The organism is Burkholderia sp. Ac-20345 (assembly GCF_017104825.1).
GTDB lineage: Bacteria > Pseudomonadota > Gammaproteobacteria > Burkholderiales > Burkholderiaceae > Burkholderia > Burkholderia lata_B.
In genome coordinates, this window is the sequence record NZ_JAAGPO010000039.1 from 1 (window position 1) to 55,865 (window position 55,865).

The 55,865-nt window shown below is 66.1% G+C and carries 54 protein-coding genes and 2 pseudogenes (1 of these 56 running past the window's edge); 33 read left to right on the top strand and 23 right to left on the bottom strand.

Features of this window, described 5'->3' with window-relative positions:
* From G3O06_RS16325 to G3O06_RS16335, 3 genes are all read right to left on the bottom strand, one after another.
* Positions 1 to 943, bottom strand: a 943-nt coding sequence (locus tag G3O06_RS16325) for a TolC family protein (RefSeq protein WP_205816761.1), incomplete at its 3' end; no start/stop codon positions are given.
* Positions 940 to 4,113, bottom strand: coding sequence for a multidrug efflux RND transporter permease subunit (locus tag G3O06_RS16330; protein WP_174911860.1), 3,174 nt, complete (start codon positions 4,111 to 4,113; stop codon positions 940 to 942). The genes G3O06_RS16325 and G3O06_RS16330, both read right to left, overlap by 4 nt.
* Positions 4,114 to 4,126: 13 nt before the next feature.
* On the bottom strand, positions 4,127 to 5,347 hold the full coding sequence (locus tag G3O06_RS16335) for an efflux RND transporter periplasmic adaptor subunit (RefSeq protein WP_205816762.1): 1,221 nt from the start codon (positions 5,345 to 5,347) through the stop codon (positions 4,127 to 4,129).
* Positions 5,348 to 5,427: 80 nt separating this feature from the next.
* Here G3O06_RS16335 and soxR point away from each other — a divergent pair, with 80 nt between their 5' ends.
* A complete protein-coding gene (soxR, locus tag G3O06_RS16340) occupies positions 5,428 to 5,907 on the top strand; it encodes a redox-sensitive transcriptional activator SoxR (protein ID WP_174970407.1) in 480 nt (159 codons plus the stop codon).
* 11 nt (positions 5,908 to 5,918) lie between these two features.
* Positions 5,919 to 6,116: pseudogene (locus G3O06_RS49985) on the top strand (LysR family transcriptional regulator); the annotation flags it as partial.
* Positions 6,117 to 6,140: 24 nt separating this feature from the next.
* Here the strand turns inward: G3O06_RS49985 and G3O06_RS16345 are convergent.
* Positions 6,141 to 6,794 (bottom strand): TetR/AcrR family transcriptional regulator, encoded by a 654-nt coding sequence (locus tag G3O06_RS16345; protein ID WP_174970406.1) that lies wholly within the window; start codon positions 6,792 to 6,794, stop codon positions 6,141 to 6,143.
* A gap of 149 nt (positions 6,795 to 6,943) precedes the next feature.
* On the opposite strand from G3O06_RS16345, the gene G3O06_RS16350 reads away from it, so the two are divergent.
* The gene (locus tag G3O06_RS16350; protein ID WP_205816763.1) at positions 6,944 to 8,236 is read left to right on the top strand and encodes an NAD(P)/FAD-dependent oxidoreductase; all 1,293 of its coding nucleotides are present in this window, start codon (positions 6,944 to 6,946) and stop codon (positions 8,234 to 8,236) included.
* 44 nt (positions 8,237 to 8,280) lie between these two features.
* Complete coding sequence (locus G3O06_RS16355; RefSeq protein ID WP_174980619.1) at positions 8,281 to 8,679, top strand: DUF3331 domain-containing protein; 399 nt, start codon at positions 8,281 to 8,283, stop codon at positions 8,677 to 8,679.
* 29 nt (positions 8,680 to 8,708) lie between these two features.
* Here G3O06_RS16355 and G3O06_RS16360 read toward each other — a convergent pair whose 3' ends face one another.
* Both G3O06_RS16360 and ggt read right to left on the bottom strand, forming a co-directional pair.
* Complete coding sequence (locus G3O06_RS16360) at positions 8,709 to 10,037, bottom strand: dicarboxylate/amino acid:cation symporter (RefSeq protein ID WP_174970403.1); 1,329 nt, start codon at positions 10,035 to 10,037, stop codon at positions 8,709 to 8,711.
* A gap of 221 nt (positions 10,038 to 10,258) precedes the next feature.
* A complete protein-coding gene (ggt, locus tag G3O06_RS16365) occupies positions 10,259 to 12,010 on the bottom strand; it encodes a gamma-glutamyltransferase (protein WP_174911881.1) in 1,752 nt (583 codons plus the stop codon).
* 363 nt (positions 12,011 to 12,373) lie between these two features.
* On the opposite strand from ggt, the gene G3O06_RS16370 reads away from it, so the two are divergent.
* Positions 12,374 to 13,252, top strand: coding sequence for a MurR/RpiR family transcriptional regulator (locus G3O06_RS16370; RefSeq protein ID WP_205816764.1), 879 nt, complete (start codon positions 12,374 to 12,376; stop codon positions 13,250 to 13,252).
* Between the two features lie 27 nt (positions 13,253 to 13,279).
* Here G3O06_RS16370 and G3O06_RS16375 read toward each other — a convergent pair whose 3' ends face one another.
* From G3O06_RS16375 to G3O06_RS16385, 3 genes are all read right to left on the bottom strand, one after another.
* Positions 13,280 to 14,626, bottom strand: coding sequence for a nitrate/sulfonate/bicarbonate ABC transporter ATP-binding protein (locus G3O06_RS16375; protein ID WP_174911905.1), 1,347 nt, complete (start codon positions 14,624 to 14,626; stop codon positions 13,280 to 13,282).
* Positions 14,627 to 14,637: 11 nt separating this feature from the next.
* Positions 14,638 to 16,389, bottom strand: coding sequence for an ABC transporter permease subunit (locus G3O06_RS16380; protein ID WP_205816765.1), 1,752 nt, complete (start codon positions 16,387 to 16,389; stop codon positions 14,638 to 14,640).
* Between the two features lie 81 nt (positions 16,390 to 16,470).
* The gene (locus G3O06_RS16385) at positions 16,471 to 18,060 is read right to left on the bottom strand and encodes an inorganic phosphate transporter (RefSeq protein WP_205816766.1); all 1,590 of its coding nucleotides are present in this window, start codon (positions 18,058 to 18,060) and stop codon (positions 16,471 to 16,473) included.
* A 255-nt stretch (positions 18,061 to 18,315) separates the two neighbouring features.
* On the opposite strand from G3O06_RS16385, the gene G3O06_RS16390 reads away from it, so the two are divergent.
* The 4 genes from G3O06_RS16390 to G3O06_RS16405 all read left to right on the top strand — a co-directional run bounded on the left by G3O06_RS16390 (position 18,316) and on the right by G3O06_RS16405 (position 21,526).
* Positions 18,316 to 19,260, top strand: a complete 945-nt coding sequence (locus tag G3O06_RS16390; protein ID WP_174970391.1) for a metallophosphoesterase — start codon at positions 18,316 to 18,318, stop codon at positions 19,258 to 19,260.
* A gap of 25 nt (positions 19,261 to 19,285) precedes the next feature.
* The gene (locus tag G3O06_RS16395) at positions 19,286 to 19,618 is read left to right on the top strand and encodes a cupredoxin family copper-binding protein (protein ID WP_174911918.1); all 333 of its coding nucleotides are present in this window, start codon (positions 19,286 to 19,288) and stop codon (positions 19,616 to 19,618) included.
* Between the two features lie 92 nt (positions 19,619 to 19,710).
* The gene (locus G3O06_RS16400) at positions 19,711 to 20,172 is read left to right on the top strand and encodes a cupin domain-containing protein (protein WP_174980626.1); all 462 of its coding nucleotides are present in this window, start codon (positions 19,711 to 19,713) and stop codon (positions 20,170 to 20,172) included.
* Positions 20,173 to 20,386: 214 nt separating this feature from the next.
* The gene (locus G3O06_RS16405; protein ID WP_205816767.1) at positions 20,387 to 21,526 is read left to right on the top strand and encodes a patatin-like phospholipase family protein; all 1,140 of its coding nucleotides are present in this window, start codon (positions 20,387 to 20,389) and stop codon (positions 21,524 to 21,526) included.
* 277 nt (positions 21,527 to 21,803) lie between these two features.
* Here the strand turns inward: G3O06_RS16405 and G3O06_RS16410 are convergent.
* Together G3O06_RS16410 and G3O06_RS16415 are read right to left on the bottom strand one after the other, a co-directional pair.
* Positions 21,804 to 22,769: pseudogene (locus tag G3O06_RS16410) on the bottom strand (D-2-hydroxyacid dehydrogenase family protein); the annotation flags it as partial.
* Positions 22,770 to 22,897: 128 nt separating this feature from the next.
* The gene (locus G3O06_RS16415; protein ID WP_205816769.1) at positions 22,898 to 24,067 is read right to left on the bottom strand and encodes an alpha/beta hydrolase; all 1,170 of its coding nucleotides are present in this window, start codon (positions 24,065 to 24,067) and stop codon (positions 22,898 to 22,900) included.
* Between the two features lie 383 nt (positions 24,068 to 24,450).
* On the opposite strand from G3O06_RS16415, the gene G3O06_RS16420 reads away from it, so the two are divergent.
* Positions 24,451 to 24,750: a hypothetical protein gene (locus G3O06_RS16420; RefSeq protein WP_241020073.1), complete on the top strand. Its 300-nt coding sequence runs from the start codon at positions 24,451 to 24,453 to the stop codon at positions 24,748 to 24,750.
* A gap of 267 nt (positions 24,751 to 25,017) precedes the next feature.
* On the opposite strand, the gene G3O06_RS16425 is transcribed toward G3O06_RS16420, so the two are convergent.
* Positions 25,018 to 25,698: an HAD-IA family hydrolase gene (locus G3O06_RS16425; RefSeq protein WP_205816770.1), complete on the bottom strand. Its 681-nt coding sequence runs from the start codon at positions 25,696 to 25,698 to the stop codon at positions 25,018 to 25,020.
* 83 nt (positions 25,699 to 25,781) lie between these two features.
* A complete protein-coding gene (locus tag G3O06_RS16430; RefSeq protein ID WP_241020074.1) occupies positions 25,782 to 26,093 on the bottom strand; it encodes a winged helix-turn-helix transcriptional regulator in 312 nt (103 codons plus the stop codon).
* A gap of 182 nt (positions 26,094 to 26,275) precedes the next feature.
* Between G3O06_RS16430 and G3O06_RS16435 the strand changes: the two genes are divergently transcribed.
* Entirely contained in the window at positions 26,276 to 26,818 is a 543-nt protein-coding gene (locus G3O06_RS16435) for a carboxymuconolactone decarboxylase family protein (RefSeq protein ID WP_205816772.1), read from the top strand.
* A gap of 34 nt (positions 26,819 to 26,852) precedes the next feature.
* Here the strand turns inward: G3O06_RS16435 and G3O06_RS16440 are convergent, their stop codons facing one another.
* Positions 26,853 to 27,359, bottom strand: coding sequence for a helix-turn-helix domain-containing protein (locus G3O06_RS16440; RefSeq protein ID WP_205816773.1), 507 nt, complete (start codon positions 27,357 to 27,359; stop codon positions 26,853 to 26,855).
* A 162-nt stretch (positions 27,360 to 27,521) separates the two neighbouring features.
* On the opposite strand from G3O06_RS16440, the gene G3O06_RS16445 reads away from it, so the two are divergent.
* The 3 genes from G3O06_RS16445 (at position 27,522) to G3O06_RS16455 (ending at position 29,211) form a co-directional block, all read left to right on the top strand.
* Complete coding sequence (locus G3O06_RS16445) at positions 27,522 to 28,313, top strand: SDR family oxidoreductase (RefSeq protein ID WP_205816774.1); 792 nt, start codon at positions 27,522 to 27,524, stop codon at positions 28,311 to 28,313.
* A 38-nt stretch (positions 28,314 to 28,351) separates the two neighbouring features.
* Positions 28,352 to 28,771, top strand: a complete 420-nt coding sequence (locus G3O06_RS16450; RefSeq protein WP_205816775.1) for a tautomerase family protein — start codon at positions 28,352 to 28,354, stop codon at positions 28,769 to 28,771.
* 92 nt (positions 28,772 to 28,863) lie between these two features.
* Complete coding sequence (locus G3O06_RS16455; RefSeq protein ID WP_205816776.1) at positions 28,864 to 29,211, top strand: hypothetical protein; 348 nt, start codon at positions 28,864 to 28,866, stop codon at positions 29,209 to 29,211.
* A gap of 54 nt (positions 29,212 to 29,265) precedes the next feature.
* On the opposite strand, the gene gcvA is transcribed toward G3O06_RS16455, so the two are convergent.
* Positions 29,266 to 30,177 carry a transcriptional regulator GcvA gene (gene gcvA, locus G3O06_RS16460; RefSeq protein WP_205816806.1) on the bottom strand — a complete coding sequence of 304 codons (912 nt, stop codon included), beginning with the start codon at positions 30,175 to 30,177 and terminating at the stop codon, positions 29,266 to 29,268.
* Between the two features lie 176 nt (positions 30,178 to 30,353).
* Between gcvA and G3O06_RS16465 the strand changes: the two genes are divergently transcribed.
* The 10 genes from G3O06_RS16465 to G3O06_RS16510 all read left to right on the top strand — a co-directional run bounded on the left by G3O06_RS16465 (position 30,354) and on the right by G3O06_RS16510 (position 38,963).
* Positions 30,354 to 31,127 carry an SDR family oxidoreductase gene (locus tag G3O06_RS16465; protein ID WP_205816777.1) on the top strand — a complete coding sequence of 258 codons (774 nt, stop codon included), beginning with the start codon at positions 30,354 to 30,356 and terminating at the stop codon, positions 31,125 to 31,127.
* Between the two features lie 118 nt (positions 31,128 to 31,245).
* The gene (locus G3O06_RS16470; RefSeq protein ID WP_205816778.1) at positions 31,246 to 31,527 is read left to right on the top strand and encodes a hypothetical protein; all 282 of its coding nucleotides are present in this window, start codon (positions 31,246 to 31,248) and stop codon (positions 31,525 to 31,527) included.
* A 55-nt stretch (positions 31,528 to 31,582) separates the two neighbouring features.
* Complete coding sequence (locus G3O06_RS16475; protein WP_205816779.1) at positions 31,583 to 31,927, top strand: carboxymuconolactone decarboxylase family protein; 345 nt, start codon at positions 31,583 to 31,585, stop codon at positions 31,925 to 31,927.
* A gap of 74 nt (positions 31,928 to 32,001) precedes the next feature.
* Positions 32,002 to 32,670, top strand: a complete 669-nt coding sequence (locus tag G3O06_RS16480; RefSeq protein ID WP_205816780.1) for a cupin domain-containing protein — start codon at positions 32,002 to 32,004, stop codon at positions 32,668 to 32,670.
* Between the two features lie 2 nt (positions 32,671 to 32,672).
* On the top strand, positions 32,673 to 33,797 hold the full coding sequence (locus G3O06_RS16485) for an FAD-dependent oxidoreductase (protein WP_205816781.1): 1,125 nt from the start codon (positions 32,673 to 32,675) through the stop codon (positions 33,795 to 33,797).
* A 53-nt stretch (positions 33,798 to 33,850) separates the two neighbouring features.
* The gene (locus G3O06_RS16490; RefSeq protein WP_205816782.1) at positions 33,851 to 34,936 is read left to right on the top strand and encodes an alcohol dehydrogenase; all 1,086 of its coding nucleotides are present in this window, start codon (positions 33,851 to 33,853) and stop codon (positions 34,934 to 34,936) included.
* Positions 34,915 to 35,355 (top strand): hypothetical protein, encoded by a 441-nt coding sequence (locus G3O06_RS16495; protein WP_205816783.1) that lies wholly within the window; start codon positions 34,915 to 34,917, stop codon positions 35,353 to 35,355. Before G3O06_RS16490 ends, G3O06_RS16495 begins: the two co-directional genes overlap by 22 nt.
* A 90-nt stretch (positions 35,356 to 35,445) precedes the next feature.
* On the top strand, positions 35,446 to 35,967 hold the full coding sequence (locus G3O06_RS16500; protein ID WP_205816784.1) for a carboxymuconolactone decarboxylase family protein: 522 nt from the start codon (positions 35,446 to 35,448) through the stop codon (positions 35,965 to 35,967).
* 133 nt (positions 35,968 to 36,100) lie between these two features.
* Positions 36,101 to 37,351 carry a MalY/PatB family protein gene (locus G3O06_RS16505; RefSeq protein ID WP_205816785.1) on the top strand — a complete coding sequence of 417 codons (1,251 nt, stop codon included), beginning with the start codon at positions 36,101 to 36,103 and terminating at the stop codon, positions 37,349 to 37,351.
* A gap of 178 nt (positions 37,352 to 37,529) precedes the next feature.
* Positions 37,530 to 38,963 carry an amino acid permease gene (locus G3O06_RS16510; protein WP_205816786.1) on the top strand — a complete coding sequence of 478 codons (1,434 nt, stop codon included), beginning with the start codon at positions 37,530 to 37,532 and terminating at the stop codon, positions 38,961 to 38,963.
* Positions 38,964 to 39,021: 58 nt separating this feature from the next.
* Here the strand turns inward: G3O06_RS16510 and G3O06_RS16515 are convergent, their stop codons facing one another.
* Positions 39,022 to 39,900 carry a helix-turn-helix transcriptional regulator gene (locus G3O06_RS16515; protein ID WP_346779533.1) on the bottom strand — a complete coding sequence of 293 codons (879 nt, stop codon included), beginning with the start codon at positions 39,898 to 39,900 and terminating at the stop codon, positions 39,022 to 39,024.
* Positions 39,901 to 40,006: 106 nt separating this feature from the next.
* Between G3O06_RS16515 and G3O06_RS16520 the strand changes: the two genes are divergently transcribed.
* From G3O06_RS16520 to G3O06_RS16540, 5 genes are all read left to right on the top strand, one after another.
* Entirely contained in the window at positions 40,007 to 41,329 is a 1,323-nt protein-coding gene (locus tag G3O06_RS16520; RefSeq protein WP_205816787.1) for a tetratricopeptide repeat protein, read from the top strand.
* 172 nt (positions 41,330 to 41,501) lie between these two features.
* Positions 41,502 to 42,740 carry an MFS transporter gene (locus tag G3O06_RS16525; RefSeq protein ID WP_205816788.1) on the top strand — a complete coding sequence of 413 codons (1,239 nt, stop codon included), beginning with the start codon at positions 41,502 to 41,504 and terminating at the stop codon, positions 42,738 to 42,740.
* Between the two features lie 103 nt (positions 42,741 to 42,843).
* Entirely contained in the window at positions 42,844 to 43,752 is a 909-nt protein-coding gene (locus G3O06_RS16530) for a LysR family transcriptional regulator (protein ID WP_205816789.1), read from the top strand.
* A gap of 244 nt (positions 43,753 to 43,996) precedes the next feature.
* On the top strand, positions 43,997 to 44,305 hold the full coding sequence (locus G3O06_RS16535; RefSeq protein WP_011354559.1) for a helix-turn-helix transcriptional regulator: 309 nt from the start codon (positions 43,997 to 43,999) through the stop codon (positions 44,303 to 44,305).
* Positions 44,306 to 44,387: 82 nt separating this feature from the next.
* Positions 44,388 to 45,449: an alkene reductase gene (locus tag G3O06_RS16540; protein WP_205816790.1), complete on the top strand. Its 1,062-nt coding sequence runs from the start codon at positions 44,388 to 44,390 to the stop codon at positions 45,447 to 45,449.
* Positions 45,450 to 45,549: 100 nt separating this feature from the next.
* On the opposite strand, the gene G3O06_RS16545 is transcribed toward G3O06_RS16540, so the two are convergent.
* The 3 genes from G3O06_RS16545 to G3O06_RS16555 are packed head-to-tail and all read right to left on the bottom strand — an operon-like array spanning position 45,550 to position 49,271.
* Positions 45,550 to 46,842, bottom strand: coding sequence for an MFS transporter (locus G3O06_RS16545; protein ID WP_205816791.1), 1,293 nt, complete (start codon positions 46,840 to 46,842; stop codon positions 45,550 to 45,552).
* Positions 46,843 to 46,855: 13 nt separating this feature from the next.
* Complete coding sequence (locus tag G3O06_RS16550) at positions 46,856 to 48,028, bottom strand: porin (protein ID WP_205816792.1); 1,173 nt, start codon at positions 48,026 to 48,028, stop codon at positions 46,856 to 46,858.
* Between the two features lie 55 nt (positions 48,029 to 48,083).
* Complete coding sequence (locus G3O06_RS16555; protein WP_205816793.1) at positions 48,084 to 49,271, bottom strand: M20 aminoacylase family protein; 1,188 nt, start codon at positions 49,269 to 49,271, stop codon at positions 48,084 to 48,086.
* Positions 49,272 to 49,389: 118 nt separating this feature from the next.
* Here G3O06_RS16555 and G3O06_RS16560 point away from each other — a divergent pair, with 118 nt between their 5' ends.
* Positions 49,390 to 50,307, top strand: a complete 918-nt coding sequence (locus tag G3O06_RS16560; protein WP_174970373.1) for a LysR family transcriptional regulator — start codon at positions 49,390 to 49,392, stop codon at positions 50,305 to 50,307.
* A gap of 45 nt (positions 50,308 to 50,352) precedes the next feature.
* On the opposite strand, the gene G3O06_RS16565 is transcribed toward G3O06_RS16560, so the two are convergent.
* Complete coding sequence (locus G3O06_RS16565) at positions 50,353 to 50,880, bottom strand: GNAT family N-acetyltransferase (protein WP_205816794.1); 528 nt, start codon at positions 50,878 to 50,880, stop codon at positions 50,353 to 50,355.
* 87 nt (positions 50,881 to 50,967) lie between these two features.
* On the opposite strand from G3O06_RS16565, the gene G3O06_RS16570 reads away from it, so the two are divergent.
* Complete coding sequence (locus G3O06_RS16570; protein ID WP_205816795.1) at positions 50,968 to 51,579, top strand: LysE family translocator; 612 nt, start codon at positions 50,968 to 50,970, stop codon at positions 51,577 to 51,579.
* 58 nt (positions 51,580 to 51,637) lie between these two features.
* On the top strand, positions 51,638 to 52,594 hold the full coding sequence (locus G3O06_RS16575) for an alpha/beta hydrolase (RefSeq protein WP_205816796.1): 957 nt from the start codon (positions 51,638 to 51,640) through the stop codon (positions 52,592 to 52,594).
* On the opposite strand, the gene G3O06_RS16580 is transcribed toward G3O06_RS16575, so the two are convergent.
* Positions 52,591 to 53,511 carry a phosphatidylinositol-specific phospholipase C gene (locus G3O06_RS16580; protein ID WP_205816797.1) on the bottom strand — a complete coding sequence of 307 codons (921 nt, stop codon included), beginning with the start codon at positions 53,509 to 53,511 and terminating at the stop codon, positions 52,591 to 52,593. The two genes, G3O06_RS16575 and G3O06_RS16580, sit on opposite strands and share 4 nt — an antisense overlap.
* Before the next feature lie 6 nt (positions 53,512 to 53,517).
* On the opposite strand from G3O06_RS16580, the gene G3O06_RS16585 reads away from it, so the two are divergent.
* Entirely contained in the window at positions 53,518 to 54,540 is a 1,023-nt protein-coding gene (locus G3O06_RS16585; RefSeq protein ID WP_205816798.1) for a LacI family DNA-binding transcriptional regulator, read from the top strand.
* Between the two features lie 32 nt (positions 54,541 to 54,572).
* On the opposite strand, the gene G3O06_RS16590 is transcribed toward G3O06_RS16585, so the two are convergent.
* Both G3O06_RS16590 and G3O06_RS16595 read right to left on the bottom strand, forming a co-directional pair.
* Positions 54,573 to 55,433, bottom strand: coding sequence for a carbohydrate ABC transporter permease (locus tag G3O06_RS16590; RefSeq protein ID WP_174914906.1), 861 nt, complete (start codon positions 55,431 to 55,433; stop codon positions 54,573 to 54,575).
* A protein-coding gene (locus tag G3O06_RS16595; protein WP_174945852.1) for a sugar ABC transporter permease crosses the window boundary here: on the bottom strand, positions 55,430 to 55,865 show its 3' portion. 434 nt of this gene lie beyond the right edge of the window; only the last 436 of its 870 coding nucleotides appear in the window; the start codon falls outside the window, past its right edge; it ends in the stop codon at positions 55,430 to 55,432. The genes G3O06_RS16590 and G3O06_RS16595 overlap by 4 nt, the downstream gene beginning before the upstream one ends.

A 55,865-nucleotide genomic window follows, 5' to 3' on the forward strand; every position in this document is an offset into this window, starting at 1 on the left:
CGACGTCGGGCCGCCGCCTCAGCAGGTCGCCCGGCGTGCCGGGATCGATGTCGGCGGCCAGCACCGGCAGCGGCACGGGCGTGCCCGCCGACACGGCTGCCTTCGGGAGGTCGAAGCGGCCGATCAGCGCGTCCGGCGTCTGCCCGGTCAGCACCGCGAGCCGGTGCTCGTCGACGCCGATCGCCGCTTCGTATACCGCGATCCGCGACGTCGTCGATTCGTACTGCGCGCGCGCCCGCGCCGCATCGAGTTCGGAGCCGCGCCCCGCGCCGACGCGCGCGTTGATCAGCGCAAGCGTCTGCTTCTGGTTGTCGGCGTTCTCGCGCGCGATCCGCAGCCGCTCCTGCGAGCCGCGCAGATCGACGTACGTGCTCGCCACCTCGCCGGCGATCGCGACGCGTACCGCACGCACGTCCGCCGCGCTGGCAGCCGTTTCCGCACGCTGCGACTCGATCGACCGGCGCACGCGGCCGAACAGGTCGAGCTCCCACGCGGCATTGATCCCGACGCTGGACATCGGCGTATCGCGCTGGCTACGCGACGCGCCGAACGCCTGGTCCTTGCTCATCAGCTGATGGCCGATCTGCCCGCTCGCGGTGATCGTCGGATAGCGGTCGAACGTGGCCTGCGACAGCAGCGCATTCGACGCGTCGTAGCGCGATACGGCGACCTGCAGGTCCTGGTTCGCCGCGAGCGCCGTGTCGATCAGCTGCGTCAGCGCCGGATCGCCGAAGCCGCGCCAGAACGCGGCATCGGCCGACGCGTCGGGCGGCGTATCCGGCGTCGTACCGGACGGCGACGCATCGCGCGGCGCAGCCGGATGCGCGTCGCGGGCGAACCGCGCGGCCGTGGCCGTGTCGGGCCGCTTGAAATCGGGGCCGACCGCGCACGCGGCGAGCGTCACCGACATCGCGAGCGCGGAAAGACGGAAAGCGGCGCTCATCGGTTTTCTCCTTCGAGGGTGCCGTGGTGTTCGCTCCACACGGCCGGCGTGCCGCCCGCGAGCTTGCGGATCGCCACATAGAACACGGGCGTCAGGAACAGCCCGAACAGCGTGACGCCGAGCATCCCCGCGAACACGGTGATGCCGGTGGCCGCCCGCACTTCGCTGCCCGCGCCGCCGCCGATCAGGAGCGGCACCGAGCCCGCGATGAACGCGACCGACGTCATCACGATCGGGCGCAACCGCAGCTTGCACGCTTCGAGCGCGGCTTCGATCACGCCCTTGCCCTGGATTTCGAGTTCGCGCGCGAACTCCACGATCAGGATCGCGTTCTTGCACGCCAACCCCATCAGCACGACAAGACCGACCTGCACGAACACGTTGTTGTCGCCTCCCGACAGCCACACGCCGAACAGCGCGGCGCAGATGCACACGGGCACGATCAGGATCACCGCGAGCGGCAGCGTCCAGCTCTCGTACAGCGACGCGAGCACGAGGAACACGAGCATCACCGCGAGCGGGAACACGACGATCGCCGCGTTGCTCTGCGTGACCTGCTGGTAGCTGAGGTCGGTCCATTCGAGCGTAATGCCCGGCGGCAGCACTTCCTTCGCGATCTGCTGCAGTTTCTCGATCGCCTGCGACGACGACATCACCTTCGGATCGGCGTCGCCAATCAGGTTCGCGGCCGGATAACCGTTGTAGCGCACCACCGGGTCGGGCCCGTACGCGGGCACCACCGTCACCATCGAGCCGATCGGCACCATCTCGCCCTTCGAATTGCGCGTGCGCAGGTTCGCGATGTCGGCGGCCGTCTGCCGGTGGCCGGCATCCGCCTGCGCCATCACGCGGTACACGCGACCGAACAGGTTGAAATCGTTCACGTACATCGAGCCCAGATAGACCTGCAGCGTGCTGAACAGGTCGGTCAGCGCGACGCCCTGCGCCTTCGCCTTCAAGCGGTCGACCTTCACCTCGAGCTGCGGGATGTTCGCCTGGTACGAGCTGACCGGGTAACTCATCCCCGGCGTCTTCGCGACCGCACCCTGGAACGCGGTAAGCGCGTTCTGCAATGCGCCGTAGCCGAGCCCGCCGCGATCCTCCAGGTACAGCGAATACCCCGAGCCGTTGCCGAGGCCCTGGATCGGCGGTGGCATCAGCGCATAGGTAATGCCGCCACCGATGGCCGAGAAGCGTGCGTTCAGATCTGCGTTAATTTGCGCGGCGCTGCGGTGGCGCTGGTCGAACGGCTTCAGGATCACGTACGAGTTCGTGATGTTCGGCGTGTTCACGCCCTGCAGCGCATTCAGCCCGGCAAACGCCGGCACCATCTCGACACCGTCGGTACCGAGCGCGATCTTCGTCATCTGCTCGGTCACCTCGCTGGTGCGAGCGAGCGATGCGCCTTCCGGCAGCTTCGCGCCCGCGAACAGATACAGCTTGTCCTGCACGGGGATGAAGCCGCCCGGCACCGCGTTGAGCAGCAGCGTGGTCGCCGCGAGCAGCGCCGCGTAGACCGCGAACACCACCCCGCGCCGCTTCAGCGTGCGCGACACGAAGCCGTGATAGCGATCGGAACTACGGTCGAAGAAGCGGTTGAACGGATGGAACAGCCAGCCGAACGCACGGTCGAGCCCGCGCGTGAGCGCATCCTTCGGCGCGCCGTGCGGACGCAGCAGCTTCGCGGCGAGCGCGGGCGACAGCGTCAGCGAGTTGATCGCGGAGATCACCGTCGAGATCGCGATCGTCACCGCGAACTGCCGGTAGAACTGGCCCGTGACGCCGGACATGAACGCCATCGGCACGAACACCGCGCACAGCACGAGCGCGATCGCGACGATCGGCCCCGACACCTCGCGCATCGCCTGGTGCGCGGCGTCGCGCGGGCTCAGGCCCTGCGCGATGTTGCGCTCGACGTTCTCGACGACCACGATCGCATCGTCGACGACGATCCCGATCGCGAGCACGAGCCCGAACAGCGTGAGTGTGTTGATCGAATAGCCGAGCAGATAAAGCCACGCGAACGTGCCGACTACCGACACCGGCACCGCGACGAGCGGAATGATCGACGCGCGCCACGTCTGCAGGAACAGGATCACGACGAGCACGACCAGCACGACGGCCTCGATCAGCGTGTGCTGCACCGCGCGGATCGATTCGCGCACGAACACCGTCGGATCCCACACGGGACGGTACGCGACGCCGGGCGGGAAGCGCTTCGACAGTTCGTCGAACTTCGCATACACGGCCTTCGCGACCTCGAGCGCGTTCGCGCCCGGCGACAGGAAGATGCCGACCACGGCCGATTGCTTGTCGTTGAAATACGAGCGCAGCGTATAGTCGCCCGCGCCGAGCTCGATGCGAGCGACGTCGGACAGCTTCACGACCTGGCCGTCGTCGCCGTTGCGCAGCACGATGTCGCCGAATTCCTGCACCGTGCGCAGCCGGCCGCGCACGTTGATCGACAGCAGGAAGTCGTTTTTCTTCGGCGACGGCTCCGCGCCGAGCTGGCCGGCCGACACCTGCACGTTCTGCTCGCGCACGGCGGCAATCACGTCGCTCGCGGTCAGCCCGCGCGACGCGAGCCGGTTCGGGTCGAGCCACAGCCGCATCGCATAGTCGCCGGCACCGGACAAACCAACATCGCCCACACCGGTGAGCCGCGACAACTCGTCCTTCACGTGCAGCGTCAGGTAGTTGCGCAGGTACAGCGAATCGCGGCTGTTGTCCGGCGAATAGAGGCTCACGTACATCAGCGGCGTCGGCGACTGCTTCTGCGTGGTCACGCCGTACTGGCGCACCTCGTCGGGCAGGCGCGACAGCGCCTGGCTCACGCGGTTCTGCACGCGCACGGCAGCGGTATCGGGATCGACGCCCTGCAGGAACGTGACGACGACCTGCAGGCTGCCGTCGGAACCTGCAACCGACTTCATGTACATGATGCCTTCGACGCCGTTGATCGCCTCTTCCAGCGGTTCGGCGACCGATTCGGCGATTTCCTTCGGGTTCGCGCCCGGGTACGTCGCGCGCACGACGACGCTCGGCGGCACGACTTCCGGGTATTCGCCGGCGGGCAGCATCGGGATCGAGATCAGGCCGATCGCGAAGATGACGATCGACAGCACGACCGCGAAGATCGGCCGGTCGATGAAGAATCGGGAGAAATCCATTGCCTGTCTCCCGTCACTGCGCGGCCGGCGCGCCGGCGTCGGCGACAGCCTGCGTACCGTTGCCCGACCCGTTGCCTGCGCCGTTGCCGGCGTCAGCGCGTACGGGCAGCGCCTTCGGCTTCACCTGCGCGCCCGGATAGTAGATCCGCTGCATGCCGTCGACGACCACGCGGTCGCCCGCCTGGATCCCCTTCTCGATGATCCGCTCGCCGTCCAGCCCTCGCCCGATCGTCACGTCACGGCGTAGTGCCTTGTCGCCGGGCCCGATCACGTACACGTACTTGCGATCCTGGTCGGTGAGCACAGCCTTGTCGTCGACGAGCAGCGCATCCTGGTCGCGGCCGCTGACGAGCTGCACGCGCGCATACAAGCCCGGCGTAAACGTATGGTCCGCATTCGGCAGCCGCACGCGCGCGCGGATCGTGCCCGTTTGCGGGTCGAGCCGGTTGTCGAGGAAGTCGACGGTGCCCGCATGCGGGAAGCCCGTCTCGTTCGCGAGGCCCACGCGCACCGGATCGGCGCCGATCGCACGGTGTTTCGGATCGGCGCGCCGCGCGTTGTAGCGCAGGTAGCTCTGTTCGTCGCAGTCGAAATACACGTAGACGGGGTTCTGCGACACGACGGTCGTCAGCAGCGTGTCGTCCGCGCGCGCCAGGTTGCCGACGGTGGCGACCGCGCGGCCGACACGGCCCGCGATCGGCGCTCGCACTTCGGTGAAACCGAGATTGAGCTTCGCGTCGGCGACGGCCGCGTCGGCCGCCTGCAGGTCCGCACGCGCCTGCTCGGCCGTGGCGCGCGCGTTGTCGAGTTCTTCCTGCGACGTCGCATGCGCATCGATCAGCGTCTGCACGCGCTTGAGCTGCACGTTCGCGAGGCTCGCGGCCGCGCGAGCCCGCTGCAGCTGCGCATTCGCACGATCGAGTGCGATCCGGTACGGGCGCGGGTCGATCTCGAACAGCAGCGCGCCCTGCGCGACCAGGTCACCCTCCTTGTAGGCGACGCGCTGCAGATAGCCGCTCACGCGCGGCCGCAGTTCGACCGCATCGACCGCTTCGACGCGTCCGTTGAATTCGTCCGCGAGGCGGATCGTGCGCGGCGCGATGGTGGCAACGCCGACTTCGGGAAGGGATTGGGCCGACGATGCGCCTTTGCCGTCGTGACAGCCCGACAACGCCAGCAACAGTGCACAGACCGCGCCCAAAGGCGACGTCCTGCGTAGGGATAAGGAGAGCATGATGCCTCGCGACGGGTTAAACTGCCGCGTAGCATAAAAGTTGAAGTTAACTTCAAGTCAAGTTTTCCCGGAGGGGCAACATGGGTATCCAGGAAATCCCGCAATGGCCGCTGATGTCGATTCGCGAAGTGGCCGCGCGCAGTGGCGTGCCGGCGTCGACACTGCGGTTCTACGAGACGCGCGGGCTCATCAAGTCGCATCGTAACGGCTCGAGCCATCGCCACTATTCGCGCGCGGTGCTGCGGCTGATCGCGTTCATCGTGTTCGCGCAGAAGATCGGCTATACGCTCGACGAGATCGCCGAGCAGCTCGTCAGCCTCCCCGAGGACACCGCACCGAGCAACAAGGACTGGCAGCGGCTGTCGCGCGGCTGGAAGCAGCGCGTCGCGAGCCGGATCGAGGAGTTGCAGCGCCTTTACATCAACCTCGACGAATGCATCGGCTGCGGCTGCCTGTCGCTGAAGCGCTGCAAGCTGACGAACCCGGAAGACCGCGCGGGCCGCAACGGGCCCGGCGCGCGGCGCTGGCTCGGCGACAAGCCGCCCGCGGATATCGAATGACCGGCCGGCCGGGCGTGGCGCGCCCGGCCGCGCCGGTTCGTGCCGATGCAGCCGCAAGGCATTGCGTTTTGCGAACTGAAGGATGCGGGCAACCCGCTCGCGTACGAACTGGCGATCGCGTACCGAGCGCCATCGCCGCTCTCATCGATGCGTTGCGCGAGACCGCGCGAAGCGCGGTGCGCGAACTGTGGCTGGTGCCGGCGACGTGACCACGCGCATCGCGCGCGCCGTGCTCAGCCGCCGACGACGTTGAACGCGACGTCCACCACGGCCTTCCGGAACGCGTCCTGCTGCGTGGGCAGCGACGTGTACTCCAGCATCATGTGGCTGTACGACACCGTCGTGCCGATCGCGCTCGCAAACATGAAGAACAGCACGGTCGGATCGACCGGGCGGATCACGCCGGCCTCGACGCCGTCCGACAACAACGGAAACAGCACGTCGTAATACGGGCGCACGATCCGCTCCTGCAGCCGGTCGAGCCGCCCGCCCACTTCGGTCGCCGCCGTCGAGAAGAACATACCCATGTCGGGCTCGTTGAACTCGTGCTCGACACACAGCTCGATCGCGCGCAGCACGCGGTCGCGATGGGACAGCGGTGACGTGCGCAACGCGCGCAGCCCGTCGAACATCGGCTCGGCCAGCTCGGCGATCTGCTCGACAACCGCCAGCCACAACGTTTCCTTCGTACCGAAATGGTGCGCGATCAGTGCCGCGTCGACCCCCAGCTCGCGCGCGACTTCGCGCACGCTCGTTGCGTCGTAGCCACGCTTCGCGAACGTGCGACGCGCGGCCCGCAATATCACGTCCGGCCCCACGGACGCCCCGGCCAGCGGCCGCCCTCGCATACGCCGCTTGGCCGGCGCGCGCTCAGTGACTTCAGTCACGTCTTCCTGCTCTCCTTGAATGATTCGAATACGCCCGTTCCGGCCCCGCTTTAGCGGCACCGAAAAACGGGTGACCTGCCCCGCTCCGTTGACACGCGAAGCCGGGAAGCGCTAGGATCATACATTATTCATCACGTGATGATTTATCCATGACAACCCTTACACGCATCGTCATCGTCGGCGGAGGGATCGCCGGACTGCAGCTCGCCACCCGCCTGGGCGAGCGCCTCGGCAAGTCGGGCCGCGCACAGGTCACCGTCGTCGACCGCAGCCCGACCCACATCTGGAAGCCGATGTTGCACACCATCGCAGCCGGTACGCGCGACGTGCAGCAGCAGCAGGTGATCTTCCTCGCCCATGCTCGCGACCACGGCTACGCGTACCAGCCCGGCGAACTGAAGGGGCTCGATCGCGCACGCCGTCGCGTGCAGCTCGGCGAGATCCGCTCGCAGGACGGCGAACTGGTGCTCGACGCACGCGAACTCGAATACGACGTGCTGATCCTCGCGCTCGGCAGCCAGGCCAACGATTTCGGCGTGCCGGGCGTGCGCGAGCACTGCTATTTCATCGACAGCCAGCAGCAGGCCGAGACCTTCAACGAAGCGTTGCGGATGCGCGTATTTCGCAGCATCGCGCGCGACGAGCCGTTCCGCGTCGCGATTGTCGGCGCGGGCGCGACCGGCGTGGAACTCGCGGCGGAGCTGAGCCGCTTGCTCGAAGTCGCGCAGGCGTACGGCGACGCGACGGTGCGCGAGCGGCTGCAGCTCACGCTGCTCGAAAGCGGCCCGCGCATCCTCGCCGCGTTTCCGCCGCGGATTTCCGCGTCGGCGCAGCGGCGGCTCGAACAGATCGGCTTTCACGTGCTGACGTCGACCCGCGTCACGTCCGCCGACGCGAACGGCTTCCACTACGGCGACGGTTCATTTGCGGAAGCGGACCTGATGGTCTGGGCGGCCGGCGTGAAGGCACCCGATTTCATGCAGGCGCTCGACGGGCTCGACACGAATCGCGCGAACCAGATCGTCGTCGGGCCGACGCTGCAGGCAACGGGCGACGAACACATATTCGCGATCGGTGATTGCGCAAGCCTCTTGCCCGACGGACAGGAACGGCCGCTGCCGCCCACCGCGCAGGTCGCGACGCAGCAGGCCGAACATCTCGCGAAGCACCTGTCCGCGTGGCTCAACGGCACGCCGATTCCGCCGTTCGCGTTCCACGATTTCGGCGCGCTCGTGTCGATCAGCGACTACGACGCGTTCGGCACGCTCGGGCAGTTCGGGTTCTTTCGCGGCGGCTTCATCCAGGGGCGTTTCGCGCAGTTCAGCCACCTGATGCTCTACCGGCGGCACCAGCAGGCGCTGCACGGCTTCTCCAAGGCGACCCTGCTGTGGATCGCCGAACGGATCAACGGCTGCGTGCAGCCGCGCATCCGCCTGTCGTGATGCCGCGTGCGGCGGTGTCGCGTAACGTTTCGAGGAAAACTGACATGAACAACCGTTTGGCACCCTGGCTCATGACCGTCGCCGCGATCAGCAGTTTCGACATGCCGTCCGTCTCGTGGGGCATGCCGCGGCGACGCAGCGTCACGCGCGACCGGCTGCCGTCGTGGGATGCGACGAGCAAGCCGTCCATCAGCGTGCTCGAGCGGCCCACGGCCGACACCGTGATGATTTCATGGCGCGACGCATGCACCGGGCACTACGGTTATCAGAAGTGGCGGCTGTTCACCACGCGCAAGCGCGGCGTGTGCGCGCTGTCGGGGCAGCCGATCGAGATCGGCGACAGTGTCTTTGCACCGCAATTGCTCGGCTCGACGCCGGGCAACGCCGCCGCGATGGTGCTGGCCGCGTGCATCGACGCGGCCCGCCCCGCCGAGGCGGCCTGAAAGCCCGGGATTCGACCCGGGATTCCGCTTCAGGCAGTGGTGACGCGATCCGTATCGCGAACCGCCTCGTTCATGCGTGCTTCGGCTTCCGCATCCAGCCGCGCCGCATTCGCTTCGGCTTCCGCTTCCGGCATCAGCTCGCCTTCCCACTTCGCGACCACCGCGCTGGCGATCGAGTTGCCCACTGCGTTCGTGGCCGAACGGCCCATGTCGAGGAACGTATCGACGCCGAGAATCAGCAGCAGCCCGGCTTCCGGGATGTTGAACTGGTGCAGCGTCGCGGCGATCACGACGAGCGACGCACGCGGCACGCCGGCCATGCCTTTCGACGTCAGCATCAGGATCAGCAGCATCGTCACCTGCGTGCCGAGCGACAGGTGAATGCCGTAAGCCTGCGCGATGAACAGCGACGCGAACGTGCAGTACATCATCGAGCCGTCGAGATTGAACGAATAGCCCATCGGCATCACGAAGCTCGAGATCTTGCGGCGCACGCCGAAACGGTCGAGCGCATCGAGGATCTTCGGATACGCGGCTTCCGAGCTCGCGGTCGCGAACGACAGCATGAACGCTTCCTTGATCAGCACCAGCAGCTTGAACACGCGGCGGCCGAGGAACAGGAGCCCGGCAGCGACGAGCGTGCCCCACAGCAGGAACAGGCTCAGGTAGAAGTCGCCCATGAACACCGCGAACTTCAGCAGGATCGACAGGCCGTTGATCGCGACGGTCGACGCCATCGCCGCCAGCACCGCGAGCGGCGCGAGCTTCATCACGTAGCCGGTAATCTTCAGCATCACGTGCGCGAGCTGGTCGATCGCCGCGACGAGAATCTTGCCGCGTTCGCCAAGCGACGCGAGCGCGACGCCGAAGAACATCGAGAACACGACGATCTGCAGGATCTCGTTGTTCGCCATCGCCTCGGCGATCGATTTCGGCACCATGTGGCCGACGAAATCCTTCAGCGTGAACTTGGACGTCGCCAGATGCGCGGACGCGCCGATATCCGGCAGCGGCAAGCCGAGGTTCTCGCCCGGACGCAGCAGGTTCGCCATCAGCAGGCCGAGCAACAGCGAGATCAGCGACGCGGTGACGAACCAGCCGAGCGCCTTCACGAATACGCGGCCCACCGACGACGCGTCGCCCATATGCGCGATGCCGACGACCAGCGTCGAGAACACCAGCGGGCCGATCACCATCTTGATCAGCCGCAGGAACACGTCGGACACCAGCGAGATGTAGCCGGCGATCTCCGCCGCGGACTGCTTGTCCGGCAACTGCGTAAAGATCATGTAGCCGATCAGGATGCCGGCCGCCATCGCGAGCAGGATCCAGCCTGCTGCTGACATTCGTTTGTTCATAACGGAATCCAAAGCACGGGAAGAAGTTGACGGATGAAAGGCACGCGTCCCGCGCCATTCCAGGGAGCGCGCGTGGCGAGCCGGACGTGCCCGGTGTGTCGGGCACGGGCGCCGGCGCCGGTCGGGCTCGCGGATGCCCGCGAACCGACGTGCTGCCGCCCGCAACGGCATTCGCACGGGGGCGAATGCCGGCGGCAGCGATTCAGCATGATGCGATCAGGTCAGTAACCGATTGCCGATCCGGCCGGACGGCGCGGATCGTTGTAGCCGTAGATGAAGCCGACACGCACGTTGCCGGACACGGACGAATCGTTCCCGGAACTCTGGCGGCTCGCCGCTTCGGTGCCAGGCAGGCCGACCATGATCAGCTCGGCGGCGCCCCACGGCGTCTGCTCGACCATCTTGTAGCCCATGTTGCGCAGGATCGCGAGCGTGTCGGGCGACAGGCCGTAGGTTTCGTAATAGACCTCGTCGGGCAGCCACTGGTGGTGGATGCGCGGCGCGGTGACCGCGTCCTGCGGCGTCATCCCGTAGTCGATCACGTTCAGCACCGTCTGCAGCGTGATCGTGATGATGCGCGAGCCGCCCGGCGAACCGACCACCATGAACACCTTGCCGTCCTTCTTCACGATGGTCGGCGCCATCGACGACAGCGGACGCTTGCCCGGCGCGATCGAATTGCGCGTGCCCTGCACGAGACCGAACAGGTTCTGCGCGCCGACCTTCACGGTGAAGTCATCCATCTCGTCGTTCAGGAAGAAGCCCGTGCCCGGCGCGATGACCACGGCGCCGAAGCGGCCGTTGACCGTGTAGGTCGTCGATACCGCGTTGCCGTCCTTGTCGATGATCGAATAGTGGGTCGTCTCCGGCTTCTCGTGCACGCCGACACCCGGCTGCACGTCGACCGACGGCGTTGCCGTATCCGAATGGATGCTCTTGCGGATCTGCGCCGCGTATTCCTTGCTCGTCAGCTTCGCGACCGGGTTGTCGATGAAGTTCGGGTCGCCCAGCAGCGTGTTGCGATCTTCGTATGCGTGCCGCATCGCTTCGGTCATGTAGTGAACCGCCGCGGCCGAATGGTAGCCAAGCTTGCGCATGTCGTACCCTTCGAGAATGTTCAGCGTCTCGCACATCGTCACGCCGCCCGAGCTCGGCGGCGGAGCCGACACGAACTCGTAGCCGCGATACGAACACGTCAGCGGCGCCATGTCCTGCGCGCGGTACGACGCGAAATCAGCCGCCGTGATCAGGCCGCCGCCGCGCTTCGCCGCAGCCTCGACGATCTTCGGGATCTCGCCGTGATAGAACGCGTCGGGCCCCTGCTCCGCGATGCGCTCGAGCGTGCGGGCCAGGTCCTTCTGCACCAGGCGGTCGCCCGGCTGCAGCGGCGTGCCGTCCGGCCGCAGGAAGATGCGTGCCGCATCCGGATCCTTCTTGAAGCGGTCGATCGTCGTGTCGAGGATGTCCGTATCGCCACGCGTCAGCACGAAGCCGTCGCGCGCGAGCCGGATCGCCGGCGCCATCACCTGCTTGCGCGTCAGCTTGCCGTACTTGCGCTGCGCGAGGTCGAGGCCGGCGACCGTGCCCGGCACGCCGACCGCACGATAGCCGTACAGACTGTCGTCGGGAATGACGTTGCCCTTCGCATCGAGATACATATTCGCGGAGGCCGCAGCCGGCGCGGTTTCGCGGAAATTGATGAAGCGGTCGCGACCGTCGGCCAGGTGCACGGTCATGAAGCCGCCGCCGCCGATGTTGCCGCAGCACGGGTTGGTCACGGCCTGCGCGTAGCCGACCGCCACTGCCGCGTCCACCGCGTTGCCGCCTTCCTTCAGGATGTCGACGCCGATCTGCGACGCGAAGTGCTGCGACGAAACAACCATGCCGTTCTTCGCTTCGACCGCGGGGTCCGAAGCGGCGAACGCGCACACGCTCATGGCTGACAACAGGGTGAGTACTACGAGCCGCCTCATGACGGGATCCTCCAGACAAAAAAACCGTGGCGTGCCGGAACGCGACGCCGCATCGACACGTGTCGACGCGTCAATCGACGCGTGTAATGAACAATACATCCCAGCGAGGCCGCGATCATATCACTCGCTTTTTTGCGCAAAAACCTAGGGTTATCACTGAACAAAGAACGAATATTCGCCGAACCGGTCATTTATCAATGTTTGTTTTATTACAATGACGAATGAGCCGGTCTGCGTTGTGATGCGTCCCTCTAATTTCGGAGCGTGCACGGCCCGCCGCACATCGATCGGCTAACATGCGTGGAGTCGCCGGCAGACACCCGTCTGCCGTTTGTCATTCAGATCAGAGAGCTGGAGTGCCCGATGGGGACGAGCATCAGGGCGTTGCTGTTATCCCAGATGGATAGCTTCACGCCGTCGGAACAGAAGGTCGCGCAGGCGTTGCTGGACCGCTACCCGAGCCTTGGGCTCGGGCCGATTGCGAGCTTTGCCAAACAGGCTGAAGTCAGCGATCCGACCGTGTTTCGCTTTGTCGTCCGGATCGGCTTTCCGAATTACCCGTCGTTCCAGCAGGCGCTGTACGGCGAAATCGACACGGCGATGAATTCTCCGCTCGCCCGGATGGATGCGTTCCACTCGGCCGGCGGCATGCGCGACAGTCATGCGGCGATTTTCCAGCGGCTGTCCGAGTCGCTGGCCACCACGATCGAAGGGCTCGATGCAGCAGCGTTCGACGCGGCAGTGGCGTTGCTGGCCAATCCGGATGTGCGTGTCTTTTGCGGTGGCGGGCGTTACACCGCGCCGCTCGCTTCGCTGTTTTCGTTCACGCTCGCGTACGCGCGGCCACACGTTCAGCATGTCGAACCGAATGTGAACCTCGCGTCGATCGCGCTGGCGGACATGGGACCCGGAGATGTGCTCGTCATTTTCGATTTCCGCCGTTATCAGCGGGACAGCATCCGGTTCGCGCAGGCCGCGCATCGGCTCGGCACGCGCGTGCTGCTGATCACGGACGAGTGGCACTCGCCGATCGGCGAGTTTGCCGAGATCGTGCTGCGCATCCGCGGGCAGCCGTTCGCGATGCTGCAGACCAACGTGCCGGCGCTCGCACTCGCCGAAGCGCTCGTGATCGGCGTGACGAACCAGTTGCCGGAGATGGCAAGGCAGCGGATGGAGAAGATCGAGCATCTCAACACGGGCGGCATCGAACAGGACACCAACCAGCGCGATTTGCCCGAATGACGATGACTCGCCATTCGGGCGCAGGCTTCAGCTCTCGACATCCTCGAGGCTGAACACCTCGGTCTTGTCGTTGTACGAGAACACTTCGCCGTAACGGCCCCAGTCAATCACCGCATCAAGCGTTTCCTCAGCCGCTTCGTCCGACAGGAAATCCTCCAGCTCCTGCTCGAAGCGCACGCGCGGCGCCCGATGGCCCGGGCGCTCGTTCAGCACTTTCCGGATCCGCGCAGCAAGCGGCACGTGCTTCAGCAAATGATCCGCGAACATCAGCTTGCGTTCCTGCGTGCCGAATTCCGCGAACACGCGCGCAGGCGGCGTGAGGAACACGTCGCCTTCCCGCACGTCCGCGAAACCGAGGTGCTGCAGCACTTCGGCGATCGGGAACAATTCGTCGACCTCGAGGTGCAGCGTACGCGCGATTTCCGGCATGTCCGCGCGACCGTGGTACGGCGCCATCGCGAGCGTCTCGATCAGGCCGGCCATCAGGTTGGTCGACACGCGCGGCATCCAGCTGCCGAGCTCGAGCCCCTTCTTCGTCGCCTCGTTGGTCTGGCGGGCCGTCATCTTCGCGTAGATGTCGTCGACGAGCTTGCGGAAATCGGTGTCGAGCCGGTTGCGCGGATGCTTGAACGGCACCTTGATCTCGGCGATCACGCGGCCCGGGTTCGACGACAGCACGAGGATCCGGTCGCACATGAACACGGCTTCCTCGATGTTGTGCGTGACGATCAGCACCGACTTGATCGGCATCCGGCCTTGCGTCCACAGGTCGAGCAGGTCGGTACGCAGCGTCTCGGCCGTCAGCACGTCGAGCGCCGAGAACGGCTCGTCCATCAGCAGGATCGTCGGATCGACGACGAGCGCGCGCGCAAAGCCCACGCGCTGGCGCATGCCGCCCGACAGCTCGCGCGGGTAGGCGTTCTCGAAGCCGTCGAGACCGATCAGGTCGATCGCGGCGAGCGCACGCTCGCGCCGCTCGCGCGCGCCGACGCCGAGCGCTTCGAGGCCGGCTTCCACGTTCTGCAGCACGGTGAGCCACGGGAACAGCGCGAAGGTCTGGAACACCATCGCGACACCTTCGGCCGGGCCGCGCAGCGGCTGGCCGAGATAGGTCACTTCACCGCCGGTCGGTTCGATCAGCCCGGCGATGATGCGCAGCAACGTCGACTTGCCCGAGCCGGAACGGCCGAGCAGGCCGACGATCTCGCCTTCGCGCAGCGACAGGTTCGCATCGTCGAGCACGAGCAGCTCGCCCTGCGACTTGTTGAAGCCGCGGTTCACGTGCTCGACGCGCAGGATTTCATCGCCGAGGCGCGGCGGCTGCAGCGGCTGGGACGTCTTGACGGGGGCGTTGATAACGGTCGAATTTTGCATCGCGCTTACTCTCAATCGAGACGGAGCCGGGATTCCGCATAGGCGTACATCGGACGCCACAGCAGACGGTTGAACAGGGTAACGAACAGGGACATCACGGCAATGCCCAGGATGATCTTCGGAAAATCGCCGGCGGCAGTGGTCTGCGCGATATACGAACCAAGGCCGTGCGCGACGACCTTCGTGTCGCCCCACTGCACGAACTCGGACACGATGCTCGCGTTCCACGCGCCGCCCGAGGCGGTAATGGCACCCGTCACGTAGTACGGGAAGATGCCGGGCAGGATCGCCTGCCGCCACCACTGCCAGCCGCGGATGCGGAAATTCTTCGTCGCTTCCTTGTAGTCGTTCGGATAGGACATCGCGCCGGCGATCACGTTGAACAGGATGTACCACTGCGTACCGAGCACGATCAGCGGCGACAGCCAGATGTCCGCATTCAGGTGGAAGTGGACGATCACGATCACGAACACCGGGAACAGCAGGTTCGCCGGGAACGCGGCGAGAAACTGCGCGAGCGGCTGGATCTTCTCGGCCAGCGCCGGTCGCAGCCCGATCAGCACGCCGAGCGGCACCCAGATCACGGACGCGATCGCGATCAGCACCAGCACGCGCAGCAGCGTGATGAGCCCGAGCACGAGCACATGCCCGACCTCGCCCATCGTCACGCCGGTCGCGACGAACGTGACGACGCGCCACACGACGTACACCGTCAGCAGGATCACGAACGCGCCCCACACGATGTCGCCGATGCGCGACGCGCCGCGCGACGACGCACCGCGCGCACGCGTGCCCTTCAGCGACGGAAAGCGCAGCGGAATCCGCGCGGCCTGCGACAGCAGCCAGCCGGCCGGCACGAGCAGCTGATGGATCAGGTGCGTGCGGCGCATCATGTCGAGCAGCCAGGATTGCGGCGCATCGCCGGACGCGGTGTTCTCCATCCGGAACTTGTCGGCCCATGCGACGAGCGGGCGGAACAGGAACTGGTCATAGGCGAGGATCACGACCGACATCGCGACGATCACCCAGCCGACCGCGCCGAGGTTTTTATCAGAGATCGCCTGCGCGAGGTACGCGCCAATGCCCGGCAGCGTGATCGTCTGGTTGCCGACGGTGATCGCTTCCGATGCGACGACGAAGAACCAGCCGCCCGACATCGACATCATCATGTTCCAGATCAGCCCCGGCATCGAGAACGGCACCTCGAGCTTCCAGAAGCGTTGCCACGGCGTCAGGTGAAAGCCGCGCGACACTTCGCTCAGGTCGCGCGGCACCGTGCGCAGCGACTGGTAGAAGCTGAACGTCATGTTCCACGCCTGGCTCGTGAAGATCGCGAAGATCGCGGCCAGCTCCGCACCGAGCACGCGGCCCGGAAACAGCGCGAGGAAGAACGTGACGGTAAACGAGATGTAGCCGAGCACCGGCACCGACTGCAGGATGTCGAGGATCGGAATCAGCACCATGCCCGCGCGGCGGCTTTTCGCGGCGAGCGTGCCGTAGATCAGCGTGAACGTAAGCGACGCGACCATCGCGGCGAGCATCCGCAGCGTGGTGCGCAACGCGTATTCGGGCAGGTTCGACGGATCGAGCGAGATCTTCTGCGTCTGCAGCACACCGATCGGCGCCATGGTCTGATGGAAGCCGACGATCGCCATCGCGAGCAGGCAGATGATCAGCGGAAACGCGACGGCATCCCAGCGGTTGGGCAGCACGCGCCACGCCGAAGCGTTCGCGGTGCGGTTCGGATCGAAACTGATATCCATCGGTAGCGTCTTGTGTTGAATTGAAAATCGATGGGACCGGCCGCGCATCGCGCGGCCGGACGTCGCGCCCCCCGGCGCGGGTCAGAACAGTCCGTGCAGTACCCAGTACAGGGCAGCCGACAGTGCGATCGACGCGGGCAGCGTCAGCACCCATGCGAGCACGAGGTTGCGCACCGTATCCCAGCGCAGGCCCGAGCCGCTCGCCGTCATCGTGCCGGCCACGCCCGACGCGAGCACGTGCGTCGTCGACACCGGCAGCCCGTATGCGTCGGCCATCCCGATCGTCAGCATCGCGACGGCCTCGGCCGATGCGCCCTGCCCGTACGTGAGATGCGACTTGCCGATCTTCTCGCCGACCGTCACGACGATCCGCTTCCACCCGACCATGGTGCCGAGGCCAAGCGCGATCGCAACCGCGACCTTCACCCACGTCGGGATGAATTTCGTCGCGCGGTCCATCTGCTTCTTGAACGCTTCGAGCGCGCTCGCGTCCTCGACCGAGAACGCCGGCGCCTTCGCCTTCTCCATCAGCCGGATCGCCTCGGACGCGACGTACATGTTGTTGCGCACGTTGTCGACGAGGTTCTGCGGCACGCTCGAGATGCCGCCGGCCTGCGCGACTTGGTCGGCGATCGTGTCGGTGAGCTTGCCCAGCGCGGGAATCGTCGCGGGCGTCAGCTTGTGCGTGCGCACGTACGCCTCGACGTCGGCGCGCGGGTCGGCCGACTGCGCGGCCGGGTCCGCATACTTGACGAGCGTCGTCGAAGCATGGCGCGCCACCGCGACGAACGTGCTCGTCTGGTCGGGCGTCACGGCCTTGTTCAGCGCGTACGCGGTCGGCATCACGCCGATCAGGATCAGCATGATCAGCCCCATGCCCTTCTGCCCGTCGTTCGAGCCGTGCGCGAACGACACGCCCGTGCACGTGAGGATGAGCAGCAGGCGGATCCAGAACGGCGGCGGCTTGTTGCCCTTCGGCTCCTGGTACAGCGCCGGCACGCGCACGAGCGCCTTCAACAGCAGCAGCACGAGCGCGGACAGCACGAAGCCGATCAGCGGCGAGAACAGCAGCGCCTTGCCGACGCCGAGCGCCTGGTTCCAGTCGACGCCGCTCGTGCCCGACGGGCCGTTGACGATCTGGTTCATCAGGCCGACGCCGATGATCGAGCCCACGAGCGTGTGCGAACTCGACGACGGCAGCCCGAAATACCAGGTCGCGAGGTTCCACGTGACGGCCGCGATCAGCAGCGAGAACACCATCGCGAAGCCCGAGCCGCTGCCCACCTGCAGGATCAGCTCGACCGGCAGCAACTGCAGGATGCCGAACGCGACGGCGCCGCTCGACACGAGCACGCCGAACAGGTTCCAGAGGCCCGACCAGACGACGGCGAGGTGCGGGTCGAGCGAATGCGTATAGATGACGGTCGCGACCGCGTTCGCGGTGTCGTGGAAGCCGTTGACGAATTCGAAGCCGAGCGCGATCAGCAGCGCGACGATCAGCAGCAGGAACGGGAGGACCGAGCTTTCCTTGACGGGACTGAGGTCGGCGCTGAGATGAATGCCGACATAGACGATGCCGCAGGCAATGATCAGAAAAAACAGCGCGAGGCTGATGTTGCGCGTGCGGTTGCTGACCGCACCGCTGGTTTCCGTTGCCGCGAGATTCGGCATGAAGGGGCTCCGGAGTGGTGACTCGGAGTGGCAGGCTATCGACCGGTCGTGACGCAAATGTGACGTGTCACTTACAGGACATTGACAAGTCATCTGTCAGGAACCGTACATCGCCGCGCAAGCCGCAAACACGGGCGTTCGACCTTGTAACGTGCGGGAATAAATCCGCCACTTGGCCGGTATGGCACGCGAAGGCGCCGGTTTATTCCAGGACGATCCGGCCGTCCGGTTCCGTCATACGAATGCGAGGCTCACATGTCTTCATCGACCCCCACCAACCCGTCGCGCCGCAAGGCGCTGCAGTGCATGGCCTTCGGCGGCCTCGGCACGCTGTTTACGCTGTCGGGCGGCGTCCTGACGCCGTTCGACCTCGCGCTCGCGCAGACCGGCGACGCGCTCCCGGCCAACGCGGGCCGCCCGCTGTTCGTGCAGATCAGCGACACGCACATCGGCTTCAACAAGGACGCGAATCCCGACGTGTCGGCCACGCTGAAGCAGACGATCGATCTCGTCAACGGCATGCCGGCGATGCCCGCGCTGGCCATCCATACCGGCGACATCACGCACCTGTCCAAGCCCGAGGAGTTCGACCACGCGTCGCAGCTGCTCTCCGCGCTGCGCGTGCCGGAACTACATACGGTGCCCGGCGAGCACGACGTCACCGACGGTTCGGGCGCCGAATATTTCGGCCGGTTCGGCAAGGCGTCGGACAACCGCGGGTATTACAGCTTCGATCACGCGGGCGTGCACTTCATCGGCCTCGTCAACGTGATGCACTTCAAGCCGAACGGGCTCGGCAGCTTCGGCGACGACCAGCTCGCGTGGCTCGCGCAGGATCTCAAGGGCCGCTCGTCGAGCACGCCGATCGTCGTGTTCTCGCACATGCCGATGTGGACCATCTACGAGCCGTGGGGCTGGGGCACCGGCGACGCGCCGCAGACGATGGCGCTGCTGCGCCGCTTCGGCTCGGTCACCGTGCTGAACGGGCACATCCACCAGATCGTGTCGAAAGTCGAGGGCAACGTGACGTTCCACACCGCGCGCTCCACCGCGTTCCCGCAGCCGACGGCCGGCAACGGCCCGGGCCCCGTGCCGCTCACCGTGCCGCGCGACCGGCTGCCGTCGATGCTCGGCGTGACGACCGTCGAATTCGCCGGCCATCCCGTCACGTCGTCGCTGCACGATGCGACGCTGGCCTGACGCACCGAACCACAAGGAGACCGACATGACCCGCTTCAAGCAATCCAGCCTCATCGCAGCGCTGATCCTGTGCGCCACCGCTCCGCTCGCCGCGTTCGCGCAAGGCCCGGAAGGCTCGCTCGTGACGATCCGCAATTTCATGTTTTCGCCGATGTCGACGACGATCAAGGCCGGCACGACGATCACGTGGAAGAACCTCGACGCGGAACCGCACACCGTCGTCAACGACGCCGGCATCTTTCATTCGAAGGCGCTCGACCAGGACGAGACGTACTCGTTCCGCTTCGACAAGCCGGGCGTCTACAAGGTGTTCTGCGGGATTCACCCGTACATGAAGGAGACCATCACGGTCGAATGACGCGGCGCATCGCGACACGCGCGGACGAATGGCGGGCGGCGGCGCCTACAATGCCCCCATCCCATTCGCCCGCGTGGCTGACGGAGCCGCCCATGCCCAGGATCGACCTCAGCACCGTGCCCGAACGCCGCGGCAGCGGCTATCCGCGGCCGTTCGACGCGCCGTGCGCGCAACGCATCCGCCAGCGCGTCGGCGACGCCGGCGGGCTGCGCGATTTCGGCGTCAACCTGATGCGCGTGCCGCCGGGCGGCTGGTCGAGCCAGCGCCACTGGCATTCCGACGAAGACGAATTCGTCTACGTGCTCGAAGGCGAACTCGTGATGATCGAGGACGGCGGTGAAACCGTGCTGCGCGCCGGCGACTGCGCGGCGTTTCCGAAAGGCTCGGGCAACGGCCATCACCTGATCAACCGGTCGGATGCGGTCGCCGTCTATCTTGAAGTCGGCTCGCGCTCGCCGGACGACGTGATCACCTGCCCGGACATCGACATGATGAGCCCGAGCCGCGACGGCCGGTTCCTGCACAAGGACGGTACGCCTTACCCGGACGCGTGACGCCGGCTGCTCACGCCTGCGGATGCCCGGCCAGGAACGGCGCGCGCTGCCGTACGTACGCGCACCACCGTGAACACACTTGAGGGTCGGAAGCGATTGGCACGGAAGCAAACGCAGCCACCCGTTGCATTGCGGGCGGCTGCCCGCCGCCGATCGCCTAAACTGAATCGATCCGTTCTGATCCGACCCACCGTCACACGCAGCGAGGCAAGCCATGACCGCGAGCCAGCCGGCACGCATGGACCTCCCCGGGCAAGTGGTGCTCGTACTCCAGGGCGGCGGCGCACTGGGCGCGTTCCAGCTCGGCGTCTTTCAGGCGCTGGACGAAGCCGGCATTCAACCCGACTGGGTGATCGGGACGTCGATCGGCGCGATCAACGCGGCGCTGATCGCCGGCAACCCGCCGGCGCTACGCTACGAGAAGCTGTCGGCATTCTGGCGCCGCGTGACCGAACGCACCCGTTTCGACACCGCGCCGCTGCTGCCCGGCTGGGACCGGACGCTGGCCGAGCTGATGATCATCGGCCGCGGCATCGCGGGATTCTTCCAGCCCAACCCGGCATCGTGGCTCGGGCCGATGGTCCGCCTCGGCGTCGATCGCGCATCGTATTACCGGATCGCGCCGCTGCGCGACACGCTCACGTCGCTGATCGATCCCGACCTGCTGAACGCGGGCCACCCGCGCCTGACCGTCAGCGCGGTCAATGCGTGCACGGGCACGATGCGCTATTTCGATTCGCGCGACACGCGGCTCGGGATCGAGCACATCATGAGTTCGGGCGCGCTGCCGCCCGCGTTCCCGGCGATACGGATCGACGGCGAACCGTACTGGGATGGCGGCGTGTATTCGAACACGCCGGTCGAGGTCGTGCTCGACGACAACCCGCGCCGCAGCTCGATCATCTTCTCCGTCCAGATGTGGAATCCGGCCGGCCCCGAACCCGAGAGCATCTGGCAGGTGTCGGAGCGGCAGAAGGACATCCAGTACGCAAGCCGCACCGACAGCCACATCGCGCGCCAGCAGCAGATTCACCGGCTGCGCCACGTGATCCGCGAACTGGCCCGGCACGTGCCGGAAGCCGAACGCGCGTCGCCGGCCGTGCGCCGGCTCGCCGCGTGGGGATGCGAAACCACGATGCACCTGGTCAAGCTCGCGGCGCCGCGACTCGCCGGCGACAATCAGTTGAAGGACATCGATTTCACGCCGGACGGCATCGCGGCCCGCCGGCAGGCCGGCTACGACGCGGCGAAACGGGCCATCGCGGCACGTCCGTGGGACCTTCCGACGGATCCGACGGAAGGCCTGACGGTGTTCGATCCGGACGCAGCGCCGGCCGCCGAAAAAACGGCATGACGCGCGGGTGGTTCCACGGCGCGCCGACCGCCCGGCGCGGTCAGGCGCGCGCGGCCCGGAAATGCGCGCGACCGGCTTCACTCATTTCGACTTCCGCCACGCCGCCCGGAGCATGGTGCCGGACCACGTAGCCGCGCGCGCAGGCTTCCTCCCACACCGGCAGGCGCGGGCACGACGTGCGCCACGCCTCGATCACCTCGTCATAAGGGCGCCGGGCGGGCCCGATCCATTCGAGCAGGTCGAGGATCAGCGGCTCGATCGACGCCGTTTCACGCACGAGCACATCCGGGTTGACCACGTGGATCGGCTGCCCGGCCGCATAGGACACAATCTGGTCGAACACATCCGCGAACTGCGTCTCGTATTCGTCCTCGGTCACGTAGCCGATATGCGGCGTACACACGACATTCGGCAAACGCAGCAGCGGATGCCGCGGGTCACGCAACGGTTCAGTCTCGTAGACATCCACCGCCGCCATCCCGGGCCGGCCGGCCTGCAACGCCGCTTCGAGCACGCCCGGTGCGACAAGACCCGCGCGGCTCGTGTTCACCAGCAGCGCGCCGGGCTTCATCCGGCCCAGATCCTCGGCGGTCACGATGCCGCGCGTGGCCGGCACGAGCCGCATGTGCAGCGAAAGCACGTCGCAGGTTTCGAAGAAGGTGCGCTTGTCCGGCGCCGTATTCCACCCGTCGTCGCGCGCACGCTGCAGCGATGCTTCGCGCGCCCAGACCAGCACGTTCATCCCGAACGCGGCGCCGTACCGGGCGACCTCCGCACCGATCCGGCCATAGCCGTAAATCCCCAGCGTGCGCCCGCGCAGCGTCCGCCCGACCCCGATCTGCCAGTTGCCCGCCTGCAGCGCGCGCATCTGCTGCGGAATCCGGCGCATCGCGGCAAGCACGAGGCCCCACGTGAGCTCGGCGGCCGCGTAAGAAGGCGTGCCGGCATGCTGGTTCGACGACACGATCACGCCGTGCGCGGTGCATGCGTCGATGTCGATGTGCGGATAGACGCTACGCTGGCTGATCAACCGCAGCTTCGGCAGCCGCGCGATCAGCGGTGCGCGAATCTGTGTGCGTTCGCGGATCAGCACCAGCACTTCCGTGTCGTGCAGGCGCTCGGCCAGCGCGTCGACGTCCTGCACGTGATCGTTCCAGATCGTGACCGCATGCCCGTCCAGCTTGCGAAAGCACGGCAGCGTGCGCAGCGTGTCGAAATAATCGTCGAGGATCGTGATGTCCATGGGGGGCGCTCCTGGCAACGCCGTCATCCTGAACCGGAAGCGCTTCGCACGGAAATGAATTTATCTTGCCGATTCCTGCATTTTTTTGATCAACCGATTTTTGCCGTGCGCGGGCCTCGCACGCACGCTCACTGTGCTGCCGAGCGCATGTCCGGCGCCGTACCGGCAACGACCGGACACGATTGCGGCAATGCCTGCCCGAACAGCACGGCCAGCCCGCAAGCGGACGTGAACATGCCGAGCCCGTCGTGCCCGACGCCCGGCACTTCGACGACCTGCTGCGCGAGATCGTCAGGATGCCGCTTCTTCAGGTAATCGAAATAGGCGAGCCCGCGTGCGAGCCGGTACGGGCCTTGTGCCATCGCCGCGCACGAACGGTCGATGAAATGCGTGTACGGATTCGTATCGGCCTGCCCGAGCAGGTACACGACGTGGCGCGCAACGTAACGCGTTTCGAGATCGCGCCCATCCTGCGACGCAACGTAAGGCGGCGCGGACTTCAGCCCGTACTTCCATTGCGTCGCCCGCGGGCAGGTGCCGCCGGCGATCGCGTCGGCATTCGGCCGTTCATCGTCGAAATACAGGTAGCTCGACGGATTCGCGACCACATAGCGCACCGCGATGCCGGCCCGCACCAGCGCATCGCCTTCGTGCCCGGCCACCGCATAGCGCTGCAGCAACTGCGCGCCGGCGGAATGGCCGATCACGACCACGGTCGACAACGCGGGATACAGGCTGCGGTCGGCGAAATGCGCCAGCAATGCATCGAGCGCGGTGAACGAGCTGATCGGCCCCGGCTGACGGGCCGCGTCGCCGCCCTTCCATCCTTCCTGCGTCCACGCCAGCGTCTGCGCGGGCAACGAAAACGCGCGCGTATCGGCGCGTGTCAGGAACTGCGGCGCAACGACCATCGTGCCCTTGCCGGCAGCGCCGGCCTTCTCGACGACCTTGAGTCCCGATGCGTAGTACGCGTCGGCATTGCGCAGCGTGCCGTGAATCACGATGAACACGCGTGTGACGTCGGGCACGGCCTGGTCGAGCGGACGATCGGCGTAGACGGGCAGCGCCGCACTGCCCTGCGGCGTGTCGACGGTCAAGCGCTGATCGGCGACGGCCTTGACCGGTGCGTCGAGGCGTGCGCGCTGCGCGGGCGTGGCGGCTTCGGCCGGACGCGCACCGCCCGACACGCCGAGCACGGCGCAGGCTGCCGCGAGCGAAACGGCATATGACAGCGCTCGGGCGGCCGGCAGCACGCGCGAGAACCGGAGGCTTGCGAAGGCAGCGGAAATGAGTGACATGGCGGCGGATCGAGTGGCAGGTATGACTTTAACGGCGATCGTCGCAGAATCCGTCGCGCGCTGCCGGACTGTTTCGGAAAGCGGGCCAGTCGGCCGGTTCTGCGCCGCGTTCGGCCGCCCGCCCATCCCCGGCATCAGCGTGCGTCGATCGCCTGGATACCCGGCCAACAACCGAATGCCAACGTTGCGCAACAGTGCTCTCTTTCAATTACAAATTCGGCACATTTAAAATAAAAATCAGAATAAATTATTTACATCGGATCAAACTTTAAAAATCCATCACATACAATACAACCGCCGATCCGGATAATTAATGAAAATCTTGATCTGCATCCCGTTTCAATTATCGATATTGTTTCAACAATAGATAAGGAGAAGCGATCATGGCTCAAGTTACGCTGTGGGGCAGTGTGCAGGGCAACGGCACGGTCGTGGATGGCTCGGGCGGATTCACGGTGAAACGTGAAAGCACGGGGACGTATCAGCTCTCGTTCAGCACCGCATTCACCAAGACGCCGGCGGCTACCGGGTCGCAATGGGGATACGGCGGCGGGCAGAACACGCTGGACAACGTGATCTTCCCGGCGCTTTCCGGTAGCGGCGCCACGATTCAAACCGGCGACTCATATGGCAAATACAGCGACCGGAATTTCAGTTTCATCATTATCGGCACGATCAGCTGATACTCGATCGAATCTGCATTCACACCGAAAACCGGGATTTCATGAAAATACCATTTCGTAAATCCTGAGCGAAATGCAGCCGCCATGGGTTCGTCAGCTGGACGAACCTGGGATGCCGGGATGAAGCCCGCGAATTCGTCATTTCGCGGACACCGATTCCCGGCGTCCGTCCTCGGACCCGCCAGCCGCCGGTGGGCCGATTGCACTGCGCTGGAAGCGGATCGTCAGGATCATCGACATCCCGACGATCGACAGGCTGGGGGCAAGTCAGCCCGATGCGTCGGACGGATCGCACTGCATCCGTTGCACGATCGTGTCCAGTTCGCCGATATGCGTGGCCACCGCTTGCTTGCCCGCCTGCGCCCATCCGTCGAACGACGTCATCCCGCTCACTGCGCCGACGAACGCCATGCCGGCACGCTCGGCCGCCTGCGCATCCACCGCATGATCGCCGACGTAGATCGCCGAGCGAGCCGGCAGGCCAAGTCGCGCCAGTGCCTGCACGAGCCCTTCCGGATCCGGCTTGTGACGCTGCACGTCTTCCCCGCCGATCAGCACGTTGACGAGCGACTGCAAACCGTTGCGCTCGAGAATCGCCTCGATCCGGTAACGAAACTTCGACGACACGATCGCGACGGCGAGCCCTTGCTCTCGCAACCGGGCAAGCAGCGGCGGCACTTCGGGATAGATACGGGTGCCGGGCACCATGATCTCGTCGGCGCGCGCCACGAAGAGACGCGCGAACGAGTCGGCCCGCGCCGGCTCGGTTTCACCCGTCAGCAAGCGAAACATCTCGTGCAGCGGCAGCCCGATCACGGCACCGATCTGCGCCGGCGTCGCGCCGGCGGCATCCAGCTGATGCAATGCGTATTCCGTGCATTCGATGATCGCGGCGGACGAATCCGCCAGCGTCAGATCGAAATCGAAGATGACGGCCCGAACAGACATGAAAGGACTCCGCGAACAAAAATGGCGCGCGCACGATGCGCGAACCGGCATGACGTTGCGATGCGCACGGGCGTGTCGATCGATCAGCGTTCCTGAGCGGATTGCTCGCGATCGGCCGCGTCGAACCCGTCCGGGTCGCGCTTCGCCCATTGTTTCGCCCACCCCAGCAACGGCTGCAGTGCCGCCTCGAGCCGCCGGCCTTCGGCGGTCATGCAGTAGCCGCCCTCGCCATGCTCGACGAGGCCCGACGCCTTGAGCTCGGTCAGGCGCGTGTTGAGCAGGCGAGCGTTCGTTGCGCAGGCTTCCTGCAGTGCACGGAAAGTGAGCGGCTCGCCGCGCAGCTCCCACAGGATGCGCAGCGTGGTGCGGCGCCCGAGCAGGTCCAGCACGACCATGATGGGTCGCCCTGCCGTCGATCCGCGAACGCGCTGTCCGATTTTGGGTGTGGTCATGCTTTACTTTTTAAAGCAATCGACAGGCAGAGTCAATCGCTTGAACCGAGCCCCGCCTTTGCTTTACTTTTTAAAGCACGACGCCTACGCTTCCACGCATGCATCGTCTCAGGCACGGGGTTCACATGACTCAGCGCATTGCATCCGCATCACCACCGTTCGCACCCGACATCGCCGCATCGATCGAGCGGATCATGCGGGGCCGCCCGCCGTTGCGCCTCTTCACCACGCTGGCGCGCGACGCGCGCCTGTTCACGAAATTCTTCGCCGCCGGCCTGCTGGACAAAGGCCATCTCGACATCCGGCAACGCGAGATCGTCATCGACCGCACCACCGCGCTTTGCCGGTCCGAATACGAATGGGGTGTGCATGTCGCCGTGTTTTCGGCGGCCGCCGGGTTGACCAGCGAACAGATTCACTCGCTGGCCCACGGCTCGGCCGACGACGCATGCTGGAACGATGAGGACCGGTTGCTGATCCGGCTGTGCGACGCGCTGCATCGGCATTGCGACATCGACGACGACCTGTGGCACGCGCTGCGCCCGCATTTCAGCGACGAGGCGCTGCTCGAATTGCTGATGCTCGCGGGCTTCTACCGGACCGTCAGCTACCTGACGAACGGGCTGCGCCTGCCGCCGGAAGCGGGCGCCGCGCGATTTCCGGCATGAGCCGCGAACCGGCAGCGCGACGGCGATTCGCGCGTCACGATTCGCCGCGCCGCGCGCGCGTCTTCTCGAGCCGCCAGTGCATGATCTCGTCCGCGCCGGGCCCCGCCTCGACGCGCAGGTCCTGCTGGGCGATCGGGCTACCCGTCTCGGCATCGACCACCGCCAGCCGCACCGCATGCCCCGAGCGCGCCTCCGTGAAACGGAGCGGCGGCGCCTTCGATTCCGCCTGCCCCCACGCATCGCCGACCTGCACGAGCGCCATCAGCACGATGCCGATGTCGCGGCCGCGCGGCGTCAGATGGTATTCGTACCGGTCGGGGCGCGACTGATACAGCCGGCGCTCGATCAGCCCCCTGCCTTCGAGCGCCTTCAACCGGTCCGACAGCGTCGCATGGGTCACGCCCGTGGACTGGCGCAGATCGTCGTAACGCGCCAGCCCGAGCGCCAGATCGCGCACGATCAGCGTGCTCCATCGATCGCCGAGCGCGTCGAGCACGCTGGCGATCGAGCAGGTCATGCCGTCAAAACTCTTGGATTTCATCGCGAATCACCTTTCCTGACTTCGATGCGCAGCCCATGTCGGTGCGCACGCGACGGTAATCGTATCGCATCCGGCCACGCTTGACGGCGTGTCGCCAGCCACTTACTCTAATAATAAGAGTTAGTGGAGACCTTGTCCGTCCAGCCCTTTGGAGGTTTGAACATGAAGCAGGAAAATCGAGGCGTGATCGTCGTCACCGGCGCGTCATCGGGTATCGGCGCCGTCTATGCGGATCGACTCGCCGCTCGCGGATACGACCTGATCCTGGTTGCACGCCGGCGCGAACGGCTCGCAGCGCTCGCCGACCGGCTCCGGTCCGCATACGGCTGCGATGCGCAGGCCGTCGTCGCCGACCTGTCGAGCGATGACGGCGTCGCGCAGATCGAGGCGCTGATCGACCGCACCGCCGATTTCGCCGGCATCGTCAATGCCGCCGGCCTCGGCGCACTGGGCCTGTCGGCATCGGTCGATCCGGCCGCCGTCGACACGATGATCCGGGTCAACGTGCTCGCGCTGACCCGGCTCTCGCTCGCGGCTGCACGCCGCTGCGGCGCAGCCGGACACGGCATGATCGTGAACATCGGGTCGATCGTCACGCTGATGCCCGTACCCGGCGCGGGCGGATACAGTGGCTCGAAAGCGTACGTGCTCAATTTCACGCGTTCGTTGCACGCCGAGCTCGAGCCGCGCGGCGTCGCGGTCCAGGCCGTCATGCCGGGGCCGGTGCGCACGGAGTTTTTCGGCGACACAGCCGCACCGTTCCCGGACGCGCTGTTCATGTCGCCGGAAACGCTCGTCGACACCGCATTGCACGCGCTGGATCACGAGGAATCCGTGTGCTTTCCGACGCTCCACGATCTCGGCGTATGGCAACAGTTCGACGGCGCGCGCGGCCAGCTCCTTCGCGCCGTCACGCGGGACGGCCAGCCCGCGGCGCGCTACAGCGCCATCTGAGGCCACATCTGCTCTCTTTCACGAACCGGGGAACACACATGCCGCTCTGGAACATCTACCATCCCGAACACACCTATACCGATGCCGACAAGCTGGAGATCGCCGAGCGCATCGTCGGCCTCTACGACGGATTTCTGCCGCACTTTTACGTCAACGTGCTGTTTCAGCCGCTGCCGCCCGCGTCGTTCCTGATCGGCGGCAAGCCGACCGACGACTTCGTGCGAATCCGGGTCGACCACATCGCGCGGCAGATCGAGGATCCTGCCGAGCAGGCGCGGTTCATGCAGCATGTCGGCCAGCGCCTCGCGCCGTTCATCGGCGAGCGAGGCCTGCGCTGGGAAATCCATATCGGCGAAACACCGTTCGGGCTGTGGACGATCGAGGGGCTGCGCCCGCCCCGGCCGGGCACGCCGGCCGATCTCAAGTGGCGCACGGAAAACCGGCCGTCGCCGTACTGAGAAACGGAGCCTCCCGGGGCCCGTAGCCTGACTCGGAAGCCCCCGGAGGCATCCCCGCCGCATCCCCGCGATTCGCGAATGGAGGCGCTGTCATGATCACCGAAATCGTCTTCTTCAAACTGCAGCCCGACGTCGACCTGCCCACGCTGCGGGACCGCTATGAGGCGACTGCCGCGAAGTGGGCCGTGAACCCGGACCTGCTGCACAAATGGTATTTCTACGACGCGGCAACGCACGAAGGCGGCGGCGTGTACGTGTGGCGCACGCGCGAAGCCGCCGCGCGCTGGCACGGCGACGAATACAAGGCGATGGTCGAGCGGGTGTACGGCTTTCCGCCCGTGATACGCGTGCTCGATACGGTCGCGCATGTCGATGCGACGCAGGGGCGGTACGAGTTCGTCGACAGGAATCCGATCGCTGCAACACGGGACAAGATATAGCCGCCGCGGCACAGGCCGACGACAAGCCCGTCGTCGGCTGTGCGCGGCCCCTCGCTACAACGCCGCCTCCTTGAGCAACCAGTCGCGAAAGGCCACGAGTTTCGCCAGGCCCGAACACTCGTCGCGATACACGATGTAATAGGCCAACGGTGAAGCGAACGTTATTTCCGGGAAGAGTCGCACCAGACGCCCGGTTGCCAGATCGTCGCGCGCCATGACACTACGCGCGAGCGCGACGCCGTGCCCGTCGATGGCGGCCTGCAACACCGCCGCGGAATTGTTGATCTGCATCCCGCGCCCGGTAGCGGCACCCGCCACGCCAGCCTTGCGCAGCCACGTATCCCAGGCCGGAAAGCCCGTGCGGCTATTCATCGACAGGTCGTGAATCAGGGTCTCCCCGGCCAGATCGGAAGGCCTTTGCAGACGCGAACGTCCGCGCAGCAGCCCGGGCGAGCACACGGGATAGACATCTTCGTCCATGAGTTTGTCCGCGACGAGCCCCGGCCAACTGCCCGTTCCGTAGCGCACGCCGATATCGATCTGCTGGGTCACGAAATCCACGGGCTTGAGGTTGGTATCCAGTCGCACGTCCGTATCGGGCCATGCATTCTGAAAACTTTCGATCCGCGGCAGCAGCCACTTGGCCGCAAAAGCCGGGCTGACTGCGACGGTGAGCACCCCGCTCGTGGATCCCTCCTTGAGCCGTTCGAGACCGACGGTCAGCCTGTCGAAGCCTGCGCGAATATCCGGCAGCGCGCGCTCGGCCGCTTCGGTCGGCACGAGACGGAGACGCCCGCTGGCGCCGCGATGGAACAGCGGGCTCCCCAGCCATTCCTCCAGCGAACGGACGAGCTGACCGACAGCCGCAGGCGTCACATGAAGCTCGGCCGCGGCCGCCGAAAAGCTCCGATGACGGGCACTGGCCTCGAATGCACGCAACGCATTCAGGTGAACGGGTGACTTCATCACGACAAAGAATTTCTTTCAATTAAGAACACTTTATCTCGTTTGCCGCCGAAAGTGAAACGGCGAAAAATTCACCATATACCGGCCGCAACTCCTACTCGGTGATGGATGGACTCGCAGCACGGTCCATCCGGGGCCGCCTTCATCAATAGCTTTTCTTCTACACGGAATTCATCATGAGCAATCAGTTCAAGGGCAAGAAGTTGCTGGTCATCGGCGGGACCAGCGGAATGGGGCTGCAGACGGCCCGCCTGGTCCTCGCTGAAGGCGGTAGCGCGGTCATCGTGGGGCACCGGGCCGACAAGGCCGAGGCGGCGCACCGGGAGCTGGCCGCGCTGGGCTCGGTCGTGGCGCTGACGGCGGATCTGTCCAGCGACGACGGCCTCGCAGCGCTGCTCCAGACCCTCGACGCGCAACATCCGGACATCGACCTGCTGGTCAACGCTGCGGGCGTGTTCTTCCCCAAGCCGTTCCTCGAGCATCGCGACGCTGACTACGACCAGTACATGAAGCTGAACAAGGCGTTCTTTTTCATCACGCAGAAAATCGCCGCCAATCTGGTCGCCGGCGACCGCCCGGGCGCGATCGTTAATATCGGGTCGATGTGGGCGAAGCAGGCGATCGCCGCGACGCCGTCGTCGGCTTACTCGATGGCGAAGGCGGGCCTGCACTCGTTGACGCAGCATCTCGCCATGGAACTGGCCCCGAAGCACATTCGCGTCAATGCGGTTTCGCCGGCCGTCGTCCAGACGCCGATCTACGAAGGCTTCATCCCGAAGGCCGACGTACACGAGGCGTTGCAGGGCTTCAACAGCTTCCACCCGATCGGCCGGGTCGGTACGCCGCAAGACGTGGCGGAAGTCGTCGCGTTCCTGCTGTCGGACAAGGCGAGCTGGGTCACCGGCGCGATCTGGGACGTGGACGGCGGCGTCATGGCCGGCCGCAACTGATGGATAGCGGGCAGACGCACGACCCGCTCGCCTGCCCGGTTCAGACCGGACCCTCGATCCATGACGGATCGATGGCTGGAAACCCGCTGCACCTTCCCGCTCAATGAGGAGAAACGACATGGTCTATTTGCAGATCACGCTCAGGATTGCCGACGCCAACCGGGCCGCCGCAGCCGAGATCTACCGGCGGTACAAGACGCCTTTCCTCGACACCATCGCCGGCGCGCAATCGAAGGAACTGCTCGTGCGCAATGAAGACGTGCAAGTGCTGCACGGCTTCGACAGCACGGAGCACGCGAACGCGTACCTGCAAAGCGACCTGTTCACCGCCGATGTGGTGGCAGGCCTCGCACCGCTGCTGGATGCCGCGCCCGACGTGCGCATCTACCAGGTCGCCTAGTCACACGGCCGGGCGTTATCCTGTGCCCTGCCCTTATTTATCTGGATACCTAAACATGATGAACGACTGGAATGCCTACCGTGCTGCCCTGCTGGAGCGCGTCGGCGACTTTGCGAAACAAAGCCCCGACGTAGTGCGCGGCCTGACCGCGATCGACGGTGCCGCCGCGAAGACGGGCCATCTGGATCTCAAGATCCACGAACTGATCGCCCTCGCCGTGGCCGTGACCACCCGCTGCGACGGCTGTATTTCCGTGCACACCAAAAAGGCCGTCGAGCACGGCGCTACGCTGGAGGAAATCTCCGAAGCGCTGGGCGTCGCGATCGCGCTGAACGCGGGGGCTGCGCTGACCTACTCGGCGCGCGTCATCGAAGCCCACTCGCAACTGTCCGGTCAGTAATTCATATCGGGATCGGCCCGCTGCCGACTCCAGGCCAGTCGGCCGCGCGCCCATCAAGCCCAGGAACTCCACCCATGCTCGTCAACGCAGATTTCTCGCGCCGCGTCATCGTCGCGCCTCACCAGTATCGATGGGCGGCCTCCCCACAGGCCGGCGTCGAGCGCGTAATGCTGGATCGGCTGGGTGGAGAGCAAGCCCGCGCCACCAGTATCGTCCGGTATGCGCCCGCCTCCTGCTTCCCGCCCCACCTGCATCCCGAGGGCGAAGAGATTCTCGTGCTGTCCGGCACCTTCTCGGAAGACGGCGCCCACTATCCGGCAGGCTGGTACCTGCGCAATCCGCCCGGCTCCAGCCACAGCCCTTCCAGCCGCGAGGGCGCCATCATCTTCGTCAAGCTCCGGCAGATGCGCGCCGGCGAGCGTCGGCGGGTACGCGTCGACACCAACGACCCGGCGGCCTGGCAACGGCGCGACGGTCGCGAAATCTGCCCGTTGTTCGTGAACGATGTCGAACAGGTTTCCCTGCAACGGCTGGCGCCGCGTGAAGCACTGTTCCCCGCGCCGTCAGACAGCGCCGAATTGCTCGTACTGGCCGGAGAAATCGAGGTCGAGGCCCGATCCCACCGGTACGGCAGCTGGATGCGTTTGCCGAAGGGCAAGTATCCGGAGATCGTGTCCGGAGCCGGCGGAGCCACCGTCTATCTCAAGACCAGTCGCCCGGCCAGCATGACGGTGAAGGCATAGCCATGCAGACGGCACGCATCGCCATTGTCGGCGCGGGCCTGAGCGGCCTGTATGCGGCGTTCCTGCTGGAGCAGCAAGGCGTCAGCGACTACGTGCTGCTCGAGGCACGCGATGTTCCTGGTGGTCGCATCGCATCCGTTCCTCTGCGCGCGGCCTACGGCACAACGGCTGCGGCGAACTACATCGATCGCTTCGATCTGGGCCCGACGTGGTTCTGGCCGCACCTTCAGCCCCAACTGGACCGGCTGATCCACGATCTGGGCCTGCAACGCTTCGAGCAATACGAAGCAGGCGACATGCTGATCGAGCGCTCGCCGGATGCGCCGCCCGTGCGCATGCGGGGGTACGCCAGCACGCCGGCGTCGATGCGCGTGGCAGGCGGAATGAGTGCACTGATCGATGCACTGCGCGACCGCGTGCACGCGTCCCGCATCGTCTCTGGTCAGATCGTGCGGCGCATCCGCGTTGTCGACGCGCACGTGGAACTGGAAAGCGAAAACGCCGCCGATTGCGTCACGACCTGGCGCGTCGAACGCGTGCTGCTGGCCATACCACCACGATTGGCGGAGGAGTGCATCGCGTTCTTCCCACCACTGCCGACGGCACTGGCCCGGCAATGGTGCGACACGAGCACGTGGATGGCGCCGCATGCCAAGTACGTCGCCATCTACGACACACCGTTCTGGCGCGAACAGGGACTGTCCGGCGAGGCCCGAAGCGCACGGGGGCCACTGGACGAGATCCACGACGCGTCCATGCAGGGCGGCAGCGCCGCACTGTTCGGCTTCTTCGGCATCCCCGCACGCGTTCGTAAAAGCATCCGTGACGACGTGTTGCGCGCACATTGCCGCGCACAACTGATACGTCTGTTCGGCGCGAAGGCTGCGACGCCCGAAGCCGAGTTCATCAAGGACTGGGCACAGGACGCCTTCACGGCCACCGCCGCCGATCTCGACGACAACGGCCACCACGCGCAAGCCCCCGCCGCCACCGCATTGTCCGGCCCCTGGCATCGACGCCTGACCGGCATCGCGAGCGAATGGTCACGACAGTTTCCGGGCTATGTCGCCGGCGCGATTGAAGCTGCGCATGCGGGTGTGCAGGCATTGCCTGAATCTTACGAATGACGACGCATCGCTTCGGCACATCAAATTCCCTTCACAACTCTGGAGAAACCATCATGAAAGACCACTACCGGGCCATGCAGGTGACCCACCCCGGTGTCCTCGAACTGGTGGAGCGCAAGACGCCCACGCCGTCAGCCGGCGAAGTGCTGATTGCGGTCGAGGCTTGCGGGATATGTGGCGCGGACGCCACCGACATCGAACGCGCCGATCCGGCCTTGCAACCCCCACGCGTTCCGGGTCACGAGATCGTGGGACGGATCGCCGCGCTCGGTGACGGCGTGCCGTCGCGCTGGAAGATCGGGCAGCGCGTCGGGGTGGGCCGTCTTGGCGGTTACTGCAACGAATGCGTTCAATGCAGCCAGGGACACTTTCAGCTTTGCCGCAACCAGCCGGTCGTCGGCGCAACCTGTGACGGCGGCTACGCCGAGATGATGCTCGCACGCTGCACGGCGCTCGTCGCGATCCCTGACGAGCTCGGCGCGGCAGAAGCCGCCCCGCTGCTTTGCGCAGGGATCGCGACCTTCAACGCGCTCAAGAAGTGTGGCGCCGAGGCGGGCGATGTCGTAGCCATTCTCGGCGTCGGTGGCCTGGGGCACATGGCGTTGCAGTATGCACGCCACATGGGATTCAAGGTCATCGCCATCGGCCGCCGCCGCGAGGTCACCGCGGATGCGCTGGCGTTGGGCGCACACGTCTACATCGATACCAGCCAGGAACATGCCGCCACCCGACTTCAACGCATGGGTGGAGCGCGCGCCATCCTGACCACCATCGGCAATGCCGACGCGGTATCCGGATTGCTCGACGGCCTGGCCCCTGCGGGCCGGCTCGTCGTGCTCGGTGTGACCAGGGACCCGCTGTCCATCGCGTCCGGGCATTTGGTCGTCGGCGAGCGGACGGTACAAGGATCGATTACCGGCTCGCCGTACGAGAGCGAGAAGGCGCTTGATTTCAGTGTGCTCACCGGGATCCGCCCGATGATGGAAGTCATGCCGCTGGAGCAGGCCAACGAGGCCTATCGGAAAATGAAATCGGGCGACGTCAGGTTCCGCATGGTGCTCACGATGAACCATGGGCCTTCGGATGAAACAAGCGATGGCCCGCAGCGGGAACAGGCATGGCAAACCCGAGACAGGTGACGATTCCGGCGTCGCATTTCGGAATGGTGCTGGGCCTGGCCGGCCTCGGGCAGGCCTGGCGTGCCGCCGCGCGGCTATGGACGTTGCCACCGCTGGTGGGCGAAACGATTCTGGCGGTGGCGGGATTGACCTGGGCCGTCCTGATCGCCGGCTACGCGTGGCAAGCCGTGCGTCGCTTCGAGCAGGTGCAGGCCGAATGCCTGCATCCCGTTCAGGGCGCCACACCGGCGTTGGTTTCGGCTGCCACTTCGCTCGTTGCGATGGCGATCCAGCCGTATTCGATCACCAGCTCGTTCGCCATCGCGCTGGTGGGCGCCAATCTCGTCTCGGCCTTCCTACAGAACGGTTTCCATTCGTTCAAGGCTGGCGGACAAAAGCACTACGAGATGCTCTACGACGGCGACGTCATGAAACCCTGACACCCGTCGGGGCTAGGTGCCCGTGCCGCGTGACGGCCGGGCGCCGCATCTCGCGACGGTACCGCAACGAAATTTCCACTGGAGGTGAAGATGTCGGAAACAAGAGTCGTCCCCTGGCAGGACGGAGAACCGGCCCCCGAAGCATTGCTTGCCGCGATGCGCTCGCGTCGTCCCGGCGGCGAACTGATCGGCATCGACCGCGTACTGCTCAGGAGCGAGCCGCTGGCGACAGGATGGAACGAACTGCTGCGCCGGGTGCGCGCCGATTTCAGCCTGCCGCTCGTGCACCGTGAACTGATCATGCTGCGTGTGGCCGTGCTCAACGGTGCAGATTTCGAATGGAACGTTCACTACCCAGCCTATCTGGCAGCAGGCGGCACGCGCGCACAGAGCGAAGCGTTGAAGGAGGCCGAAATAAACAGCCAACTGTTCGATAACGCGGAATGTGCGCTGATTCGTCTGACCGATCAGTCGACTCGGCAGGTGCACGTCGATGCCGATGTGATCGCCGAACTGAAGTCGCATTTCGGCGAGAGGCAGACGGTAGAGGCTGTGGCCACGGCGGCCGCCTACAACATGGTTTCGCGCTTTCTCGTGGCACTGGGAATCTGACGCGTGCCGCGAACCTGCATCCATGAACCGGGCTCACGGCTCCATGAGGAGATACCATTGTTCCTCAAAATTTCGCGCTGCTACTCTATTCGCCATACGTGGTCACGCCGCCGGCGTGCCGTCTCTATCGTGAATGGAAGGGAACGTGAAGTCTCATTCTGAATTGGCTGCCGGTGGGGGCGCCGCAGATACGCCCGCCTCGATCTTCGACGAAGTCATCGACCGCAGATCATCGAACTCGCTGAAATGGGCGTTCGGCGCCACGCTGCTGTCACCTGACGAGCATGCTGCCGATCCGTTGCCGATGTGGGTCGCCGACATGGATTTCCGCGCGCCGCGCGCTGTCATTGATGCGCTGCACGACGCGGTCGAATACGGCGTCTTCGGTTATTCGTGCGGCGCGACCGCAAGCTATGTCAAGGCCGTCGTCGACTGGCAGGCGAGTCGCTTCGGCTGGGAAGTCGATCGCTCCTGGGTGATGCAGGCGAGCGGCATCATTACCGCGTTGAAGACGGCGATCCAGGCCTTCTCGTCACCCGGCGATACGGTCCTCATTCAGCCGCCCGTGTATGCCCATTTCCACGATGATGTCCTGCTGAACGGGCGGCACCTCGTCTTCGCCCCGCTCGAGCGGGCCGGCACCGCCTATCGTTTCGACGAGCGCGCATTCGAAGCGGCGATACGTGACAACACACGGCTCTTCATCCTCAGCAACCCGCACAATCCGACCGGCAATGTGTGGGCCGAGGGCGAGCTGAGGACGATGGGCGAAATTTGCGCACGTCATGGCGTGATCGTCATCTCCGACGAGATCCACCAGGACCTGATCCTTAACCCGACCAAGAAACACATCCCGTTCGCGTCGCTCGGCGAACCGTTTGCGCGCAACAGCATCACCTGCACCGCGCCGAGCAAGACCTTCAACCTGCCAGGACTGCAGAGCGCGAACCTGTTCGTGCCGGACCCGCGCATGCGTGACCAGCTGCGGCGGCAGTTCGACCGTAACATGTACCAGTCGGTCAATACGCTCGGCATGGTGGCTGCCGAAGCCGCCTATACGCATGGCGAGTCGTGGCTCGACGCGCTGCTGATTTACCTCCGCGGCAATCACGCTCATTTCCGCGACGCGATCCACGGCATCACTTCGCGCATCGAGGTATTGCCGGCCGATTCGCTCTATCTCGCCTGGATGGATTGCCGCGGGCTCGGCATGGACCCCGACGTACTCAATCGCTTCATGCTGACCCAGGCGCGACTCTGGCTCGACAAGGGGCAGAAATTCGGCATCGAAGGGCACGGCTACCTGCGCGCGAACCTCGGGTGCCCGCGCATCCTGATCGACGAGGCCGTCGAGCGCCTGAGCCAGGCACTGGCCGCACTCTGACTTCAGCCACGCAAGCCGGCGCGAGGCTGAACTAGCGCCCGCTTCGCCCACGGTCACCAGACGCACCACAAGGATGTCGATCGTCCGGAACGATCACGTCAATTAATAAGGAATACATATAAAAATCCGGATTTCCCATGCAACTGCAAAGACAGATGAAGACACTCTCGGAGGCGACATGACACAGACCCCTCAAACCACGACTTACGAACAGGAAGACCTGAAGCGCGACCTGTCGAACCGGCACGTCCAGATGATCGCGATCGGCGGCGCGATCGGCACCGGGCTTTTCTACGGCTCGTCCTGGGCCATCCGTACGGCAGGCCCGGCCATCCTGCTCGTCTATGTGCTCGCCGCCATCGCGATCTACTTCGTGATGCGCGCACTGGGCGAGATGGCGGTCGAGGAGCCGGTATCCGGTTCCTACATCTCATACTCGAACCGCTACATTCACCGCTTCGTCGGCTTCCTGAACGGCTGGAATGCGTTCATCTTCCTGCTGGCCACCAGCGCGGCCGACCTGAACGCGCTCGGCAACTACGTGCACTTCTGGTTCCCCGGCATCCCGATCTGGGTGACGGCCGGCACAGCCGTCTCGATCATGTTCTGCGTCAACGTCATCGGCGTGAAGTTCTATGGCGAGGCCGAGTTTTGGTTTGCGCTCGTCAAGGTGGCAGCGATCGTCGCACTGATCATCTTCGGCGCCGGCATGATCGTGTTCGGCATCGGCAACCACGGCGTACCGATCGGCTATCACAACCTCGTTGCCAACGGCGGATTCTTCGCCAAAGGCGTAGGCGGCACCTTTCTCGCGATCGTGATGGTGGCCTTCTCGTTCGGCGGCGTCGAGAACCTCGGCCTGGCAGCCGGCGAAGCAAAGGATGTGCGAACGACCATGCCGAAGGCGATCAACGCGACGTTCTGGCGCCTGCTGATTTTCTATGTCGGTGCGATCGCGGTCCTGCTGATGGTATTTCCGTGGACCTCGCTGACCACCAAGGGCAGCCCCTTCGTCGAGGTGTTCACGAAGATCGGCATTCCCGCCGCGGCCGGCATCATGAACCTCGTCGTGATCATGGCGGTGCTGTCGGCTGTGAATGCAAGCGTGTTCACGAACAGCCGCACGTTCTACAACCTTTCGCTGCAGAAGAACGCGCCGGCCTTCCTCGGCGTCGTCAACAACCGGAAGGTGCCGTATCGCGCGATCCTGATGGTGTTCGCAACGATGTTCGCGGGCGTCCTGCTCAACTACGTGATGCCCGAGCAGGCCTTCGAGCTGTTCTCGTCGGTCACCGTGTTCGCGCTCGTCTGTGCGTGGGGTTCGATCGTCATCAGCCACCTGCGCTTTCGCAAGATCCGGATCGCGAACGGCGAAGCGGACAAGCTCACCTACAAGATGCCGTTTTATCCGTACAGCAACTACATTGCGCTCTGCTTCGTCGCCGCGGTGATGGCCTGTATCGCGATCCTGCCGGACATGCGGATGTCGCTGGTGGTGTCGGCGGTCTGGGTCGCGTTCGTGTATGGCGTGTATCGCTTCTATATCCGAAATGAAGCCACGCGCACCGATGCCGCGTGCGAATCGTGCGATCCGAAGGATCTTCCGGCGTAAGCGTCCGCATCATCGATCGGATCCCGCGGGATCCGATCTGCCCCGATTCCCCTCGTCTTCAGCACGGCCGCGCCGGCGCGCGTTCGCCGAACTCGGTGCCGCGACCGCGCATGTAGGCCTGCGGGCTGCTGCCCATCTCCAGCCGGAACGCGTAGACGAAAGCCGACGTCGAGCCGTAGCCCAGTTCCATCGCGACGCGTGTCACGCCGTGCCCGCCCGCAAGCAGTTCAATCCCCCTGAACAGGCGCATGTGACGGCGCCAGGAGCGCAAGCTCATACCGGTTTCGGCGACGAACCGGCGGGCCAGCGTGCGCGTCGACATGCCGAACATCGCTCCCCACTCCTCCGGGCCGCGCAGGTCCGCCGGATCCGCGTAGAGCGCTTCGCACAGCGACATCAGCGCCGCGTCGCGCGGCCAGGGCAATGCCGACGGGAGCGCCGGCGCACGTCGCAGCTGGTCGAGAATCAGGTGGGTGATGCGCCCCGCATAGCCGTCTTCGTCGGGTTGCCCTTCGATTTCGCTCGCCTCGACGATCAGCGCCTTCAGCAACGGCGAGACGGTGAACACGCTCGGACTCGTGCCCGGCAGCGCCGGCCCCGCGTCGTCCGAGATCCACAGGCTTCGGAATTCCGCGCCCAGCAGCGAGCCGACGCGATGCCGCGCGCCGGTGGCGAGCCACACGGCCTGATCCGGCGAAATGACGTAGGAACCGCCTTCCGCGATCACCGTCAGCGCGCCCGAGATCGCGTACACCACCTGATGCCAGCCATGATGATGTTCGGGAAAACAGTGGCGGGCGGGAATGAACTGCGCGCGCACCGTGAGGGGTGCCGGTGGCGCCGCGCTCGCCGGCGCCTCGATCGTCTCCCAGACCATGATGATTCTCCAGTTGGCAGATATTCTATATATCTTGTCTATTAATCGAAATACCGACACGAAGAAACTTGGTCTAATCATCGTCATGCCTGACTCGCGACAACGCGCGCGCAATTGACCGCCGCCGCCCCGAACGCCAACGATTCTTACCGGAGTTTCCCGCCTCATGGCCTGTTTCGACCGCTACAGCCTGCCCCTTTCCACGACGTCCGAACTCGCGGCCGAGCGCTATCGCGCCGGCGTCGACCTGCTCCTGTCCCTGTGGCCAGGCGCAGCCGAAACGCTCGACGAGGCGATCGCGGCCGATCCGGAATTCGCGCTGGCACAGGCGGCCCGGGCACGCCTGCATGCGATCCGCGCCGAAATCGGTGAAGCACGCGCGATGATCACGAACGCGGTCGCGCTCGCTGCCCGCAACGGTACGCCGCGCGAGCGCAGCCACGTCAACGTACTGTCGCTCGCGATCCACGGGCAGTCCGCACCGGCACTGACGGCCGCGCTCGAGCATGCCGACAGCTGGCCGCGCGACGTGGTCGTGTTGTCGCTGCCGCTCGGCGCGTTCGGCCTGTTCGCGTTTTCGGGCATGGCGGATCACGATCAGGCGCGCGTCGATCTTTGCGAGCGCCATGCACGGCATTTCGCGGACGACGACTGGTGGTTCCTGACGTATCGCGGCTGGGCGCATGGCGAGAACGGCGACGTCCGGCTCGGCCGTACGCTGACGCAGCGTGCGCTCGAATTGCGCCGGCACAACGTCAATGCCGCGCACGCGGTGGCACACGTGCTGTACGAGGCCGGCGCGAACGACGAGGCCGACGCGATGATCGCCGGCTGGCTGCCTGAATACGACCGCAGCGGCATCCTTCACAGCCACATTGCGTGGCATGCGGCGCTGATCGCGCTCGAACGCGGCGATACCGAACGCGCGCTCGCGATCTACGACGCGCAGGTTGCGCCGGCGGCGTCGCTGGGCGTGCCGATCAACGTGGTCAGCGATACCGCTTCGTTCCTCTGGCGCATGCAGGCTTACGGTCACACCGTTCCCGAGGGCAAGTGGGACGATGCGGCCCGGTATGCATCGGACTACTTCCGGCAGGCGGGCTTCCCGTTCGCCGATGTCCATATGGCGTTGATCGCGGCGGCCACCGGCGCAAAGGCGACGCTCGACGAGCGTGCGGGCGCGCTCGACGCGCTCGTCGAAGCCGGCACGCTGCGGGCCGGTGCCGTGGTGCCGGCGATCTGCCGTGCAGCGCTTGCATTCGCCGACGAGCAATACGCACGATGCGCGGCCCTCCTCGAGCCCGTGGCGCACGAAGCGGTACGCATCGGCGGCAGCGGCGCACAACGCGAAATCGTGCAGGACACGCTGCTGGTCGCGTGGATGCGCAGCGGCGACGCCGGCAAGGCACGCGCACTGCTCGAGCAGCGCCTGCATCGTCGGCCGTCGCCGCGCGATACACGCTGGCTGGGTCAGATCGTCACGGCCTGATTCGATTTTTTCCGGTCGACGTAACCCGACAGCGGCGCGACCCGCGCCCTCCATTCAGCCCCGTCCGTCGACCGCCGGTGCCCCTGCCGGCTCGCACGGGCAATTCCGTCCGATTCGGCGCGAGGACGGCGTGCGAGAAAGCAGACCGTCGCGCAACCGCCAAGGAAGTCATATGTGTTCAAGCATCGTGGAACCGCGCACCGGGTTGCGGCGCTGGCTGATCGACGGAATCGGGCCGGTCGCCGCGATCGCGATCGCGCAGCTGTTCGGCACGGCGCTGTGGTTCAGCGCGAACAGCACGGCCCCGGACCTGATGCGGCTCTGGCACGCGAGCGCTGCCGACATCGGCTGGCTGACCAGCGCGGTACAGCTGGGATTCATCTTCGGCACGCTTGCGATCTCGTTGAGCGGTGCCGCGGACCGATTTCGCGCGAGCCGGATTTTCGTGTGCAGCGCCGTGCTCGGGGCCGCCTTCAATCTCGGTTTTGCGTGGCTGTCGAGCGGTCTTGCCACGGGCGCGGCGTTCCGGCTCGGCGTCGGCATCTGCCTCGCGGGCATCTATCCGATGGGCATGAAGCTGATCGTCGGCTGGGCGCCGGATCGCACGGGTTCCGCGCTGGCCCAGCTGGTCGCCATGCTGACGCTCGGCACGGCACTGCCGCACGCGATGCGGGTCGTGGGCACCGGTCTGCCGTGGCAGTGGATCATCACCGCGTCGTCGGTGCTCGCGCTGATCGGCGCCGGCGTGATCGGCGTCCTCGGTGACGGCACCCATCCGCGGACGAACGCCGCCGTCGGGCAGCAAGGCGGCCCGGCCGCCGTGCTCGGGGCGTTCCGGATCCGCGCGTTTCGTGCCGCGACACTCGGCTACTTCGGCCATATGTGGGAGCTCTATACGTTCTGGACGGCCGTGCCGCTGTTGATCACCCATACCGCGCTGGCATCGCAGTTTCCCCGTTTCGGCGTGTCGGGCCTGGCCTTCGGCGTCATCGCCACGGGCGCAATCGGCTCGCTCGTCGGCGGAATGCTGTCGCGCACGCTGGGTAGCGCAAAGGTCGCGCTCGGTGCATTAGCCACCTCGGGGCTCTGTGCACTGACTTTCGCACTCGCATGGCGCGTGCTGCCGCCGGTGGCCATGGCGGCGCTGCTCGTCGTCTGGGGTGCGTCGGTCGTCGCAGATTCGCCGCAATTCTCGGCGCTGGCGGCACGCGCCTGCCCGCCCGCTTGGGTCGGAGGCGCGCTGGCAATCCAGAACTCGATCGGCTTCGCCATGACGGTCGTCTCGATCGCAGCCACCACCGCGCTGCTCGAGAAGATCGGGCTCGATGCGATCTGGCTGCTGGTGCCCGGGCCAGTGCTGGGGCTGGCGGCATTCCTGTGGACCTCGGGCCGAGGTACGCCGACAGCATGACCCGGACGGGCAAACGGCATCGTGATGCCGCGGGCCGGCCGATGCGCTACGCACGCACCGGTGCCAGCGATCGCCTGTTGCAAGCAATGTAGGGAGTTCAACGATGCTCGATCTCCAGTATCTCTCGATCCTGAAGGAAGTCCAGCGACTCGGCAGCCTGACCGCGGCCGCCGAGCGCCTCAACGTCACGCAGTCGGCACTGTCACATATGGTCCGCAAGTTCGAGGAGCGGCATGGTGTCAAGTTCTGGACCAAGAACGGACGCGGCCTGCGCTTTACTCATGCGGGCGAATATCTGATTGCGCTGGCCGAGCGTGTGCTGCCGCAGATCGAACATGCCGAGCGCACGCTCATCGAATTTGCAGAAGGACGGCGCGGCGCGCTGCGTGTCGGGATGGAGTGCCACCCGTGCCAGAAATGGCTGACGCGGCTGACTTCACGCTATCTCGCAAGCTGGCCCGATGTCGATTTCGACGTACGGACCGCGTTTGGTTTTGACGGCGTGGCGGCACTGCTCGGCTATGAAATCGATCTACTCGTCACACCCGACCCGATCGACCTGCCCGACGTCGTGTTCGAACCAGTCATCGACTACGAGCTGATGCTGGTGGTACATGAGCAGCACCCGCTTGCAGCGCGCGAATTCGCGCTGCCGCACGACCTGCTCGCCGAGGAACTGATCACGGTACCAGTCAGCAAGGAGCGGCTCGACGTCTATACGCGCTTCCTGGTACCGGCCCATTGCCGGCCCAAATTTCATCGCACTGCAGAGCAGACCGAGCTGATGCTGCAGCTCGTCGCAGCACACCGTGGCGTGGCCGTACTGCCCGACTGGCTGGTGATCGAGGAAGGTGCGGCGATGCCGATTCGCATGGTGCGCCTCGGTCAAGGCGGCATTCACAAAAGCATCCACCTCGGCGTGCGTCAAGGGGAACAAGACACGGCCTATATCGCCGGCTTTCTGGCACTGGCTCGGCAGCAGGACGTCAAGGCCGGCGGTAACGCAGACTGACCGCTCGCGACACGTCAGTACCGCAATATGCCGCCGGTCGGGTACTGCCCTGGCTCGGGACCCAACCGTGCGCACGAGGCAATTTCACGCGCAACTCCCGACGAACGCGCCCTGATACGACCCCAATCGCATCGCGCCTATCAACCCCATTGCCAGCATTGCTTTCAAACATATCGTCAAGTTCCGATATAAGATTCGCCCATCGACGATACCTGTTTGCCTGACTGAAACGCCTACCCCATCCATGCCGACCGAACTCGACATCGACGCGATCCTGAAAGCGCTCTCGAACCCCGTGCGCCGGGAAATCCTCAACTGGCTGAAAACGCCGGGCGAGCATTTCCCGAACCAGACGCTGCCGTATGAACACGGCGTCTGCGCGGGCCAGATCGACGCGCGCTGCGGGCTGTCGCAATCGACCGTCTCCGCGCACCTCGCGACACTGCAGCGCGCGGGTCTCGTGACGTCGACGCGGATTGGCCAGTGGGCGTTCTTCCAGCGCAACGAGGCCGTCATCGACGCATTTCACGACGCACTGCGCCGCGAACTCTAGTCAACACGGCCGAACCGGCCATGCGGAGCGCTGTCGCCCATGACGCGACGGTTTCCCGCCTTTCGTGAAGAGGTTATTTGCCATGCCCACACTGTTCGATCCCGTCACCCTCGGCGACCTGACCCTGCCGAACCGCATCGTGATGGCGCCGCTCACCCGCTCCCGCGCGGGTGCGGCGCGCGTGCCGAACGCACTGATGGCCCGCTACTACGCCGAGCGCGCCACGGCCGGCCTGATCATTACCGAGGCAACGTCGGTCACGCCGCAGGGCGTCGGCTACGCGGATACCCCCGGCATCTGGTCCGACGAGCAGGTCGAAGGCTGGAAGCAGGTGACGCAGGCCGTGCATGCGGCCGGTGGGCGCATCGTGCTGCAACTCTGGCACGTCGGCCGGATCTCCGACCCGGTGTTCCTGAACGGCGACCTGCCGGTCGCGCCGAGCGCGATCGCCGCCGGCGGCCACGTGAGCCTCGTGCGTCCGCAGCGCTCGTACGTGACGCCGCGCGCACTCGAACTCGACGAAATCCCGGCCATCGTCGCCGCGTACCGCAAGGGTGCGGAGAACGCGAAGGCCGCCGGCTTCGACGGCGTCGAGATCCACGGCGCGAACGGCTACCTGCTCGACCAGTTCCTGCAGGACAGCACCAATCGCCGCACCGATGCGTACGGCGGCCCGGTCGAGAACCGCGCGCGCCTGCTGCTCGAAGTGGTCGACACGGCGATCGACGTGTGGGGCGCCGGCCGCGTCGGCGTGCACCTTGCACCGCGCGGCGACGCGCACACGATGGGCGATTCCGATCCGGCGGCAACGTTCGGCTATGTCGCGCGCGAACTCGGCCGCCGCAAGATCGCGTTCATCTTCACGCGTGAGTCGTATTCGGGCGACCACTTGAGCCCGCGCCTGAAGGAAGCGTTCGGCGGCCCGCTGATCGCGAACGAGCAGTTCACGCTCGACTCCGCGCAGGCCACGCTCGCGAACGGCAGCGCCGACGCGATCGCATGGGGCAAGCTGTTCATCGCGAACCCCGACCTGCCGCGCCGCCTCGAACTCGGCGCACCGCTCAACAAGCCGGTGCCGGAGACGTTCTACGCGGAAGGCGAAACGGGTTATACCGATTACCCGGCGCTGAGCGACGCGGCCTGATCGCGCAGCAGGTCATGCGCAACGAACGGACAGGTCCCACCCGTCCGTTCGTCGCGCACACCACCACCGGGCGGGCACGCAATGCGTCCGCCCCTGCCGCTCACCGCCGGCCTTCCACGCCGGGCTCTTCCGCGAACAACGCCAGACCGACCAGACTAGCCGCGCTGCACCCCAGCACATACCAGGCAGGCGCGTAGAAACTGCCGGTCGCACGCCACATCGCGCCGACGATCAGTTGCGCGAACCCGCCGAAAATCGTCACGCCGAGCGCATAGATCATCCCGAGCGACATCGCCCGCACCTCGGGCCGAAACGCATCGAGGATCATCACGAAGCCGGCGGGACTCGACAGCGTCATCAAACCGATCAGCACGATCACGACCGCAACCGCGGTGCCCACGGACGGCCACACGCTTATCGCATAAAACGCCGGCAACACGAGCACGGCCGACGCGACACACGTCACGCCCACCAGCCGCTTGCGACGACGCACGCGATCCGCGAGCCGTCCCGCGAACGGCGAACCGGTCAGCAGCACGGCGCCCGCCGCGCAACTCGACAGCAGCGACACCGATGCCGGCATGCCGACGGTCAGCGTCAGGAACGACGGCAGGAAGAACACGATGGTATAGGTGGTCGACGTGCCGCCGATCACGAGGAGCGTGCCGGCCACGACCTGCCGCCAAGGAATGCGCGCCCGCTCGCGCGGCGCGTCGGCCGCCGCGTGCGGCAGCGTATCGTCGAGATGACGCCGCAGGTAAAAGCCGACCGGTCCGATCAGCAGACCGAGCACGAACGGTACGCGCCACCCCCACGCGTGCAGCTCGTCGGGCGGCAGTGCGCGCGACAGCGTCAGCGCGACGAACGCGCCGACCAGCGTCGCGCCGCCCTGGCTCGCCATCTGCCAGCTCACCCGCTCGCCGCGCCGGCCGGCGTCGCCCGACTCCATCAGCAGTGTCGTCGCGGCCCCCACTTCGCCGCCGGCCGAAAAACCCTGCAGCAGACGACCGATGACGATCAGCAGCGGCGCGGCGATGCCGATCTGCGCATAGGTCGGCGCAAAGCCGATGATCCCGGTGCCGAGTGCCATCAATGCGACAGTCAGCACGAGTGCGGGCTTGCGCCCGGCACGGTCCGCATAGGCGCCGATCGCGATGCTGCCGAGCGGCCGCGCGACGAACCCGACACCGAACGTCGCGAGCGACAGCATCAGCGCGCCTACATCGCTCGACGCGGGAAAGAACAGCTTGCCGATCAGTGCGGCGAAGAAACTGTAGACGGTGAAGTCGAAGAATTCGAGTCCGTTGCCGAGTGCGGCCGCAACGACCGTGCGGCGCGTCACGCGCGGCCCGGCTTCGACCGGCGCAACGGCCGTACGATTCAGGGTATGCATCGGAAATTCCCGTTCAGAAGTTGTGGTACATGCCGAGCGACAGCGTCACGGGTGTCGTCCCGGTGCGCGGTGTGGTTCCGCCCGGTTCGGTCGGCAGCGGATTGCCGTTCAGCAACACGGTCGAGATGCCGTAGTTGCGGATGAACCCCGCACGCGCATAGAGGCCCGTGCGTTTCGATAGCAGGTAGTCGTAGCCGAGCATCGCGCCGAGTGCCGAGTCCCTGGCAGGCTGGCCGGCCGCATCGCGCACGCCCGACGTATCGCGATAGACGACCGACGCGCGAATCGCATTGACGCCGAACGGCACTATCGCGCCGACCGTGTAGACGCGCGCGATGCCGTCGCCGGCCAGCTTCGGCGCGTACTGGTTGAACGATGCGGACAGCACGATCCGCCCCGTGTCATAGACAGCGCCGAGCCCGTACAAGTCGTTGCGCACGGTGCTCGCCCCGTTGACGGCCCACACCTGGTTGTAACTCGCGGCCAGATAGGTCGTGCCGTTGTACCACTGCAGCAGCGCGCCTTGCGCGGACGCCGCGGGCGCGCGCCCGGCAACGTTGCTCGGCGCGTACATCAGCATCAGCGACGTGGTGCCCGCGACGATCGGCGTACGGTACGTGACGGCGTTGTCGACGCGCGCAGGCAATTGTGTCGCCCCCGGCCCGAGGTCCGAGTTGTAGCCGACGCCGCGGCTCGTCTGCACGGCCGCCGCGCCCAGCCACGTATAGACCGAGTTCGTGCCCACCGTGCCGAATACGTCGATGAACAGCGGCAGCGCCGTGCCGATCTGCTTGCCGAGGCGCAGCCGCCCGTAGCTGTCCGACGACAGGCCGACCCACGACTGCCTGTTGTAAGTCGACTGCGTATCCTGCTGCGCGCCGTTGTTCGCGAGAAAACCGCTTTCGAGGTTGAACTCGGCGCGCCAGCCACCACCGAGGTTCTCGCGGCCGAAGAAGCCGAATTTGGAGGTCCACTCGCCGCCGCTCTGCGTCTGCCAAAGCGAACGGCCGCCGACCGTCTGGTAGTTGATCCCCATGTCGAGCGAACCGTACAGCGCGACACCCTCCGTCATCCGACCGTTGTACTCGGGCACCGCCGCAAGCAGCACGTCCTGATAGGGCACGGCATGCGCGCTGCCAGCGCCGAGCGCCAGGCATGCGGCGCCCAATGCAAATCTCTTTTTCATTCGTTTTCCTTATCGTCTCCGATGCATGTCCACTCGATGCGCCCCGACTACCCCGTCAGTTCACGCTCAGGAAACGTTCGACGATACCGGCGAAATAAGCCGCCCCCCAGCTCAGCGCCGTGTCGTTGAAGTCGTATTGCGGGTTGTGCACCGAACATCCGCCCCGGGAATCGACGCCGTTACCGATCAGCACGTAGCAGCCCGGTACACATTCGGTCATCCACGAGAAATCCTCGCTGCCCATCACGCCGTCGGGCAACAAAGTGAGCGCGCCTTCACCGGCCAGCGCCGCGATCGTCTCGACCGCGAGATCCGACGCCGCACGGTCGTTGTCCACGACACGCGAGATCGATTGGTATTCGATCTGCGCGGTCATGCCGTAAGCCTGCGCCTGCGCGTCGACGATCCGGCGAATCCGCGCCTCGATTTCGTCGCGCGTGGCCGCATCGAGCGCACGCACGGACAACTGCAACGTCGCGGTTTCCGGAATCACGTTCGGGGCGGTGCCCGCATGGAACGTGCCGACGGTCACGACGGCCGGCTTCAGCGGATCGACGTTGCGGGAGACGATCGATTGCAGCGCGGTCACGATTTGAGCGCCCGCGACAATCGGGTCGCTCGCGAGCTGCGGCATCGCGCCGTGCCCGCCCTTGCCCGTCACGGTGATCGTCACCGAATCGGACGACGCCATCATCGGCCCGTAGCGCAACGCGAAATGGCCGACCGGCACGCCCGGCGCGTTGTGCAGCGCATACACGCGTTCGCACGGGAAACGTTCGAACAGGCCGTCGTCGATCATCCGCCTTGCGCCGCCGAGCCCCTCCTCCGCAGGCTGGAAGATCACGTTGAGCGTGCCGTCGAAACGGCCCTGTTCAGCGAGATAGTGGGCGGCGGCCAGCAAGATCGCCGTATGACCGTCGTGACCGCACGCGTGCATCGTGCGCGCAACCGTGCTCGCATACGGCAGCCCCGTCGCCTCCTCGATCGGCAGCGCGTCCATGTCGGCGCGCAGGCCGAGCGTGCGCACCGACGCGCCGCGCCGCAATTGGCCGACGACGCCCGTGCCGCCAACGCCCGTCGTCACGTCGTAGCCCCACTCGTCCAGCTGTTCGGCGACGAGCCGCGCAGTGCGGGTCTCGGCGAAACCGAGTTCGGGGTGGGCGTGGATGTCGCGGCGGATCGCAACGAATCGGGACTCCGACTCGCGAATCGCCGCGAGTACGTGAGCAAGGCTCTGCATCATGGATGGCTCCGTGGAATCGGCCGCCTCGCGACCGTCTCGGCCAAGCATAGAGAGACGCTTCGGGTCAAAAAACTCACGAATTTTGATGTGGATAACTTTTGGTAATATCTTCCGCATCATGAAAATCCATCAATTGCGCGCCCTCGTCGCGGTCACGACAGCCGGCAGCATCAAGGCAGCCGCCCGGACGATGCACGTCACGCAGCCGGCCATCAGCAAGGCGATCCAGGAACTGGAGAACGAGTTCGGCGTGCCGCTCCTCGAGCGCAAGCCGTGGGGCGTCGTGCCGACGCCGGAAGGCGACGCGCTGCTCGGGCGTGCCCAGGCCGTCGTGCGCGAGCTCGAACGGGCGAGCGAGGACATGGCGCACATGAAGGGGCTGCGGGACGGGCGGCTCGTGATCGGCTTCACGCCGATCGTCGCGGTGACGGGCTTTGCGGAGGCCTACGCCGCCTTCCGCCGCCACTGGCCGAACGTCGAGTGCGAACTCCGTGAACTGACGTTCAACCTGCTCACGGAACAGTTGCGCAATCGCACGCTCGATCTCGCCTTCGTCGCCGTCACGGGCCCCATTGCCGAGTCGGTCGACATCAAGGCGATCCGCACGTTCGACACCTCGTTCGTCACCCGCGAGAACGGGCGCTTTGCGGGCGCGACGTCGCTCGACGCGCTGCGCGACGCGGAATGGATCCACGCCGACGCAAGCGACAACTTCCCGACGTATATCCGCGACCTGCATGCGCACGCGGGCCTGCCCCCGCCGCGCTGCATCACGCGCTGCACGTCGTATGCGCTGTTCTACAGCCTGCTCGTGACCAACGATGCGATTTTCTCGTGGACCCGGCACTCGCTCGCTGAAACCGTGTTCGGCCAGAAGCTGACGCCGCTGCCGTTGCCGATGTCGCCGCCACCGCTTCAGTTGTACCGGCTCACTCCGCCCGGGCTGCAACTGACGCGGCCCGCGTCCGACTTTCTTGCGCACGTGGAGGCCGCGTTCGCGTCGCTGCCGCTTTCCGGGAGCCCTGCATTGCGCTGACACCCTGTCGTGCCGCAGCCGGCACAACGGCTCGCCGGGCCGGCGTCAGCCCGGGAGGCGCATCCGCATGAACACGCGCTGCGTCTCGTCCAACCCGAGCGACACGTGATACGCGCGAATGGTGCGCAGCGTGGCGTCGAGCGTCGCGTCGTCGACGATGCTGAAACCCAGGCGCGCGTAGTACGGCGCATTCCACGGCGCGGCGCGAAACGTCGACAGCACGACCTCCGCGATACCCTCCTGCGCGGCGCGCGCCGCCACCTGTTCGATCAGGCGCGCGCCGATCCGCTGTCCGGCATGCGACGGCGCGACATCCAGTTCTTCCAGATACAGCCGCTGCGTATCAAGCAGCCGGTAAAACGCAAAACCGACGCACGTGCCTTGCGGATCGACCGCGACATACGCGCGACCGTCGTCGATACGCACGAGCACGGCAGCCGCATCGGTCGGCTCGGCTTCGGCAATGTGGGTCATGCCGATTTCGCGAAACCGCTGCGCGGCGGCGACTTCCACGGCGGCCATCGCGGCCGCGTCTTCCCGCGTGGCGGGACGGATCAGGATCGATGCAGTCATGACGGAAATTCAGGCAGGCAGTCTGGAACGGCCGTCACTATAATCGAAACTTCATACGTTTCGAACGCCCGACCCACGAGGTTCGTCATGACGTTGTCCGCGCTCGCCGTCTTCGCTGTCACCCTGCTCGTCACCGCCGGCACACCCGGGCCGAGCGTCGCCGCGCTGGTTGCGCGCGTACTGACGAACGGCGTGCGGGACGTACTGCCGTTCCTCGCCGCCATGTGGCTCGGCGAAGCGCTGTGGCTCACGCTCGCGGTCGCGGGGCTGTCCGCGTTCGCACGTACGTTCGAGACAGGCCTGATCGTGCTGAAGCTGCTCGGCGTCGCGTACCTGTTGTTCCTCGCATGGAAGATGTGGATCGCACCGACCGAGACGGAAACCGACGACCTGCCGCGCGGCCAGTCGCCGTGGCGCATGTTCGTCGCCGGCATGCTGGTCACGCTCGGGAATCCGAAGATCATGGTGTTCTATCTCGCGCTGCTGCCGACCATCGTCGATCTCACGCACGTCGGTGTGACCGCGTGGGTCGAGCTGGTCGGCACGATGCTCGCCGTGCTGATTCTTGCCGACTGCTTCTGGTCGCTGCTTGCGTCACGCGCACGGGCATTCCTGACGTCGGCGCGCGCCAAGCGGATCGCCAACCGCACGAGCGCGACCGCGATGGCCGGTGCGGCGGTGGCGATCGCAACGCGGTAAGCGCCACTGTCCGGCCCACATCGCGCCGTGCCCCCTCCGTTGCCCCCGGGGAATCGACATGAAAACCTGGCTATCGGCTGCCCTGCTCTGCCTGTCCGCCACCGTCGCGCATGCGGCCGGCGTCAAGTTCGTCAGCATCCCGGCCGACGCGGCCGGCCCCGAGCTGCACGCGGCCATCTGGACGCCGTGCGCAACCCCCGCGCAATCGCTCACGATCGGCCCGTTCCTGCTGAAAGGGCAACGCAACTGCCCGACCGTCGGCGACAAGCTGCCGCTGGTCGTGATTTCGCACGGCCATGCCGGCACGTACTTCGGGCATCACGACCTCGCCGAAACGCTTGCCGACGCGGGCTACGTCGTCGCGGCGATCAACCATCCCGGCGACACGCATGCCGACATGAGCCGCGCGGCCGACCTGCGGGAACTGGCGGAGCGGCCGGAGGACATCAAGCGCCTGGTCGACTACATGCTCGCCAACGCGCCCGACGACGCGCATATCGATCCCGCGCGGATCGGCTTCTTCGGCTTCTCGCGCGGCGGCTATACGGGCCTCGTGCTGGCCGGCGCCAATCCGGATTTCGTGCACGCGCACGTGGCCTGCCCGGACCCGACCTGGCTGATCTGCAAGCAGATCCGCGACCACGATCTGCCGCGCCAGCCGCTGGCGCACGATCCGCGAATCAAGGCCTACGTGATCGCCGACCCGATGAACGAATTCCCGTCCGCCGATACGCTGAAGGACGTGCACGCGCCGATCCAGCTCTGGGCATCCGAAGCGGGTGGCGACGGCGTGGAGCCGGAAACGGTCCCCGCGCTGGCCGGCATGCTGCCGCAACGACCGGAATTCCACATCGTGCCGAATTCCGCGCATTTCGCGTTTCTCGCGCCGTGCTCCGAATCACTGGCGCACGACTCGCCTGAAGTCTGTACCGATGCGAAGGGATTCGACCGCGCGGCCTTCCACGAAACACTCGACGCGAAGGCGCTCGCGTTCTTCAGCGCCAATCTCCGCTAACAGCGAAACGTCTTGCGCCACACACCTGGCGCCTGCACATGGTCGTTGCACGCAATCAGCGCGCGCACCAGCGCCCAGTCGTCGTCATCGCAGAAATCGAGCAGCATCGCACCATACGGGTCGTGCTGCTCGCGCAGCCGTTCGGTGAGCCGCGCATGAATGCCCTGCACCCTGCCGTCGCCGTGCGCGACCACCGACGGATTCGCGCCCATCCCGGTCCCGCTGCAGAAGTTGATCGCCCAGCGGCCGCTGTCCGGCGACGGCAAGTCCGTCAGCAGCGCATCGATCGCGCGCCACTTCCAGCCGATCGACGCGGCCACCGGCACGCGATATTCGTCCTGGATCACGAACGCGCCGTCGGGATGATCGATCGTGAACGTCGCGTTGTCGGGCCACGCGGTCAGGTCGATGCCGAGCGGCCGGCTGCTGCGAAAGCGACGCAGCAGCACGATTGCGCCGCGCACGTCGCCGAGCGCAGGCAGCGTGCCGCCGGCATGCCAGCGTAGCCGCGGATGCCGGGCACGATGCGCGTCGAACGTCGCATCGAAACTGCGCGTGCACGCATGCGCCGGCCATTCGTCCTTCACCGACATCACGATGCATTCGCGCGGATGCGCTTCGAGAAAGCGCGCACAGGTTGCCAGCACGTCGTCGAACGTCATGCCGAGCGCGATGCCGCCGTGATGGATGTCGAATGCATCGCGCGCGTGCCGGCACCGGATGTCGAGCAGCCGCACGCCATGTGCGAGCTGTGCATCGAGCGGCGCACGCTGGGTGCGCACGAGCGAATCGTCGACGGTATACGCACAGGTGTCATGGCTACCCGGTAGGGTCAGCGTATGCAGCAGCCGCGCATCGTCGAGCACCGACATCCAGTCGGCGGGCGGCATGCACGTATCGTGGCTCGAAGGGATCATGAATCGATGAATGACAAGGAAAGAAAGCCGTGGGTAACGGCGTCGGATGTCGCGGCGCGGGCGGGCGTATCGCGCTCTGCGGTGTCGCGCGCGTTCTCGCCGACAGCCAGCATCGCACCGCAGACGCGTGAGCGCGTGATGGTCGCCGCGCGCGCGCTCGGCTACCAGGTCAACCTGATCGCGCGCGACATGATCACGCAACGCAGCAGCATGATCGGCGTCGTGACGGCCGGGTTCGAGAATCCGTTTCGCGCGCGGCTGCTGTCGGACCTGATGGCCGCGCTCGGGCAGCGCGCGCTCACGCCGCTCGTGACCAATGCGGAAGATCCGCGCCAGGTCCGGCAATCGCTCGAACAGCTGCTCAGCTACCGGATCGCGGGCCTCGTGATGACATCGGCGTCGCCGCCGCTGTCGGTCGCGCAGCAGTATCTCGAACACCGGATCCCGGTCGTGATGATCAACCGCGAGGCGAATCTGCCGGGCGCGGACATCGTCGTCAGCGACAACGCGGCGGGCGCCGTCCATGCGGCGCAGCGGCTCGTTCGGGCCGGCGCGCGCCGGCTCGCGTTCGTCGGGCCGCGCGGCGCGAGCTACAGCGCGCAGTCGCGCGCCACCGCGTTCGAGCATGCGATCGGGCGCGGCGACGCGTTCGACGCGACGCTCGCGCACGTGCTCGACACCCCATCCGATACCCATGCGAGCGGGATCGAAGCCGCGCGGCAACTGTTCGCGAGCGGCAAGCGGCCCGACGGCGTGTTCTGCTCGTCGGACCTGCTCGCGCTCGGCGTGATCGATGTCGCGCGCAGCGAATTCGGGTTGCGCGTGCCGGACGACGTGCGCGTGATCGGCTTCGACGACATCCCGGCCGCCGATTACGACGCGTATCGGCTCACGACGCTCCGGCAGGACACGCGCGGCCTTGCGCAGGCCGCAGTCGACCTGCTTGCCGACAGGATGCAGACGTTCGACGGCCCGTCGCGCACACGCATCGTGCCGGTCACGCAGGTGGTGCGGGCCAGTTGCGCATGACGGATTGAAATCGGGCGCGGCGACGCCGCGCGTCACTTCAGCCCGCCCGCGAACCCGCGCAACAGGTAGCGCTGCACATAGCCGGCCACGGCCAGCGTGGGCAGCGACGCCATCAGACCCGCGCTCATCAGGTCGCCCCAGTCGATGCCGTTCTCCGTCACGTAGCCGGCAATCGCGAGCGGCAGCGTGAAGCGGCTCGGCGTCGACACGAACAGCAGCGCGATCAGGAATTCGTTCCATGCGGCGATGAACACGAAGATCGCGGTCGCGATCAGCCCCGGCGCGCACAGCGGCAGCACGATCTGCACGAGCCGTCGCGCCAGGCCCGCGCCGTCGATGCAGGCCGCTTCCTCGTATTCGATCGGCACGTCGCGCACGAACGCGAGCAGCATCCAGATCGCCATCGGCAGCGCGTAGATCTGGTACGCGAGCATCAGGCCGAGCGTCGAATCGAGCAGGTGCAGCCGCTTCGCGAGCGCGAACAGCGGCACCGCGATCGTGATCGGCGGCATCAGCTTCAACGCGAGCACGAGCACCAGGAACAGCAGGTCGAGCCGCGCCGGAAACCGCAGCCGCACGAGCGCGTACGCGGCCGGAAACGCGAGCGCCAGCGCGAGCAATGTCGTGCCGAAACCGACCAGCAGCGAATTGAACAGCGGCGCGCCGATACCGTTGGACCATACCGAGGCGAAATGTTCGAAGGTCGGCGCGGCCGGCCAGATCCGCAACGGATGATCGAGGCGTTCGAGCGTCGGCATGAACGCCGCGCCGGCCATCCACAGGCACGGCAGCAGCAACAGCGCGAGCGCGGCGATGCGCAACGCCCACGGCATCGCGCGACCGAATGCGGCGCCCGTTCGCGCGCCCGTGACGCCTGCGGATTGCGCGGTCATGCGCGCCGCTTGCGAACCGTCTGCCATACGTACCCCGAGACCAGCAGCGCGGACGCCGCGAGCATCAGCACCGACGCGGCGCTCGCCGGCCCGACGTTGAAGAAGCGGAAGCCCGTGTCGTAGATATAAGTCGACAGCGTCTGCGTCGCGTTGCCGGGGCCACCGCCCGTCAGCGCATAGACCTTGTCGAACAGCTTGAACGTGTCGATCGAGCGCAGCAACATTGCGAGGCCGATCTGCGGCGCCGCGAGCGGCAGCGTGATGTCGCGCAGGCACTGCCACTCGCTCGCGCCGTCGGTGCGTGCGGCTTCGTACAATTCCTGCGGGATCGACTGCAGCCCCGCGAGCACGATCAGGAACGCCATCGGCGTCCACTGCCACACGTCGACGAGCGCGAGCGACCACAGCGCGAGATGCGGATCGGACAGCCAG

Bases quoted from the DNA above. Each gene is read 5' to 3' on its own strand.
- G3O06_RS16330 (WP_174911860.1), bottom strand. From the start codon at position 4,113: ATGGATTTCTCCCGATTCTTCATCGACCGGCCGATCTTCGCGGTCGTG.
- G3O06_RS16335 (WP_205816762.1), bottom strand. From the start codon at position 5,347: ATGCTCTCCTTATCCCTACGCAGGACGTCGCCTTTGGGCGCGGTCTGT.
- soxR (WP_174970407.1), top strand. From the start codon at position 5,428: ATGGGTATCCAGGAAATCCCGCAATGGCCGCTGATGTCGATTCGCGAA.
- G3O06_RS16350 (WP_205816763.1), top strand. From the start codon at position 6,944: ATGACAACCCTTACACGCATCGTCATCGTCGGCGGAGGGATCGCCGGA.
- G3O06_RS16355 (WP_174980619.1), top strand. From the start codon at position 8,281: ATGAACAACCGTTTGGCACCCTGGCTCATGACCGTCGCCGCGATCAGC.
- G3O06_RS16360 (WP_174970403.1), bottom strand. From the start codon at position 10,037: ATGAACAAACGAATGTCAGCAGCAGGCTGGATCCTGCTCGCGATGGCG.
- ggt (WP_174911881.1), bottom strand. From the start codon at position 12,010: ATGAGGCGGCTCGTAGTACTCACCCTGTTGTCAGCCATGAGCGTGTGC.
- G3O06_RS16370 (WP_205816764.1), top strand. From the start codon at position 12,374: ATGGGGACGAGCATCAGGGCGTTGCTGTTATCCCAGATGGATAGCTTC.
- G3O06_RS16375 (WP_174911905.1), bottom strand. From the start codon at position 14,626: ATGCAAAATTCGACCGTTATCAACGCCCCCGTCAAGACGTCCCAGCCG.
- G3O06_RS16380 (WP_205816765.1), bottom strand. From the start codon at position 16,389: ATGGATATCAGTTTCGATCCGAACCGCACCGCGAACGCTTCGGCGTGG.
- G3O06_RS16385 (WP_205816766.1), bottom strand. From the start codon at position 18,060: ATGCCGAATCTCGCGGCAACGGAAACCAGCGGTGCGGTCAGCAACCGC.
- G3O06_RS16390 (WP_174970391.1), top strand. From the start codon at position 18,316: ATGTCTTCATCGACCCCCACCAACCCGTCGCGCCGCAAGGCGCTGCAG.
- G3O06_RS16395 (WP_174911918.1), top strand. From the start codon at position 19,286: ATGACCCGCTTCAAGCAATCCAGCCTCATCGCAGCGCTGATCCTGTGC.
- G3O06_RS16400 (WP_174980626.1), top strand. From the start codon at position 19,711: ATGCCCAGGATCGACCTCAGCACCGTGCCCGAACGCCGCGGCAGCGGC.
- G3O06_RS16405 (WP_205816767.1), top strand. From the start codon at position 20,387: ATGACCGCGAGCCAGCCGGCACGCATGGACCTCCCCGGGCAAGTGGTG.
- G3O06_RS16415 (WP_205816769.1), bottom strand. From the start codon at position 24,067: ATGTCACTCATTTCCGCTGCCTTCGCAAGCCTCCGGTTCTCGCGCGTG.
- G3O06_RS16420 (WP_241020073.1), top strand. From the start codon at position 24,451: ATGGCTCAAGTTACGCTGTGGGGCAGTGTGCAGGGCAACGGCACGGTC.
- G3O06_RS16425 (WP_205816770.1), bottom strand. From the start codon at position 25,698: ATGTCTGTTCGGGCCGTCATCTTCGATTTCGATCTGACGCTGGCGGAT.
- G3O06_RS16430 (WP_241020074.1), bottom strand. From the start codon at position 26,093: ATGGTCGTGCTGGACCTGCTCGGGCGCCGCACCACGCTGCGCATCCTG.
- G3O06_RS16435 (WP_205816772.1), top strand. From the start codon at position 26,276: ATGACTCAGCGCATTGCATCCGCATCACCACCGTTCGCACCCGACATC.
- G3O06_RS16440 (WP_205816773.1), bottom strand. From the start codon at position 27,359: ATGAAATCCAAGAGTTTTGACGGCATGACCTGCTCGATCGCCAGCGTG.
- G3O06_RS16445 (WP_205816774.1), top strand. From the start codon at position 27,522: ATGAAGCAGGAAAATCGAGGCGTGATCGTCGTCACCGGCGCGTCATCG.
- G3O06_RS16450 (WP_205816775.1), top strand. From the start codon at position 28,352: ATGCCGCTCTGGAACATCTACCATCCCGAACACACCTATACCGATGCC.
- G3O06_RS16455 (WP_205816776.1), top strand. From the start codon at position 28,864: ATGATCACCGAAATCGTCTTCTTCAAACTGCAGCCCGACGTCGACCTG.
- gcvA (WP_205816806.1), bottom strand. From the start codon at position 30,177: ATGAAGTCACCCGTTCACCTGAATGCGTTGCGTGCATTCGAGGCCAGT.
- G3O06_RS16465 (WP_205816777.1), top strand. From the start codon at position 30,354: ATGAGCAATCAGTTCAAGGGCAAGAAGTTGCTGGTCATCGGCGGGACC.
- G3O06_RS16470 (WP_205816778.1), top strand. From the start codon at position 31,246: ATGGTCTATTTGCAGATCACGCTCAGGATTGCCGACGCCAACCGGGCC.
- G3O06_RS16475 (WP_205816779.1), top strand. From the start codon at position 31,583: ATGATGAACGACTGGAATGCCTACCGTGCTGCCCTGCTGGAGCGCGTC.
- G3O06_RS16480 (WP_205816780.1), top strand. From the start codon at position 32,002: ATGCTCGTCAACGCAGATTTCTCGCGCCGCGTCATCGTCGCGCCTCAC.
- G3O06_RS16485 (WP_205816781.1), top strand. From the start codon at position 32,673: ATGCAGACGGCACGCATCGCCATTGTCGGCGCGGGCCTGAGCGGCCTG.
- G3O06_RS16490 (WP_205816782.1), top strand. From the start codon at position 33,851: ATGAAAGACCACTACCGGGCCATGCAGGTGACCCACCCCGGTGTCCTC.
- G3O06_RS16495 (WP_205816783.1), top strand. From the start codon at position 34,915: ATGGCAAACCCGAGACAGGTGACGATTCCGGCGTCGCATTTCGGAATG.
- G3O06_RS16500 (WP_205816784.1), top strand. From the start codon at position 35,446: ATGTCGGAAACAAGAGTCGTCCCCTGGCAGGACGGAGAACCGGCCCCC.
- G3O06_RS16505 (WP_205816785.1), top strand. From the start codon at position 36,101: ATGGAAGGGAACGTGAAGTCTCATTCTGAATTGGCTGCCGGTGGGGGC.
- G3O06_RS16510 (WP_205816786.1), top strand. From the start codon at position 37,530: ATGACACAGACCCCTCAAACCACGACTTACGAACAGGAAGACCTGAAG.
- G3O06_RS16520 (WP_205816787.1), top strand. From the start codon at position 40,007: ATGGCCTGTTTCGACCGCTACAGCCTGCCCCTTTCCACGACGTCCGAA.
- G3O06_RS16525 (WP_205816788.1), top strand. From the start codon at position 41,502: ATGTGTTCAAGCATCGTGGAACCGCGCACCGGGTTGCGGCGCTGGCTG.
- G3O06_RS16530 (WP_205816789.1), top strand. From the start codon at position 42,844: ATGCTCGATCTCCAGTATCTCTCGATCCTGAAGGAAGTCCAGCGACTC.
- G3O06_RS16535 (WP_011354559.1), top strand. From the start codon at position 43,997: ATGCCGACCGAACTCGACATCGACGCGATCCTGAAAGCGCTCTCGAAC.
- G3O06_RS16540 (WP_205816790.1), top strand. From the start codon at position 44,388: ATGCCCACACTGTTCGATCCCGTCACCCTCGGCGACCTGACCCTGCCG.
- G3O06_RS16545 (WP_205816791.1), bottom strand. From the start codon at position 46,842: ATGCATACCCTGAATCGTACGGCCGTTGCGCCGGTCGAAGCCGGGCCG.
- G3O06_RS16550 (WP_205816792.1), bottom strand. From the start codon at position 48,028: ATGAAAAAGAGATTTGCATTGGGCGCCGCATGCCTGGCGCTCGGCGCT.
- G3O06_RS16555 (WP_205816793.1), bottom strand. From the start codon at position 49,271: ATGATGCAGAGCCTTGCTCACGTACTCGCGGCGATTCGCGAGTCGGAG.
- G3O06_RS16560 (WP_174970373.1), top strand. From the start codon at position 49,390: ATGAAAATCCATCAATTGCGCGCCCTCGTCGCGGTCACGACAGCCGGC.
- G3O06_RS16565 (WP_205816794.1), bottom strand. From the start codon at position 50,880: ATGACTGCATCGATCCTGATCCGTCCCGCCACGCGGGAAGACGCGGCC.
- G3O06_RS16570 (WP_205816795.1), top strand. From the start codon at position 50,968: ATGACGTTGTCCGCGCTCGCCGTCTTCGCTGTCACCCTGCTCGTCACC.
- G3O06_RS16575 (WP_205816796.1), top strand. From the start codon at position 51,638: ATGAAAACCTGGCTATCGGCTGCCCTGCTCTGCCTGTCCGCCACCGTC.
- G3O06_RS16580 (WP_205816797.1), bottom strand. From the start codon at position 53,511: ATGATCCCTTCGAGCCACGATACGTGCATGCCGCCCGCCGACTGGATG.
- G3O06_RS16585 (WP_205816798.1), top strand. From the start codon at position 53,518: ATGAATGACAAGGAAAGAAAGCCGTGGGTAACGGCGTCGGATGTCGCG.
- G3O06_RS16590 (WP_174914906.1), bottom strand. From the start codon at position 55,433: ATGACCGCGCAATCCGCAGGCGTCACGGGCGCGCGAACGGGCGCCGCA.